46 protein-coding genes and 1 tRNA gene (1 of these 47 cut by a window edge) are annotated in these 48958 nt (G+C 67.3%); 19 read left to right on the forward strand and 28 right to left on the reverse strand.

All coding sequences use genetic code 11. From position 1 onward, the window contains the following. Nucleotides 1–220, forward strand: the end of a protein-coding gene (locus D577_RS0102985) for an NfeD family protein (protein ID WP_018946097.1). 305 nt of this gene lie to the left of the window's left edge; only the last 220 of its 525 coding nucleotides appear in the window; its start codon lies off the left edge, out of view; the stop codon is at nucleotides 218–220. Next, complete coding sequence (locus D577_RS0102990; protein WP_018946098.1) at nucleotides 217–1212, forward strand: SPFH domain-containing protein; 996 nt, start codon at nucleotides 217–219, stop codon at nucleotides 1210–1212. The genes D577_RS0102985 and D577_RS0102990 overlap by 4 nt, the downstream gene beginning before the upstream one ends. Before the next feature lie 120 nt (nucleotides 1213–1332). Here the strand turns inward: D577_RS0102990 and D577_RS0102995 are convergent, their stop codons facing one another. Continuing rightward, nucleotides 1333–2412, reverse strand: a complete 1080-nt coding sequence (locus D577_RS0102995; RefSeq protein WP_018946099.1) for a biotin/lipoate A/B protein ligase family protein — start codon at nucleotides 2410–2412, stop codon at nucleotides 1333–1335. A 66-nt stretch (nucleotides 2413–2478) separates the two neighbouring features. Continuing rightward, nucleotides 2479–4638 (reverse strand): TonB-dependent siderophore receptor, encoded by a 2160-nt coding sequence (locus tag D577_RS0103000; RefSeq protein ID WP_018946100.1) that lies wholly within the window; start codon nucleotides 4636–4638, stop codon nucleotides 2479–2481. A gap of 146 nt (nucleotides 4639–4784) precedes the next feature. On the opposite strand from D577_RS0103000, the gene D577_RS0103005 reads away from it, so the two are divergent. The 3 genes from D577_RS0103005 to D577_RS0103015 are packed head-to-tail and all read left to right on the forward strand — an operon-like array spanning nucleotide 4785 to nucleotide 7270. After that, complete coding sequence (locus D577_RS0103005) at nucleotides 4785–5285, forward strand: RimK/LysX family protein (RefSeq protein WP_018946101.1); 501 nt, start codon at nucleotides 4785–4787, stop codon at nucleotides 5283–5285. Next, a complete protein-coding gene (rimK, locus tag D577_RS0103010) occupies nucleotides 5282–6187 on the forward strand; it encodes a 30S ribosomal protein S6--L-glutamate ligase (RefSeq protein ID WP_018946102.1) in 906 nt (301 codons plus the stop codon). The genes D577_RS0103005 and rimK overlap by 4 nt, the downstream gene beginning before the upstream one ends. After that, on the forward strand, nucleotides 6188–7270 hold the full coding sequence (locus tag D577_RS0103015) for a succinylglutamate desuccinylase/aspartoacylase family protein (RefSeq protein WP_018946103.1): 1083 nt from the start codon (nucleotides 6188–6190) through the stop codon (nucleotides 7268–7270). It begins immediately after the preceding gene. A 48-nt stretch (nucleotides 7271–7318) separates the two neighbouring features. Here the strand turns inward: D577_RS0103015 and D577_RS0103020 are convergent, their stop codons facing one another. Continuing rightward, nucleotides 7319–7912, reverse strand: coding sequence for a CBS domain-containing protein (locus D577_RS0103020; RefSeq protein WP_018946104.1), 594 nt, complete (start codon nucleotides 7910–7912; stop codon nucleotides 7319–7321). A gap of 467 nt (nucleotides 7913–8379) precedes the next feature. Between D577_RS0103020 and D577_RS0103025 the strand changes: the two genes are divergently transcribed. Genes D577_RS0103025 through D577_RS0103035 form a run of 3 tightly spaced genes read left to right on the forward strand, consistent with a single transcriptional unit; the run spans nucleotide 8380 to nucleotide 12872 of the window. Next, nucleotides 8380–10827, forward strand: coding sequence for an EAL domain-containing protein (locus tag D577_RS0103025; protein WP_371180222.1), 2448 nt, complete (start codon nucleotides 8380–8382; stop codon nucleotides 10825–10827). An 18-nt stretch (nucleotides 10828–10845) separates the two neighbouring features. Next, on the forward strand, nucleotides 10846–12561 hold the full coding sequence (locus D577_RS0103030; RefSeq protein WP_018946106.1) for an ATPase domain-containing protein: 1716 nt from the start codon (nucleotides 10846–10848) through the stop codon (nucleotides 12559–12561). Further along, nucleotides 12558–12872 (forward strand): circadian clock KaiB family protein, encoded by a 315-nt coding sequence (locus D577_RS0103035; RefSeq protein ID WP_018946107.1) that lies wholly within the window; start codon nucleotides 12558–12560, stop codon nucleotides 12870–12872. Before D577_RS0103030 ends, D577_RS0103035 begins: the two co-directional genes overlap by 4 nt. Before the next feature lie 8 nt (nucleotides 12873–12880). On the opposite strand, the gene D577_RS0103040 is transcribed toward D577_RS0103035, so the two are convergent. Beyond that, nucleotides 12881–12957: transfer RNA gene (locus D577_RS0103040), tRNA-Arg, on the reverse strand. 163 nt (nucleotides 12958–13120) lie between these two features. Between D577_RS0103040 and D577_RS0103045 the strand changes: the two genes are divergently transcribed. Then, nucleotides 13121–13450: a hypothetical protein gene (locus tag D577_RS0103045; RefSeq protein ID WP_018946108.1), complete on the forward strand. Its 330-nt coding sequence runs from the start codon at nucleotides 13121–13123 to the stop codon at nucleotides 13448–13450. Between the two features lie 111 nt (nucleotides 13451–13561). Here the strand turns inward: D577_RS0103045 and D577_RS0103050 are convergent, their stop codons facing one another. Then, nucleotides 13562–14251, reverse strand: a complete 690-nt coding sequence (locus D577_RS0103050) for an arylesterase (protein WP_018946109.1) — start codon at nucleotides 14249–14251, stop codon at nucleotides 13562–13564. On the opposite strand from D577_RS0103050, the gene D577_RS0103055 reads away from it, so the two are divergent. Both D577_RS0103055 and D577_RS0103060 read left to right on the forward strand, forming a co-directional pair. Next, nucleotides 14250–14960 carry an ABC transporter ATP-binding protein gene (locus tag D577_RS0103055; RefSeq protein ID WP_018946110.1) on the forward strand — a complete coding sequence of 237 codons (711 nt, stop codon included), beginning with the start codon at nucleotides 14250–14252 and terminating at the stop codon, nucleotides 14958–14960. The two genes, D577_RS0103050 and D577_RS0103055, sit on opposite strands and share 2 nt — an antisense overlap. Then, nucleotides 14957–17464: an ABC transporter permease gene (locus D577_RS0103060; RefSeq protein ID WP_018946111.1), complete on the forward strand. Its 2508-nt coding sequence runs from the start codon at nucleotides 14957–14959 to the stop codon at nucleotides 17462–17464. The genes D577_RS0103055 and D577_RS0103060 overlap by 4 nt, the downstream gene beginning before the upstream one ends. A gap of 9 nt (nucleotides 17465–17473) precedes the next feature. Here D577_RS0103060 and D577_RS0103065 read toward each other — a convergent pair whose 3' ends face one another. Beyond that, nucleotides 17474–18352, reverse strand: coding sequence for an undecaprenyl-diphosphate phosphatase (locus D577_RS0103065; RefSeq protein WP_018946112.1), 879 nt, complete (start codon nucleotides 18350–18352; stop codon nucleotides 17474–17476). 101 nt (nucleotides 18353–18453) lie between these two features. Between D577_RS0103065 and D577_RS0103070 the strand changes: the two genes are divergently transcribed. Continuing rightward, nucleotides 18454–20145, forward strand: a complete 1692-nt coding sequence (locus tag D577_RS0103070; protein ID WP_026288879.1) for an ExeM/NucH family extracellular endonuclease — start codon at nucleotides 18454–18456, stop codon at nucleotides 20143–20145. Nucleotides 20146–20148: 3 nt separating this feature from the next. Here D577_RS0103070 and D577_RS0103075 read toward each other — a convergent pair whose 3' ends face one another. The 9 genes from D577_RS0103075 to D577_RS0103115 all read right to left on the reverse strand — a co-directional run bounded on the left by D577_RS0103075 (nucleotide 20149) and on the right by D577_RS0103115 (nucleotide 29473). Continuing rightward, a complete protein-coding gene (locus tag D577_RS0103075; protein WP_018946114.1) occupies nucleotides 20149–21048 on the reverse strand; it encodes a mechanosensitive ion channel family protein in 900 nt (299 codons plus the stop codon). An 8-nt stretch (nucleotides 21049–21056) separates the two neighbouring features. After that, nucleotides 21057–21869 carry a hypothetical protein gene (locus tag D577_RS0103080; protein ID WP_018946115.1) on the reverse strand — a complete coding sequence of 271 codons (813 nt, stop codon included), beginning with the start codon at nucleotides 21867–21869 and terminating at the stop codon, nucleotides 21057–21059. A gap of 85 nt (nucleotides 21870–21954) precedes the next feature. Beyond that, nucleotides 21955–23034 (reverse strand): PA0069 family radical SAM protein, encoded by a 1080-nt coding sequence (locus D577_RS0103085; RefSeq protein ID WP_018946116.1) that lies wholly within the window; start codon nucleotides 23032–23034, stop codon nucleotides 21955–21957. Then, nucleotides 23024–23404 carry a DUF1992 domain-containing protein gene (locus D577_RS0103090; RefSeq protein ID WP_018946117.1) on the reverse strand — a complete coding sequence of 127 codons (381 nt, stop codon included), beginning with the start codon at nucleotides 23402–23404 and terminating at the stop codon, nucleotides 23024–23026. Before D577_RS0103090 ends, D577_RS0103085 begins: the two co-directional genes overlap by 11 nt. Nucleotides 23405–23408: 4 nt before the next feature. Next, nucleotides 23409–23894, reverse strand: coding sequence for a hypothetical protein (locus tag D577_RS0103095; RefSeq protein WP_026288880.1), 486 nt, complete (start codon nucleotides 23892–23894; stop codon nucleotides 23409–23411). A gap of 102 nt (nucleotides 23895–23996) precedes the next feature. After that, nucleotides 23997–25031, reverse strand: coding sequence for a dihydroorotase (gene pyrC, locus D577_RS0103100; RefSeq protein WP_018946119.1), 1035 nt, complete (start codon nucleotides 25029–25031; stop codon nucleotides 23997–23999). Nucleotides 25032–25043: 12 nt separating this feature from the next. Continuing rightward, on the reverse strand, nucleotides 25044–25304 hold the full coding sequence (locus D577_RS0103105; RefSeq protein WP_018946120.1) for a DUF167 domain-containing protein: 261 nt from the start codon (nucleotides 25302–25304) through the stop codon (nucleotides 25044–25046). 12 nt (nucleotides 25305–25316) lie between these two features. Beyond that, a complete protein-coding gene (locus tag D577_RS0103110) occupies nucleotides 25317–26063 on the reverse strand; it encodes a class I SAM-dependent methyltransferase (protein ID WP_018870769.1) in 747 nt (248 codons plus the stop codon). Between the two features lie 74 nt (nucleotides 26064–26137). Then, the gene (locus tag D577_RS0103115) at nucleotides 26138–29473 is read right to left on the reverse strand and encodes a bifunctional diguanylate cyclase/phosphodiesterase (protein WP_018946121.1); all 3336 of its coding nucleotides are present in this window, start codon (nucleotides 29471–29473) and stop codon (nucleotides 26138–26140) included. A 252-nt stretch (nucleotides 29474–29725) separates the two neighbouring features. On the opposite strand from D577_RS0103115, the gene D577_RS0103120 reads away from it, so the two are divergent. Continuing rightward, complete coding sequence (locus tag D577_RS0103120; protein WP_018946122.1) at nucleotides 29726–29950, forward strand: hypothetical protein; 225 nt, start codon at nucleotides 29726–29728, stop codon at nucleotides 29948–29950. A 28-nt stretch (nucleotides 29951–29978) separates the two neighbouring features. Then, the gene (locus D577_RS0103125; protein WP_018946123.1) at nucleotides 29979–30182 is read left to right on the forward strand and encodes a hypothetical protein; all 204 of its coding nucleotides are present in this window, start codon (nucleotides 29979–29981) and stop codon (nucleotides 30180–30182) included. A gap of 73 nt (nucleotides 30183–30255) precedes the next feature. Here the strand turns inward: D577_RS0103125 and D577_RS0103130 are convergent, their stop codons facing one another. The 6 genes from D577_RS0103130 to D577_RS0103155 form a co-directional block, all read right to left on the reverse strand. Then, on the reverse strand, nucleotides 30256–30585 hold the full coding sequence (locus D577_RS0103130) for a non-heme iron oxygenase ferredoxin subunit (RefSeq protein ID WP_026288881.1): 330 nt from the start codon (nucleotides 30583–30585) through the stop codon (nucleotides 30256–30258). 36 nt (nucleotides 30586–30621) lie between these two features. Then, nucleotides 30622–30951 carry a hypothetical protein gene (locus D577_RS0103135; protein ID WP_018946125.1) on the reverse strand — a complete coding sequence of 110 codons (330 nt, stop codon included), beginning with the start codon at nucleotides 30949–30951 and terminating at the stop codon, nucleotides 30622–30624. A gap of 107 nt (nucleotides 30952–31058) precedes the next feature. Then, nucleotides 31059–31769, reverse strand: coding sequence for a sensor histidine kinase KdpD (locus D577_RS0103140; protein WP_018946126.1), 711 nt, complete (start codon nucleotides 31767–31769; stop codon nucleotides 31059–31061). Continuing rightward, nucleotides 31766–33034: a response regulator gene (locus D577_RS0103145; RefSeq protein ID WP_018946127.1), complete on the reverse strand. Its 1269-nt coding sequence runs from the start codon at nucleotides 33032–33034 to the stop codon at nucleotides 31766–31768. Before D577_RS0103145 ends, D577_RS0103140 begins: the two co-directional genes overlap by 4 nt. A gap of 83 nt (nucleotides 33035–33117) precedes the next feature. Beyond that, on the reverse strand, nucleotides 33118–34644 hold the full coding sequence (locus tag D577_RS0103150; RefSeq protein WP_018946128.1) for a BCCT family transporter: 1527 nt from the start codon (nucleotides 34642–34644) through the stop codon (nucleotides 33118–33120). A gap of 51 nt (nucleotides 34645–34695) precedes the next feature. Further along, the gene (locus tag D577_RS0103155; RefSeq protein ID WP_018946129.1) at nucleotides 34696–35364 is read right to left on the reverse strand and encodes a TVP38/TMEM64 family protein; all 669 of its coding nucleotides are present in this window, start codon (nucleotides 35362–35364) and stop codon (nucleotides 34696–34698) included. Nucleotides 35365–35425: 61 nt separating this feature from the next. Between D577_RS0103155 and D577_RS0103160 the strand changes: the two genes are divergently transcribed. The 4 genes from D577_RS0103160 (at nucleotide 35426) to D577_RS0103175 (ending at nucleotide 40317) form a co-directional block, all read left to right on the forward strand. Next, nucleotides 35426–35905 (forward strand): DUF302 domain-containing protein, encoded by a 480-nt coding sequence (locus D577_RS0103160; RefSeq protein WP_018946130.1) that lies wholly within the window; start codon nucleotides 35426–35428, stop codon nucleotides 35903–35905. A 129-nt stretch (nucleotides 35906–36034) separates the two neighbouring features. Further along, on the forward strand, nucleotides 36035–37240 hold the full coding sequence (trpB, locus tag D577_RS0103165; RefSeq protein WP_018946131.1) for a tryptophan synthase subunit beta: 1206 nt from the start codon (nucleotides 36035–36037) through the stop codon (nucleotides 37238–37240). Nucleotides 37241–37324: 84 nt separating this feature from the next. Further along, a complete protein-coding gene (locus D577_RS0103170; RefSeq protein WP_018946132.1) occupies nucleotides 37325–38959 on the forward strand; it encodes a BCCT family transporter in 1635 nt (544 codons plus the stop codon). 140 nt (nucleotides 38960–39099) lie between these two features. Then, entirely contained in the window at nucleotides 39100–40317 is a 1218-nt protein-coding gene (locus D577_RS0103175; protein ID WP_018946133.1) for a bifunctional alpha/beta hydrolase/OsmC family protein, read from the forward strand. Here D577_RS0103175 and D577_RS0103180 read toward each other — a convergent pair. Beyond that, nucleotides 40314–41144, reverse strand: a complete 831-nt coding sequence (locus D577_RS0103180) for an alpha/beta hydrolase (protein WP_026288882.1) — start codon at nucleotides 41142–41144, stop codon at nucleotides 40314–40316. The genes D577_RS0103175 and D577_RS0103180 overlap by 4 nt on opposite strands. A gap of 116 nt (nucleotides 41145–41260) precedes the next feature. Between D577_RS0103180 and D577_RS0103185 the strand changes: the two genes are divergently transcribed. Continuing rightward, complete coding sequence (locus tag D577_RS0103185) at nucleotides 41261–43495, forward strand: bifunctional (p)ppGpp synthetase/guanosine-3',5'-bis(diphosphate) 3'-pyrophosphohydrolase (protein WP_018946135.1); 2235 nt, start codon at nucleotides 41261–41263, stop codon at nucleotides 43493–43495. On the opposite strand, the gene D577_RS0103190 is transcribed toward D577_RS0103185, so the two are convergent. The 6 genes from D577_RS0103190 to D577_RS0103215 all read right to left on the reverse strand — a co-directional run. Further along, nucleotides 43492–43830, reverse strand: a complete 339-nt coding sequence (locus D577_RS0103190; RefSeq protein WP_018946136.1) for a flagellar protein FliT — start codon at nucleotides 43828–43830, stop codon at nucleotides 43492–43494. The genes D577_RS0103185 and D577_RS0103190 overlap by 4 nt on opposite strands. Nucleotides 43831–43839: 9 nt before the next feature. Then, the gene (gene fliS / locus D577_RS0103195) at nucleotides 43840–44262 is read right to left on the reverse strand and encodes a flagellar export chaperone FliS (RefSeq protein WP_018946137.1); all 423 of its coding nucleotides are present in this window, start codon (nucleotides 44260–44262) and stop codon (nucleotides 43840–43842) included. A 34-nt stretch (nucleotides 44263–44296) separates the two neighbouring features. Further along, nucleotides 44297–45646: a flagellar filament capping protein FliD gene (gene fliD, locus D577_RS0103200; RefSeq protein ID WP_018946138.1), complete on the reverse strand. Its 1350-nt coding sequence runs from the start codon at nucleotides 45644–45646 to the stop codon at nucleotides 44297–44299. 282 nt (nucleotides 45647–45928) lie between these two features. Next, nucleotides 45929–46381, reverse strand: coding sequence for a flagellar protein FlaG (locus D577_RS14420; RefSeq protein WP_244263424.1), 453 nt, complete (start codon nucleotides 46379–46381; stop codon nucleotides 45929–45931). Nucleotides 46382–46446: 65 nt separating this feature from the next. Further along, entirely contained in the window at nucleotides 46447–47655 is a 1209-nt protein-coding gene (locus D577_RS0103210; RefSeq protein ID WP_018946140.1) for a flagellin, read from the reverse strand. Nucleotides 47656–48037: 382 nt separating this feature from the next. Next, nucleotides 48038–48958 (reverse strand): flagellin (locus tag D577_RS0103215; RefSeq protein WP_018946141.1); only part of this gene is annotated, 921 nt, incomplete at its 5' end.

The raw sequence follows: 48958 nt of genomic DNA on the forward strand, positions 1-48958 counted from the left end.
GCGCGACGAGATCCTGCACCTCGAACCCTACAACGGGGGGCTGGGGGTGCGCGTGCTGGGCGATGCCTATCCCGCCCGCCCCGAGGACCCGCAGCAGACCCTGCAGGAAGGCGATCCCGTGCGCATCCAGCGATTCCAGGGCATCACCGCCGTGGTCCGGCCGGCCGGCGATGACCCCGATACCCACTCCAGCCACACCAACGAAGGGAATCCCGCATGAATACGCTCATCACCCTCATCGCCATCGCCGTCCTCGTGGCGGTCTTCCTCAGCATGGGGATCACCATGATCCCGCAGCGCCGCGCCCAGGTGATCGAACGCCTCGGCAAGTACCACCGTACCCTGGAGCCGGGCCTGAACCTGATCATCCCGTTCATCGACCGTCCCCGGGCGATCACCATCCTCACCTTCAAGAACGACCAGCCGGTGGTCCGCACCGAGGACAAGATCGACATGCGCGAGGTCGTGCTCGACTTCCCCAGCCAGTCGGTCATCACTCAGGACAACGTCGGCGTGCAGATCGACGGCGTGCTCTACTACCAGATCATGGACCCGCAGGCCGCGGTCTACGGCACCGAGAACCTGGTGCTGGCGATCCAGACCCTCGCCCAGACCTCGCTGCGCTCCGAGATCGGCACCATGGAGCTGGACAAGATCTTCGAGTCGCGCCAGGAGATCAACGCGCGCCTGCAGACGGTGATGGACGAGGCCGGCAACAAATGGGGCCTGAAGGTGAACCGCGTGGAGATCCGCGATATCGACACCCCGCAGGAGATCCGCGAGGCGATGAACCAGCAGATGGTCGCCGAGCGCAACCGCCGCGCCACGGTGCGCGAGGCCGAGGGCTACAAGGAAGCCGAGATCCAGAAGGCCGAGGGTGACAAGCAGGCGGAGATCGCCAAGGCCGAGGGCCAGAAACAGGCCGCCATCCTGGTGGCCCAGGGCGAAAAGGAGGCCATCCAGAACGTCATGGCCGCCCTCGAGGGCAAGGCCGACGACCCGATGGCCGGCGTGCAGTACCTGATCGCGCAGCGCTACATCGAGATGCTGCCCGAACTGGCCAAACAGGGCGACCGGGTGTTCGTGCCGATGGAAGGCACCGCCCTGCTGGGATCACTGGGCGGCATGCGCGACCTGTTCGGTGCCGGAGCCATGTCCAGTGTCGACAGCCCGGCCGCACCGGTGACCGGCTCCCCCACGCAGGGCGGCTGACGCCGCGCCCACCCGGCAGGCACAAAGCGGTCGGTCCGGCGAACGGACCGACCGCCACAGTCTCGCCTCACTGGCCTCGCCGCGGCGCCTGTCCGGCGCCGTGGTACGGGCCGCCCCTACTCAGTGGGGTTCGTGGTGGCGAGCCGCCAGGATGGCCGCCGCCACATCTGCAGGTTCAATGCCCGGGGCATCCAGCCCCACTCCGGACATGGCCGTGGCCACCGCATCCTGCAGCACCGGCTCCTCCAGCGGGATTCCCTGCAGGGCCTCCGCGACCCGGTCCATGCCGTCCTCGGGGAACACCGTGAAGTCGCCGGACAGCAGGAGATCGGCGATCTCGTCGTCCTTTTCCATCAGCTGCGCGCGGATCAGCCCGCCGACCGCCTTGTGGGCGCCCTCGGTCAGATGCGTGCCCGCAGCGATCTTGACCCCCATCTCCACGAACTTGCGGCCCTTGCGATAGGTCCACTCGGGATCCGCCAGGGCCTGCAGCTGCTCATCGATGGCGGCAGCCTCCTCGGCCGTCGGCTCGCTCAGCTCGACGTCCACGCCCAGCTCCTCGCCGACCCGCTTGAGGAAGGCGTCGCGCACCGTCTCGCGCGGCGGCTTCTCGCCCAGCTCGCGGGTCAGCGTGGTGATGTAATCCTCCATGCCGGCGCGCAGCTTGTCGCGGAACTTCTCCGACGGAACCTTCAGGCACTGCGCCATGGTCGCGGTGTCGAAATCGAACATGAAACTGCCGACCATCACGGTGGCGTCGCCGATGCTGGCCGCGCCGGTGCCGCCGATCTTGCGCCCGTCCACATGGATATCGTTCACCGGACGGAAGGTCGCGTTGACCCCCAGATCCTGATAGGTGTGGATCACCGGATCGATGAACTTCTGATAGATCTGCGAGACGATGCGCGGGGCCTTCGCTCGCGGGTAGATGAAGTGGAAGAACATCTGGTCGCGGTCCAGATACACCGCGCCGCCCCCCACATGCCGGCGCACGATGGGGAGGTTCTGTTCCTCGCAGTACTCCTCGTCCACCTCCAGGGCGATCTCCTGATGCAGCCCCACGCAGACGTAGGGATCATCGGGGTTCACCAGGGTCAGGACCGGATCGTCGTCCGGCCCCATCGCCTCGGCCACGCCGTGGTACACGGCCTGGGAACGCAGTGCGGGCTGCTGCCCGAAATCGATCACGCGCAAACGCATCTTCCTTCCCCTGATCGAGCGGGGCCGCGGCCCCGGTATCCATGACGGCTCCGGTCGCGGGCCGGATCAGAACTCAGCGTACCAGACCACGCCGAAGCTGCGGCCGGGGGCGAGGATCTCCTGCGCGCCACGCGCCGGGTCGATCTGATCCTCGCGCTGGCCGGTCACGTGCTCGCGGTAGGCCTTGTCGGCGATGTTGTTCACCTGGAAGGTCAGCTCGTTGTGGCGCAGCAGACCGGACGGCTGGAAACGATAGCCCACCAGCAGATCCCCGGTCGCGAAGCCGGAGGTCTCGCGTTCGGTATTATCGGTGAAGCGGTCCGCCGTGCGATCCTGGCGCGCTACCGCGCGCAGCCGGCCTTCCCACTGCCAGCCCTGCTCCACCGAGCGGCGCAGCGCGATGCTGGCCTCCGGCGGCGGCATCTCCGCCAGCGGCTCGTCGAACCGGCTGTCGCGGTTCTCGCCGCGGATCCAGGTGCCGGTGAATTCGCCGGTCACGTGTTCGGTGAACGGGCGCTGGACCTGCAGCTCGACCCCGTGGATGCGGGCCTCGTCGAGGTTGACCGTCTGGCGCTGGCCCGCCTCCGGCACCACACCGCCGATGTAGTCGCGGATCCGGCTCTCGTAGGCGGAGACCATGTAGCTGAAGCCCTGCAGATGGCCGCGCGCTCCGATCTCCAGGGTCCGGTTGCGCTCGGGATCCAGCTGCGGATCGGCCTGCCAGAAGTTGCCATCGCTGTAGGGGTAGGTCAGGAACCGTTCGATCAGGCTGGCCGAACGGTAGCCTTCGGACAGACTGACATAGGGATTGACCTCCTCGCGCAGGTCCCAGTTGAAGCCGGCGGACCAGCTCAGGTTGTGATCCACCTGCTGCAGATCCCCGTCATGGCCGGAGACCGCATCCGCATCCCCTTCCACGCGGTCGTAGCGCACTCCGAGGTTCAGGGTGCCGGCATCGAGGAAGGTCTCGTGCTGTACGAACACGCCCTGCGAATCGATCTGACCGTCGTCAATCAGATCCATGAACAGAGCGGTGTCTTCGTTCGGCCGAAACCCTTGATCCACATGGCCGATATAGGAATCCGGGCTCGCCCGCAGACGCCAGTACTCGGCACCCACCAGCAGGATCTGGTTGTCGGTCGGGAACAGCTCCGTCTGGATGCGCGCCCCGTCGGTGGTGAAATCAGTGTCCGAGACGCGGTAGTCCCGCCCCAGCGCATGGCTCCAGTCGTAGTTGCCACGCGAGAGCTCCTGACGATAGATCGAGGCCTCGACCCGGGGCGCCCAGGCGCCGCCGAAATCGCCCTGGTAAGTCGCCTCCAGCAGGTCCCGGGTCTGGGTCGGCGTGTAATGGGTATTCAGGCCCTGAGGCGGGGCCTGCAGCCTCTGCTGTTGTTCCTCCGGATCAGTGGTGCCCGGGAAAACATCATCCGGATTCGTTTCGTTGAACGACCGCGACGCCAGATACCACACGTCCTCGCGCTCGTCGCGCTGGGCACGGAAACCGAGTTCGTGATCCGGCGTCAGGCGGGTGCGATAGCGCAGGTGATAGGCCTCCTGGCGGGTACCGCTGTCGTCCAGGCGATCGCCGTCGCCCATGCGGTAGTCACCGGTATCCAGATAAGCGGTGGAGAAGTCCAGCACGTGGCGTTCGTTGGAGGCGGTCACCCCCAGCGCGGTGCGCAGCCCGCGATCCACCGAGCTGTACCCCAGACGGCTCCAGGCGTTCATCTCCTCTTCTTCGGTGAAATCGCCGCTGCGGGTGATGATGTTGATCACCCCGCCCATCGCGCCGGAACCGTAGAGCACCGAGCTCGGACCGCGCACGATCTCGATGCGTTCGATCAGGTCCATGTTCACGTAGGAGGCGAGCGAACCGCGCGCCGGCGGCTGCATGGCGTTGACCCGCACGCCGTCCACCAGCACCAGCACCTGGTCACGCTTGAGACCGCGGATAATCGGGTCCTGACCCGCCGAGCCATCGACCGCGGTGGCCAGGCCCGCCTCGCCGCGCAGCAGGTCGCCCACACCCACCCCCGGGCGGTTGCGGATCTCGTCACGGTCGATGACCGTGACCGATGCCGGCGTATCCTCGATCAGCGTCTCGTAGCCGGTGGCCGTCACCGATACCGGTGCCAGCTCCACGGCCTCGTCCTGGGCCAGGGCCGCGCCCGGCAGGGCCAGCAGCGTGGCCAGCGTCGTCTTCCCGATGGTACGTTGCGTCATGGTGATCTCCCCCGTTCCGAAGCCGCGCAATTTAGGCACCTGACGGCCGGGCCGCAAACCGATCCCCACAGCTCACATGGACTTCATCAGGAGACATTGATGTACTGCAATCGGCTGTACCCGGAAGTCGGCCCGGCGAGGGGCCGATGAAGACCCGTCCGGTACTTGGCTGGCGCGAGTGGGTGGGGCTGCCGGAACTGGGGCTCGACTGGATCAAGTGCAAGGTCGACACCGGCGCGCGCAGCTCGGCGCTGCACGCGTTCGCGATTGAAACCTTCGAACGTGACGGATGCGAGTGGGTCCGCTTCGGCATGCATCCGCGCCAGCAGGACAGTACGACCGAAACCTGGTGCGAGGCGCCGGTGCTGGACGTACGCCCGGTCACCGATTCCGGCGGCCACCAGAGCGACCGCTACTTCATCCGTACGCCCGTGCGCATTGGCGATTCGGTGCTGCCGGTGGATTTGTCCCTGACGGCTCGCGATACCATGCTGTTTCGCATGCTGCTCGGGCGCGAGGCGATGCGGGGCCGGTTCCTGGTCGACCCCGGCGCATCCTTCGCCCTGGGGAAACCTCCGGAGCGACCCGACATCCTGCAGCAGGACCACGACGACGAACCCGCAACCAGCCCCCGGGAAACCCCATGAAAATCGGCATTCTGTCGCGCAACGCCAAGCTCTACTCCACCCGCCGCCTGGTCGAGGCCGCCCAGGAGCGCGAGCACGAAGTACGGGTGGTGGACCCGTTGCGCTGCTACATGAACATCACGGCGCACAAGCCGCAGATCCATTACAAGGGCGACATCCTCGACGAGTTCAACGCGGTTATTCCGCGCATCGGGGCCTCGATCACGTTCTACGGCACGGCGGTGCTGCGGCAGTTCGAGATGATGAACGTCTATCCGCTGAACGAATCGGTGGGCATCTCGCGCTCGCGCGACAAGCTGCGCAGCCTGCAGCTGCTGTCGCGCCGCGGCATCGGCCTGCCCGTCACCGGGTTCGCCCACTCCCCGGACGACATCGACGACCTGCTGGCCACGGTCGGGGGCGCGCCCTGCGTGATCAAGCTGCTGGAGGGCACCCAGGGGCTGGGCGTGGTGCTGGCCGAGACCAAGCAGGCGGCCGAGAGCGTGATTCAGGCATTCATGGGACTCAAGCAGCACATCCTGGTGCAGGAATACATCAAGGAGGCGAAAGGCGCGGATATCCGCTGCTTCGTGATCGGCGACAAGGTTGTCGCGTCGATGAAGCGACAGGCCAAGGAAGGCGAGTTCCGCTCCAATCTGCATCGTGGCGGGAGCGCGGCACTTTGCCGCATCACGCCGGAGGAGCGGGCCACCGCCGTACGCGCGGCCAAGGTGATGGGCCTGAACGTCTGCGGCGTGGACCTGCTGCGCTCCAATCACGGCGCGGTCGTCATGGAGGTCAATTCGTCTCCGGGCCTGGAGGGCATCGAGGCTGCCTCCGGCAAGGACGTGGCCGGCATGATCATCGACTTCATCCAGAAGAACGGCAAGCCCAATCGCACCAAGACCAAGGGGCGCGGCTGAATGGCCGGATTGCCCCGGGCGCGACGCAACCGACCGGTCACGCTGGGCGACACCACCGTCCAGCCCGGTGAACGCCGCACGGTCGAACTGCAGGTCGGCAGCCTGTACACCGACGCCCCGGCGCACATGCCGGTGCAGGTAGTCTGCGGGCGCCAGAAGGGGCCGGTGCTGTTTGTCAGCGCCGCTATCCACGGTGACGAGATCAACGGCGTGGAGATCATCCGTCGGCTGCTCAAGGCCCCCGCCCTGCGGCGCATGAAGGGCACCCTGCTGGCCGTGCCGGTGGTCAACATGCACGGCTTCATCAACCAGAGCCGCTACCTGCCCGACCGGCGCGACCTCAACCGGCTGTTCCCGGGCTCGCGCAAGGGCTCACTGGGGGCCCGCGTGGCCCGCCTGTTCATGCGCGAGATCGTGCATAACAGCACCCACGGCATCGACCTGCACACCGGGGCGATCCATCGTTCCAACCTGCCGCAGATCCGCGCCAACCTGGACCACCGCGAGACCCGCGAGATGGCGCAGGCCTTCGGCGCACCAGTCATCCTCAACTCGGCCCTGCGCGACGGCTCCCTGCGCGAGGCCGCCGCCGAGCGGCAGGTCCCCATCCTGCTGTACGAGGCCGGCGAAGCCCTGCGCTTCGACGAACTCTCCATCCGCGGCGGGGTACACGGAATCATCGAGGTGATGCGCTACCTGGGCATGCTGCCGGCGCCGCCCCGCCAGCGGAGACGCAAGGAACCGGTGATGGCGCGTTCCGCCAGCTGGGTGCGGGCCCCGGAGAGCGGTATTCTGAGGATCTTCGTGCGCGAAGGGGACCGCGTAACCCGCGACCAGACCCTGCTGGCGATCGTCTCCGACCCGTTCGGTGAACGCGAAACAGAGATCCGCGCCCCAGTCTCCGGCATCGTCATCGGCCAGCTGCGCCTGCCCCTGGTGAACGAGGGCGATGCGGTCTTCAACATCGCCCAGTTCCACCGCACGGACATCGCCGTGGAGCGCCTGGAAACCTTCCAGGAAGACCTCGAAGCCCCTGGCTACCCGTATACCGACGGCGGCACCGACCGCAGTGAAGGGCCGTAACCGCCCCGGGGTTACGGCTCCCCGGGACGGACCTCTCCGCTGCCCGGGTCAGGAGGCCAGGGAACGCTCCAGCTCGGCGAACGTCTGGGCCGGCCCCTCGGGCGAGACCTCCACGCCCAGCTGACGCCCGACCTGGGTCGCCGAGAACAGGCCGCACACCGCCTCGCCGCCGCCATCCAGGGACGTCACAACCAGGGCATGCTGGCGACCGGATTTCTTCAGGGTCTCGACCACGTCGCCGACCCGCGAGTGTTCGACCTTGTCAAGATTGATGGCCTCCAGTTCGCTGACCTTGCTCATCACGTGTTTTACTTGCACCGCGTCACGCGGGATCCCTTCGTCCTGTGCGGCCTTCACCGGCCGCTCGCCCATGATGTCGCGCGCGGTCACCACACCCTTCACCGAATCCCGGCCGTCCACCACCAGCAACAGACGCACTCCTGCATGGATCATCCGCTGGAGGGCCTCGTCGGCTTGCATCTCCGCGGTAGCGGTCACCGCCGGCACCTTGCGCAGGTCGGTCATCGCGCGGTCAGCCGGTGATTCCGGCGTCACCCGTGGCGCCAGCACGCCATCGCAACGCAGCACGGTGGCATCCGCCGACAGCGGACGAGTCTGGATGGGGGCAAAACTCTTGTTCATGAACCGCTCCTTGACGTGGTTGGCCTGCCTTCACGTTTCCGCTGCGTGAAGATCATGCCCCTGGAGTGTAGTCAGAAATCCGCAGTTCGGGTTGCGCCGCAAAAAGACGCTGCCCCCCCCGCCGCGGCGGCTTGCGTACCCGGGATTGTTGCGAAACACTTCACAGGAACGCCATTCGCATACCCGCCAGGGAGAGATCCACCGGTGCCACTCCCGTCTCTGCCATTCCCGTTCACCGAGCGCACGAACCGGCCAGGCAGCAACAACACCCGGGCATTGCCGTCGGCGGCGCGGTCCTGACGTTGTTCGACCTATCCGTCATCGCCACGCCCCTCTTCTTCGGCCTGGTTCTGGGCGTGCTGATCGGCGCCGTGGCGATCACGGCATTCGCCTGGTGGGCCCGGCGCCAGACACGTGAGGGCAGCCCGCTGGCCCGGCTCGCGCATTGCCTGAGCGAACAGCAGACGCTGGAAGGCCGTCTGCACGAGTTCCGCGCCCTGCTGGAAACCAGCGAAGACCAGTGTGCCATCGCGGACGCCGACTACCGCTATATCTGGGCCAATCGCGCATACCGTGAGCATTTCGGCCGTGGCGACGAGGAGTTCACCGGGCATTCGCTGCCCGAGATCCTGGGTGCGGAATGCTTCGAGCAAACGGTGAGGCCGCACCTGGATCGCTGCCTGGCCGGCGAGGCCGTTCGCTACGAGACCGAACACACCTCGGGCGATGGCCGGCGCCGCCAGCTGAGGGTGGACTACTATCCGCTCGAATCCTCTCGCGGCCAGGGACCGCGGGCGGGTGCGGTCATCACCGACGTCACCGGGCTGCGTGCGGCCGAGGCGGAGCTGCAACGCCAGGCCGACCTGATCGAGATGGCCGGCCGAATCACGCGCGTGGGCGGGTGGTCGGTGTTTCTTGACGACGGACGGGTTATTTGGTCCCCGGTGGTCGCCGAGATCCACGCCCTGCCTGTGCGTTACGCCCCGCCACTCGAGGAGGGGATCAACTTCTACGCCCCCGAGTCGCGCGACCGGATCCGCGCCCTCTTCAACGACTGCATCGAACGGGGCATCCCCTACGACGAGGAACTGGCCCTCATCGACGCCGAAGGTCAGCGCAAATGGGTGCGTGCCCTGGGCGAGCCGATACGGAATACGGACGGGCACATCGTGGGCGCACAGGGAGCGTTCCAGGACCTGACCCGGCACCGCGAACGCGAGCACCAGATACGACGCTTCCGCCACATCATCGAGCAGAGCCCCGCGGCGGTAGCCGTGACCGACCTGCAGGGCCGCATCGAATACGTGAACCCCGCCTTTGAACGGATCTCGGGCTATTCCGCCGAGGAGCTGGAGGGCCGAACGCCGGCCCGCATCCGTAGCGGCAACACGCCGGACGAGCTCTATCGTGACCTGTGGACCACCATCACCGCCGGGGAGACCTGGACCGGAGAGATCCAGAACCGACACAAGGACGGGACACTGTTCTGGGAACAGGAGGTCATTTCTCCGCTCAAGGACGAACAGGGCCGGACCATCAACTATGTGGCGATCAAGCAGGACATCACCTCGCTGAAACAGGCCCAGGAGCAATTGCGGCGGATCGCCTACGAGGACGCCCTGACCGGACTGCTGTCACGTCCGGGCTTCGCGCGGGCGCTGCAGCAGCGGATCGACGGGGGACACTGGCACCCCGCCGGCCTCCTCGTAATTACCGACATCCACGCGCTGCGAGACATCAACGAGGCCTACGGCTACCAGGCCGGTGACTGGCTGCTGAGGGAATTCGGCCGACGCCTGGAGGGACAGGCGGGCGAACGGGGCCTGGTGGGCCGGCTGGGCGGCGACGAGTTCACCCTGTTCCTGCCGGAGCCCCGCGAGCCACTGGAACTCGACCTGAGCGAACTCCAGGATGCGCTGACCGCGCCCTTCACGATCCACGGAACGGAGTTCGAGATCTCGATCCGTATGGGATACACCCGGATGGGCACGCAGCAGCGCACGGCCGAGGTTCTGCTGCGCGAGGCGGAACTCGCCCAGTTCCGTAACCGGGCGGAGTCGTCGGAACCATGGTCGGCGTTCACTACCCGTCTGTTCGAGGAGACCCAGCAGCGCATCGACCTCACGCGCGAACTGCGCCAGGCTCTGAACGAAGACCAGCTCGAATTGCATTTCCAGCCCAAGGTCGACCTGGCCAGCGGCCAGCTGGTGGCCTGCGAGGCGCTGTTGCGCTGGAATCATCCCGAGCGCGGCCTGCTGCCGCCCGACCTGTTCATCGCCGTGGCCGAACAGAGTCAGCTGATCACCGCAGTGGGCGACTGGGCACTCGAACGGGCCTGCCGGCATCTGCGCGAATGGCGCGATGCCGGCCTGGATCCGGTCCGTGTGGCGGTGAACGTGTCGCTGACCCAGTTCCAGGTCGGCAACTTCGCGCGGCGGGTGCGGAGCACCCTTGAAGAATCAGGCGTAGCCCCCGAGGAACTGGCGCTGGAGATCACCGAGGGCGTGTTCATCCAGCAGTCCACCGCACTGCAGCGACAGATCCGCATGCTGCACGAGATGGGCGTGCGCCTGGCGCTGGACGACTTCGGCACCGGCTACTCCTCGCTGCTCTATCTCAAGCAGTATCCCTTCGACGAGATCAAGATCGACCAGGGCTTTGTGTTCCATTTGCTGGAGGAACCCTTCCATCGCAACATCGTGGAGACCGTGCTGGCCCTGGCGCGGGCGATGGATGCGGAAGTCATCGCCGAAGGCATCGAATCCGCCCGGGTCGGGGAGGCCCTGCTGGAGATGGGCTGTCGCTTCGGTCAGGGCTACTATTACAGCATGCCGCTGGAGGCAGAGGACTTTCGGTGGTTACTGGAACAGCGAAGCCGCCTGCCGCTGGCCGGCACCCATCCGCCATCGACCTGAGCAACGGGAGCCGCACGCATGAACCCATCCCAAACCGGCCTGCAAAAACGCGAAACCGGCATCGCCGGGCTGGACAGCGCCACCCGGGGGGGCCTGCCGTCCGGCCAGGCCACACTCGTCCTCGGCGAGGCCGCCGCCGGCAAGACGGTCCTCTGCGTGCAGATTCTGGCGCGGGCGGTGGAACGCGGTGAAGGCGGAGTATTCGTCACCTTCGAGGAGTCGCCGGCGCAGGTTCGCCGCGACGCCGCCTCGTTCGACTGGGGTGCCGGGCTGCTGGACTCCGACCGCTGGCAGCTGATTGATGCACGCCCGCATCCGGAGGCCGAGGGGGCCGGCGAGTTCGACATCGAGGGCCTGCTGAGCGCAGTCACCGCCGCGGCGGGCAGCGTTGCAAGCTGGGTGATCTTCGACGGTATCGACCAGCTGCTGCAGCACCAGCCGAACCGGCATGCCGCGATCGAACAGATCCGGCGTATCAACGACCACTGCGAGACCCATGACCGAGCGGTGCTGCTCACTGGCAAGGCCCGGGCGGACAGCCCCGCACCGGACCGGCTGGAAGGCATCGAGTTCCTGCTGTCATCGAGCCTGCTGCTGTCCGCCCACGTGCTCCATCAGAAGCTCAACCGCTCGCTGCGCATCACCAAATACCGAGGCAGCGCCCATGTCACCGACGAGATGCCGATGCTGATCGACGACCAGGGCATCCAGCTCCCCTACCACGAGGCCCCGCCGGTCGGCCGGGTGGCCGCCAGCAGCGAACGTCTGAGCACCGGCATCCCGCGGCTGGACAGCCTGCTTGGTGGCGGCATCCATCGCGGTTCGAGCGCACTGGTCTCCGGCCGCCCGGGGACCGCCAAGAGCACCCTGGCCGGCAGCTTCGCGGAAGCCCGGGCGCGGGAGGGCGAACGCGTGCTGTACATCAGCTTCGACGAGCTGGAAGCCGCCTATGTCCGCAACCTGGCATCGGTGGGCATCGACCTGGCCACCCCGATCGCCCGTGGGGCCGTCCGTTTTCAGGATTTTTCCGCCTACACCTCCAGCGTCACCGAACACTTCCTCGCTATACGTCGCCTGATCAACGGCTTCGCCCCCGACTGTCTGGTCATCGATCCGCTCTCCGCCCTTCTCAAGGCCACTGCCACCGAGGGTGCACATCTGGCGACCGAACAACTGGTCGATCTGGCCCGGCGACGCGGCATCACGACCATCCTCACCGCATTGAGCGGTGTCGAGGATCCGGAGGGCGAGGCCACGCTGGGCGATGTCTCCACGCTGGCCGATACCTGGATCGTCGTCGGCTACAACGAGCGCGGGGGCGAGCGCAACCGGTCATTATCGGTCGTGAAATCTCGCGGTTCGGCCCACTCCAATCAGCAGCGCGAACTGATCCTCTCCGACAGCGGGCTGGACCTCGCCGATGTTTACGAATCCGGTTCCGAGGTGCTGATGGGCACGGCGCGCGCGATGAAGGAGCGCGAGGACCGGGAACACGAGCGCCAGCGGCAGCTGGAGCGCGAACGCCGGCGTCTGGACCTGGAACAGCGCATTCTGCAGACCGAGGCGGAACGGCAACGGCTGGAGGCCGAACGCGAGCACCTGGATCAGACCAGCGGCGAGACCGACCAGCTGGAACACAACTATCGGGTGGATATGCGCCGCCGCCGGGACCCGGATCACGACCCGGGGTCCGTCGGCGACGACCTGGTTGCCGACGAAGGAACACATCGATGAACAACGAGACCCGGGACTGCGGCGAAGCCTCCATCCCCGTGCTGACACTGTTCGTAACCGGATCGGCACCCCGCTCTCAGCGCGCGCGCGCCAATCTCGCCCGAATGCTCGAGCAGCTCGGTCGTGCCGACCTGCGTCCCCGCGAGGTGGATTTGCTGGAGCAGCCCCTCCAGGGGATCACTCAGTCCGTGTTCGCTACCCCCTCGCTGCTGAAGACCGACACGAACGGCGAGGTCTCCGTGCTCTACGGGGACTTAGCCGAGGAGGAACAGCTGCGACGGTTCCTGGCGGAACTGGAAACCGACACGTAAACCGAAAATGGCGTCCCCGGCAGGATTCGAACCTGCGACCTACCCCTTAGGAGGGGGTTGCTCTGTCCAGCTGAGCTACGGAGACGCGGGCGGGAAACCGGATTATACGCGCGGCAGACCGCATGTCGAAAATGCCGTCCTGTTCGCCTGCACGCAGGCTCTCACCATTCTGCTCGCATCGGGTGCAATTCAGATTAGCGTGGCGGCACGGGGTGGCGCCCCGCGCGCCGGCGAACTAATGTACGGTCATGGAGAAGCTGAACTCGGAGCAAACCGGCCGCCTGATCGACCTGCTCTGTCCGCTGGTCGGACTGCGTGGCGAGGTCGACGGCAAAGTGGTCGAACTGGTCGACATCCTTGACGAGGGTCCCGGCGGCCAGCCCGGGATCGCGCTGATGGAGGCCGGGGTCGATCGCAGCATTCAGACCAACCAGTACGGCGATCCGCTGTCGCGCCACTCGCGGGTGCGCACCCTGCCGGTGATGAGCGAGGTGGAGCCGGACCTGCATCCGGTGCTGCGCGCGCTGATCCCGGAGGACGTGCTGCGGCGCTGTCGCGAGGAACTGAGCGGCGATTGATTCCCGGCGTGGCGGTATCCTCACCGTTGCGTCCACGCCTGAACCGCTCCCGCCTGATTCGTCCCGCGTGCCGGAACGCCCGGTCGGGGCTTCACGACCCGCTGGCGGCGTTCATTGCCGCTCTTCCCTCTCTACCCGCTCCAGCACTGGCTTCAGCGACGGCCACAGATTGTCCAGAAGCTGCGGCTGGGCCTCGGCGGAGGGGTGAATCCCGTCGTCGTGCATCATCACGTCGTCATCGGCGATCCCGTCCAGAAAGAACGGCTCGAAAGCCAGCTCGCGTTCCTCCGCCAGGTCGCGAAACACGGCCTCGAAGCGGTCCGTATACTGGGGACCGTAGTTGGGCGGAATGCGGATGCCCAGCAAGAGCGTCTCGGCCCCGGCCGCGTCGATGGCGTCGAGCATGGCCTCCAGGTTGTCGCGCATGGCTGCCGGCGACAGGCCGCGCAGGCCATCGTTGCCGCCCAGCTCCAGGATGACGAGATCGGGTTCGGTGCGCTCCAGATTGTCGGGCAGACGCTGGCGCCCGCCCGCGGTGGTCTCGCCGCTGATCGAGGCGTTGTGCACCTCCCAGGCCGCGTCGCGGTCGGCGAGGCGTTCCTCCAGCAGGGCCACCCAGCCTTCGGACTCGTCCATGCCCCAGGCGGTACTGAGCGAGTCGCCGAACACCAGCAGCGGGTGAGCCCCGTTCTCCCCATCGACGGATGCGGAAGAATTGGTCTCTTCCGGGGAATTCGCGGCCAGCGGAAGACTCAATAGCAGGGCAAACAGCCCTACGACGATGAACGGGAAACGCAACATGGATGCATCCTCGCAAGCGGTACTCGAAGCCACGGACCTGCACCAGCGGGTGGAGGGACCCAGCGGCACGCTGGACATCCTTCGCGGCGTGTCCCTGGCGGTCAACCCGGGCGAGACGGTCGCCATCCTCGGCGCCTCCGGCTCGGGCAAGTCGACCCTCCTCGGTCTCCTCGCAGGTCTTGACGCCCCCAGTGGCGGAGAAGTTCGCCTGCTGGGGCAGACCATCAGCAAACTGGACGAGGACGGCCGCGCCGCCCTGCGCGCCGGCCGGGTCGGATTCGTGTTCCAGTCGTTCCAGCTGCTGCCGGCACTGAGTGCGCTGGAGAACGTCTTGCTACCGCTGGAACTCAACCCTGAGCACGAGGCGCAATCCGGCGCGGAGCTCACCCGCCGCGCAAACGAGGCGCTGGACCGGGTCGGGCTCGCACAGCGTGCCCGGCATTATCCGCACCAGCTCTCCGGGGGCGAACAGCAGCGCGTGGCCATCGCCCGCGCCATTGTGGATCACCCCGCCATCCTGTTCGCCGACGAACCCACTGGCAACCTCGACGGACGTACCGGCGAGCCCATCATCGAGCACCTGTTCGCGCTGGCCCATGACGCCGAGCCCGGGCGCACGCCCACCGCCCTGCTACTGGTCACCCACGACCCCGAACTGGCCAGCCGCTGCGACCGCATCATCCGCATTCAGGACGGAGTGCTGGCATGAATCGACATACGGGCCTGCGCAATCTGCGCGGCTGGCTGCGCGGCACCTGGCAGGAATGGCGCTCGGCCGAGCTGCGGGTGCTGGCCGCCGCGCTGGTGGTCGCGGTGGCCGCGGTGGCGGCGGTCGGCTTCTTCACCGACCGGGTCGACCGCGGCATGGCCGATCAGGCGGCATCCCTGCTGGGAGGCGATCTGGCCATCACCTCACGCAGCCCGGTACCGGATGAATGGGTGGACGAGGCGCGCGAGCGCGGCCTGCAATCCGTCCGTTCGGCTGCCCTCCCCTCGGTATTGTTCGGTGCGGACGACCAGTCGCGCCTGAGCTCCCTGCGCGCGGTGGATCCCGACTGGCCGCTGGTCGGCGAGGCACGCATCCGCGACGCCTACGGCCAGGAACACACGGTCACCCACGGCCCGGAACCCGGCGAGGCCTGGCTCGAGGGGGCCCTGCTGAACGACCTGGGCCTGGAGCCGGGGGATACGGTGACGGTCGGTCGCCGTGATCTGGAAATCACGGCCGTGCTGACCCTGGAACCGGACCGTGGCAGCGCCCTCACCGACCTCGCCCCGCGCCTGATGCTCGCCTACGAGGATCTCGAATCCACCGAGCTGATCGGCCCGGGCAGCCGTGTGAACTACCAGTTCTATCTCTCCGGGCCCGATTCCGTGGTGGAGGCCTACACCGACTGGCTGGAGCCCCGCCTGGAACCCGGCCAGCGCATCCAGGGCCTGGAGGATGCCGCCCCCGAACTGCGCGCGGCGGTGGAACGCGCGGAACGCTTTCTCGGCCTGGCGTCGCTGATGGCCGTGCTGCTGGCCGGCGCGGCCATCGCGGTGGCCGCCCATCACTTCGCTCAGCGCCGAGCCGATTCGGCTGCGATCATGCGGGCTCTGGGGGCCAGCGCCCGGCGGGTGCTGGCGGTCTATTTCGGCCGCGTGCTGCTGGTGGCGGTCATCGCCTCACTCATTGGTCTGGCCCTCGGGTTCCTCGCGCAGTTCGTGCTCTCGGCCCTGCTGGGTGACTGGCTGGACGGTGATCTGCCCCCGCCGGGGCTGCGACCGGTCGTCGCCGGGCTGGGCGTCGGCCTGATCACCGCCGCCGGCTTCGCCCTGCCGGCGATGCTGCGCATCGGCCAGATCCCGCCGCTGCGGGTGCTGCGCCGCGACATCGGCCTGCCCTCGGCCTCCGTCTGGCTCTCGGGCGCACTGGCGGTGGCGGCGTTCGGGGCGCTGCTGTGGTGGCAGGCCGCCGATCCGCAGCTGGCCCTGTGGGTCCTGCTGGGCACCGCCGGGGCCCTGCTGATCCTCGGCCTGCTGGGGGCGGCTCTGGTGCTGGCGGTACGCCCGCTGCGCGATCGCGGCGGCATCGCCCTGCGCTTCGGCCTGGCCAATCTGGCGCGCCGCGGCGGGCTCAGCGCGGTGCAGCTGGTAGCCTTCAGCGTCGGCATCCTCGCGCTGTTGCTGCTGGCGATCGTGCGCGTCGACCTGCTGGAGGCCTGGGATGCCAGCATCCCCGAGGACGCGCCCAACCACTTCTACGTGAACATCCAGCCCGGCGAACAGGAGCCGCTGGCAGATCGCATGGAGGAGGCCGGACTGGAACGCCCGCAGATGGACCCGATGATCCGCGGCCGACTGGTCGCCATCAACGACCTGCCGGTGGGACCCGGGGACTTCGACGACGAACGCACCCGGCGCCTGCTGGACCGCGAGTTCAACCTCTCGTATGCGGACGAACCGCCGGAGCACAATCCGGTGGTGGAAGGTCACTGGACCCTCGACCAGCCGGAGTCCGACGGGCTCTCGGTTGAGGCCGGACTGATGGAGCGCCTGGAACTGGAGCTGGGCGACAGCCTGACCTTCCGCATCGGCGGACGCGCGGTACGCGGGAGCATCACGAACGTGCGCGAGGTGAACTGGGACAGCTTCCGGGTGAATTTCTTCGTCACCGGTGCCCCGGCCCTGCTGGACGAGCAGCCGCGCACCTATATCACCGCGTTCCGCCTGCCGGAGGACATGCGCGACGCCCAGAGCCGCTGGCTGCGCGATTTCCCGGCGGTCACCGCGATCGATGTCAGCGCGATCCTGGAGCGCGTGCGCGACATCATCGAACAGGCCACGCGCGCGGTGGAGTACGTATTCCTGTTCACCCTGGTGGCCGGTCTGACGGTGCTGTTCGCCGCGGTCCAGGCAACCCGCGACGTCCGCCGGCGCGAGGCCGCCCTGCTGCGGACCCTGGGGGCGCGGCGACGCGACATCCGCAACGCGCTGCTGGCCGAATTCGGGACACTGGGTTTCCTCGCCGGGCTGCTGGCCGCGATCATCGCCACCGCGATCGGGGCCCTGCTGGCCTGGCAGGTGTTCGACTTCGACTACCGGATCAACCCGATGACGTTCGTCTACGGGATCGGCGGCGGCACCCTGGGCATCGCGCTGGCCGGGTGGCTGGGAACCCGGCGGGTGCTGGATCAGGCACCGCTCACGGTGCTGCGCGGGCCGGAGTGACGCGGTGGTTCAGTGGCCGTACATCACGCCGGTATCGAGGAACCCGAACAGCACGAGGAAGGCCAGGATCCACACATAGATGGAGAACACCTTCAGGCTGGAGCGATAGAGGAAGAACAGCACCATCTTCAGCGACACCACGCCGACCACCGCAGAGACCACGAACCCGGTGATCAGCGCACTCCACGGCAGATCGCCCAGGCCGTCGTGGTTGAACACGTCCAGCGACTGCACGGCGGTGGCCGCGAGGATGGTCGGGATCGCGAGGAAGAAGCTGTATTCCGCCGCCCAGCGCCGCTTGAGCCCGCTGAACAGGCCAAACACGATGGTCATGCCGCTGCGGCTGAGCCCGGGCACCAGGGCAAAGCCCTGGGCCACGCCGATCACCGTCGCGATGCGCGGGTTCAGCTTGCGCAGCCCCAGCGGCCGCCGGCTCAGGCGGTCGGTCCACCACAGCAATACGCCGGTCAGGGTCAGGGTCCCGGCGATCAGCACCGGGTTTGCGAAGACGTGCTCGAAGGTCGTCTTGAGGGTGAAGCCCACCACGGCGGTCGCGGCCACCGACAGCACGCACAGCATCCCGAGGCGGAAGTACAGCATCTCGCGGCGCGCGTCGCCATGGCGCGAGGCCCACTGCCAGCTCTCGCGCACGATCCCGCCGGAGAGCTGCCACAGGCTGCGGCGGAACACATAGACGATCGACACCAGTGTGCCCACGTGCACCACCAGATCGAACAGGATCATCTCCGGACTCTCCGGCGGCGGCAGCTCGTGCCCCTGACCAATGAGCCAGTGCTGGGTCAGTACCAGGTGCGCGGTTGAACTCACCGGCACGAACATGAAAATACCCTGTACGATTCCCAGCAGGGTCGCGATCCAGATCGCCATCGCCGTTCGCTCCTGTCCGCGGGCGGGGAAGGCGCCGCAGTATACGGAAATCACACCACGAAATCGCCGGGCGCCGTCACATGCCCGTCAAGGATGAACCCATGCATCGCTTACTGCACCACGCCCCGCGCTCCGCACGGCGCGTCCTGACCGGCACCGCCGGCCTCTTCCTGCTGCTGGCCCTCGTCCCGGCGGCGACGGCGGCGGCCGACTGCCCCGCCCCGCCGCTCGACCGGCTGGCGTCCCTGAGCGAACTGCGCAGCGGCGCGGTGGACGAAGACCGCCGGGTGGTCGCCGAGGGCACGATCAGCGGGGTGTTCTACGGCGACGACGCGCTGGGTGGCTTCTACCTGCAGGACGACGCCACCACCCCGCCCACCGGGCTGTTCGTCTACGCTCCCGGGAAAGACGACGCCGACCTGCGCCCCGGCGATCACGTGCAGATCCGCGGCCGCTTCGGGCGACACCACGGGCGGCCACAACTGTCCCGGTTGCAGGAGCTGGAGCGCTGCCGTCGCGGCGAACCACCCCAGACCGTGACCCTGCACCTGCCCGACGACGCCGCCCGCCTGCAGGATCTGGAAGACGTGCGCGTACGCTTCGACCAGACCCTCACGGTCATCGCCAACCGCGAGCTCGCGCGCTACGGGAGTCTGGACCTCGCCGCCGGCGGGCGCCTGCGCCACCCGGGCCAGAGCGGGGCTTTCGGCGAGCCCGATGACCACGACCGCCGCATCGTGCTGGACGACGGCAGCTACCGCGCGAACCCGGACCCGGTGCCCTTTCTCGACGGCCAGGGGACCCGGCGTACCGGCAGCCGCGTGACGGACCTCACGGGCATCCTGACGCATGCCTTCGGCGCCCACCGCGTGCACCCGGTGGCGCCCCCGGAATGGGAAGGCGGCGAGCGTCCCGAACCGCCGCCGGCCCCGGCGGACGATGTCCTGCGCATCGCGACGGCCAATCTGGAAAACGACTTCGTAACCCCGGGCGAGCGCGGCGCACGCAATGCCGCGGAACGGGATCGCCAGGTCGCCAAGCTGGATGCGGTGCTGGACGGCCTGGCCATGGATATCCTGGCGTTCATCGAACTGGAAAACCGCTCGGCCGCCGGGCGCGAACTGCGCCAGCGCGTGGATGCCCTGGACGACGCCACCACGATGCAAAAGCTCGCGCATCCCGACAGTGGCAGCGATGCCATCCAGGTCGGACTGCTGTACGACCGCGAGCGCGTGGAACGGCTGGGGAGCGCGGCAGACAACGACCCGGTCCACCACCGCCCGCCGCTGCTGGGCTGGTTCCGCCCGCGCGACGGTGGCGAACCCTTCGGCGTAGTCGCGGTGCATTTCAAGTCCAGGACCGGCTGCCCGGAACACGGCGACATCGATCGCGGCCAGGGCTGCTGGAACCAGCGCCGCACCGAACAGGCGCACCGGCTGGTGGAATGGATCGCGGAACAACGCGCGGCGCAGCCGGGCGAGCCGCCGGTGATCATCGCCGGCGATCTCAACGGCTATGCCGCCGAGGACCCCCTGACGGTGCTGCGCGAAGCCGGCAAGCAGGACCTCGTCCACGAAGAGCCCGCCACGGCCTACACTTATGTCTTCCGCGGCCGAACCGGACAACTGGATTACCTGCTCGGCCCGCGGCCGCTCGCCGGGCGCGTGATCGCCGCCGACACCTGGGCGGTCAACGCTGACGAACCGGTGTTTCTCGGCTTCGATGGTGACCGTCCGGGCGAAGGCCCGTGGCGCGCCTCCGACCACGATCCGGTCTGGCTGGACCTGCGTTAATGATCAGCGCGGCGTGTTGTCCACCGGCGGGGCGTCCGCCGAGCCGTCCGTTCCGGACTCCCCCGCCGACACTACCCGCACCGGGAAAGGCTCGCCGGCCAGCGAGCCCAGCGTGCGTTGCGGAAACGGGATGTCGATGCCGGCCCGGTCGAAGGCCTCCTTCACGGCGGGATGCATCCGGTTGCGCAGTTCGAGGAAGTTCTCCCGCTTGGCCCACACCGAAAACTGCAGCTTGAGCGCAGAGTCCCCGAACTCGAGGAAAATGAACAGTGGCCGCGGTTCTTCCAGGCAAAGCGGTTCGCGGTCGGCCACGTCCATCAGGGTCTCGCGCACCCGGTTGATGTCTTCGCGATAGGCCACCCCGATCTGCATGTCCAGGCGGCGGATGGGAAAGCGCGTCAGGTTGGTCAGCTGCGATTTGACCAGCGACTCGTTCGGCACCCGCACCATCAGGTTATCGAAGGTACGCAGCTTGACCGACAGCATGTCGATGGACAGCACCTCGCCGGTGACATCCCCCACCCGGATCACGTCGCCCACGGCGAACGGGCGTTCACCGATCAGGAACAGCCCGGAGATCAGGTTGGAGGCCGAGGTCTGCGACGCAAAGCCGATGGCGACCGTGAGGATCCCCGCCGCACCCAGCAGCACGGTGAGATCGAAGCCCAGCTCGCGCAGCGCCGACACCACCGCCAGCACCAGCACCAGATAGAAGCCGATCCGGCGCACCAGCATCGCCTGCTGGGCATCCAGATGCCGACCGGCGATCCGGATCAGGGTGCGCGAGACCAGGCGCGCCAGCAGCAGCCCCACGCCCAGGTAGCTCGCTGCGCGCACCCAGGCCAGCACAGCCTCCGTGGTGATCAGTTCGATCCCCCGCGCAATCCAGGATCCGTCTTCCATGTCGCCTCCTACTGGAACAGCGCGCTGAAGGTGCGCAGGCTGAAGCGGCTGCCCCCGGCCTCGCGCGGTTCAGCCACCCGCTCGGCCCGGGGCACGTGCGCGGGCGGCCCCTCGCCCAGCTTGACCTCGGCCATGTCACGCTCGGGCTCGCGCTCCAGACGCACCCCCGGGGTCCACAGCCGGCCATGCGGATCGGCGTACACCGGCAGCCGCGTCACCGGCAGCTTGATCCGTTCCAGCAGCAGGGTGTCCGCGGAACCGTTGCGTACGATCAGCGGTGTCACGATGCGGTGAACGCGTTCCGGTACCTCGTCGAGCGCCATGCGGGCCGCGGTGCGGCTCGCATAGCACAGTTCGCCTTCCACCGTATCGGAGCCGAACCAGGTGTCCGAGGCCGGATAAGCCGGAAACTCGTGCACCCGGGCATCGCCCAGGCGCAGCTGAACCCACGCCGGCGTGCTCACGTACAGGATGACTTCGCCCCCGGGAGGCACATGAAACGGGGCTTCGGGCCGACTGACCACCGGGCGATCCGCCAGGGCCACCCCGAGGGACGCGCCGACATCATCACCGGTGCCGGCAAAGCGGCGCTGCTCCGCGGGCTTCTCCGGCACCGGCTTCTGCGCGGGCACCACGCGGCGAAAACCGCTGTCGTCCGGGTCGCGTTCGCGCGCCAGCCACAGGTCCCATTCGCCGGCGCGGCGCTGCAGCCAGAGATCGAGCGGCCCGATGGACCAGTGGCCAATCTCCCCCGGCGGGAGGTGGACGGGGCCCCACCAGCCGCTGTCGTGTCCGGATCCTGCGTGTACGCGTACGCCCATGGGACCTCCCCGTTGCCCGTTTGCCACTGTAGCGCGAAGTGCGGCGCGGAAGAAGCGGCCAGCGGCAGCGCAATCAGGACCGAATTCAGAACAGGTCGAGCTGGGAATCGTCCGCCGAGCGTGGCCGGGCCGGCGGACGGAATTGCGACACATCCAGATCGCCCGACCAGCGATCCAGCCCGCTGCGGCGCCGGGCCAGGACAAAGCGCTGCCCCAGCAGATCGGCCCAGGCCCCGGTACCCCGCATGCGCTGGCCAAAGCTGGAATCGTACACCCGCCCGCCGTGCGCCTCCCGCAGACGCGCCAGCACATGCTCCGCCTTCAACGGCTCGTGGGTCTTCAGCCATTCCTCGAACAGGCCTGCCACCTCGCGCGGCAGACGCAGAAGCACGTAATCGGCCGATACCGCGCCGGCCGCGGCCGCCGCCTCCAGCAGGGCCTCGGTCTCGCCATCCGTGAGCACCGGAATCAGCGGCGCCACCAGCACGCTGACCGGAACCCCGGCCGCGGTCAGTCGCCGAATGGTCTCCAGGCGCCGCTGCGGCGCCGCGGCACGCGGTTCCAGGCGACGGGACAGACCCCGGTCCAGAGTAGTCAGCGACACCGCCACCTGCGCCAGCCCGGCGCGGCCCATCGGCCCCAGCAGGTCGAGATCGCGTTCCACCAGCGCCGACTTGGTGACGATGGACACCGGATGGCCAGTCTCCGCCAGCACCTCCAGCAGCTCGCGGGTCACGCCCCATTCCCGTTCCACCGGCTGGTAGGCATCGGTGTTGATGCCCAGCGCGACCGGTGATGGCCGGTAGTTGCGCGCGGCCAGCTCGCGCCGCAGCACGGCCGCGGCGCCGGTCTTCACGTACAGCCGGCTTTCGAAGTCCAGCCCGGGCGACAGCCCCACATAGGCATGCGCCGGCCGCGCGAAACAGTAGGCGCAGCCATGTTCGCAGCCCCGGTAGGGATTGATGGACAGGGTAAACGGGACATCCGGCGAGTCGTTGCGCACCAGCAGGCTGCGCGGCGTCTCCGGGGTTACCTCGGTGCGCAGCGCGGGGGCGGGTTCGTCGTCCCCGACCCAGCCGTCGTCCACGGGTTCGCGCTGCAGGGGTTCGTAGCGTGCGGCCGGCCTGGTGGCGCTGCCGCGGCCGCGCGGGGGCTCACTCGCCATCGAGCCTTGCGCACAGGGCCCGGAAATAGCCGGACTCGGTGGCCAGGCCGGCGTCACCACCGCTGCGCCCGCGCTCGCGCGCCAGTTGGTCCAGCAGCACACGCAGACGACGCGAATGGCGTTCCCGGCCCGCGGAATCTTCGGCCTCGCGCAGCAGGGCCTCCACCGAGGCGATCTCGCCGCGCAGCCGGACCTCTTCCGGCACGTAGCCGGCGTTCTTCATGATGCGAAACGCCATGCGCATGTCTTCCGGCACGTCGCGGTCGTCATCCAGCTCCAGCGGCCGCCCGGCGCCGGGCAGATCATCGAACTCCCCGCGCCGCGCGGCATCGGCCAGCTGCGCCTCGATCTGCGCCTCGTTCAGCAACATGGCGTCAGACGGCACCGCCCTGCTGGGCCACCGGCAACATCCACAGCGTCAGCGACAGCAGGATGGCCGTCAGGCTCACCCCGAAGATCGGCAGCATCATCACGCCCGCCAGCGGTTCGCGCCGGAACAGCCGGATGCCCATGCCGCCCAGGCTGATCGCCCAGCCCACGGCCACGAAGAACGAGAGCGCGTTGATCTCCCAGGTCCACAGGGCAATCAGGCCCAGCGGCAGGCCCAGGTTGAGCACCACCAGCCCCATCTCCTGGGAACCCGCGGCCTTGCCGGCAGACAGGGCGTAGGCATAGGCGGCCCAGATCATCATCAGGCCGAAGCCCAGGGCACCGGCCGCGGGCGACTGCAGCGGCGCGCGCAGGATGGCCGCACCGGCCGGTTCCAGCTGCACGCCCAGTCCGATAATGGCTGCCGCCACTCCCAGGCAGATCAGCAGCCAGAACCAGAGGGTTCCGCGCTGCACTTCAGGTTCGGTCACACTGTCCCGCACGTTAACTCCTTGCGAAAACGCATTGAAAGGTTCTGTCCGGAGAGACCGCGCCAACCGCCCCGTGGTTCAAACCCGGGAACGGCACAGGCTTCACTCGGCCACGCGCCAGGCGACGGTCTCGCCCGCCCGCAGGGGTACACCCGGATCATGTCCGAACAGGACCGCCTCGGGCACGGTCCACTCCGCGCGCTCCAGGGTGATGGTGCCGGTGTTGCGCGGCATGCCGTAGAAATCGGCACCATGATGACTGGCGAAACCCTCCAGCCGATCCAGCGCCCCGGCAGCCGCGAATGCCTCGGCGTACAGCTCGATGGCCGCGTGGGCCGAATAGATGCCCGCGCAACCGCAGGCCGACTCCTTGGCGTGGCGCGGATGCGGTGCGGAGTCGGTCCCGAGGAAGAAGCGCGGGTGCCCGCTGGTCGCCGCGCGCACCAATGCTTCCCGGTGACGCTCGCGTTTGAGAATCGGCAGACAGAAATGATGCGGCCGCATGCCGCCGGCAAACAGCGCATTGCGGTTGTAAAGCAGGTGCTGCGGTGTGATGGTCGCGCCCACGTTATTCGGCGCGGATTCCACGAAGGACACCGCCGCCTCGGTAGTGACATGCTCCAGCACGATCCGCAGTTCGGGGAAATCCCGCACCAGCGGCTCCAGGTGGCGTTCGATAAACACCGCCTCGCGGTCGAAGATGTCCACGTCCGGGTCGGTCACCTCTCCGTGGATCAACAGCGGCAGACCCGCCTGCTGCATGGCCTCGAACACCGGATAGCAGCGGCGGATGTCGGTGACCCCGCTGGCGGAATGCGTGGTCGCCCCGGCGGGATACAGCTTGACCGCGTGGACAAAACCCGACTGCCGCGCCGCGTCGATCATCCCGGGCGTGGTCTCCTCGGTGAGATAGAGCGTCATCAGGGGCTCGAAGTCGGCCTCGTCGGGGAGTGCCGCGAGGATGCGGTCGCGGTACGCGGCCGCCGCGTCCACCGAGGTCACCGGCGGCTTGAGGTTCGGCATCACGATCGCCCGGCGAAAGCGCCGCACGGTGTCCGGCAACACCGAGGCGAGGATGTCCCCGTCGCGCAGGTGCAGGTGCCAGTCGTCGGGACGGGTCAGCGTCAGGCGTTCCATCAGTAATCCTTGTCATCCACCGAAGTGTTCACGGAGTGCGGCATCGCTCCAGCCGTCGATCTCCACGGTCTTGTCGCGGCCGGTCTGTCCTGCCACCACACGCAACGAGCCCGCCGGCAGCCCCAGTTCGGCCGCCAGCAGGCGTTCCACGGCGCGATTGGCACGCCCCTTCTCCGGCGCGGCCCGCACCCGCAGTTTGAGGGCCTCGCCCATCCAGCCCACCACCGCATCCTCGCGGGCACCGGGGGAGACGCGCAGCTTCAGTCGGGCCAAGGCCGCGCGGTATCAGGCCGGACGCGTGGCCATGTAGGCGGAGAAGACCCCGAGCTGCACTTCACGGTGAACGTCCTCGAAACCCACCGATTCGAGCGTCTCCATGATCTCCTCCGGGGGGACGCACTGGTCAATGGTTTCCCAGAAATACCGCATCAGGGTATGCCCGTCCGGATCACGTGTCAGCACCCGGCTGAGAAACGGGATGAAATCGCGGAAGTAGAAACGGGCCATGACCATCTGCCGCTTCGTCCGCGGACGCGAGACCTCGAGGATCATGCAGCGGCCGCCGGGCTTGAGCGCGCGAAAGTACTCCGCAAACGCCTCGCGCAGATCCCGCACGTGACGCAGACCGTAACCCATGTACACGCGGTCGAACTGCTCGCTGGCGACGGGCAGATCCTCGGCCAGCCCCTGGATGAAGCGCGAATTCAGCTTGCCCCGCGCCACGTCGATCATCCCGCGCGAAGGATCCACGCAGGTGATGCGCTCATCGCCGGTGATCTTGCGGATCTCTTCGGCCACCGGGCCGGTCCCGGTCGCCACATCCAGGACCTCCATGTCCGGCTGCAGACCGGACTGCTTGAGCGAGTAGCGACGATACGCCTGCCCCGTACCCAGAAAACCGAACCGCAGGATCCGGTCGTAGTAGGGTGCGGTGCGATCGAACAGGTCGTCGACGAACGCGCGCTTGTTGCTTTCGTCCCCGTAGTAATCCTTGAGGACAGGATGCGGTTTCCGCTCCGGATCGGTTTCCATCGGTTCTGCTCTCCCCTGTGCCCGGTGCCGGGCCGGCCCAACAAGCCGCGAAGTGTACCAATTCCCGGCGCGCGTCACCCCCCCTGTTCGGAGGTGGCCAGGATGTCGCGCTCGAATTCCGCGACCGGTATCGGCCGGCTGGCAAAGTAGCCCTGATAAAAATCGCAGCTCAGCGCACACAGCGCCTCCAGCTGTTCGGCGGTCTCCACGCCCTCGGCCACCACGGTCAGCCCCAGCCCGTGCGCCATCGCCACGATCGCGGTGGTGATCGACCGGTCATGCACGTCATCCTCGTGCACCACTCCGGCGATGCCGTCGACGAAGCTCTTGTCGATCTTGAGCGTGTCCACCGCGAAGCTCTTCAGCTGCGAGAGCGAGGAATAGCCCGTGCCGAAGTCATCCACCGCGAAATGCACCCCACGGTCGCGCAGCGATTCCAGGATACGACGGGCTCGCTCGGCATCCGCCATCAGCGCGGACTCGGTGATCTCCAGCTCCAGGCATTCCGGCGGCAGCCCGTGCTCGTCCAGGGTAGCGGCGACCTGTTCGTCCAGCGCCATGCGCCGGAACTGCAGCGCCGACACGTTCACCGCCAGCCGGATCGGAGGATAACCCGCGTCCAGCCAGGCCCGCCCCTGCCGGATCACCTCCTGCAGGACCCAGGTCCCCAGCTCCACGATCAACCCGGTCTTCTCCGCGACCGGGATGAAACGCCCGGGCGACACGTGCCCCAGCACCGGATCGTTCCAGCGCAGCAGGGCCTCGGCCCCGATCAGGCGCCCCGTCGCGATCTCGTACTGCGGCTGGTAATGGACCTCCAGATGGTCGTTCTCCATCGCGCGGCGCAGGCGCGAGCTGAGATCGATGCGCTCGCGTGCCGCCTCGGTGTAGGCGTCCGAATAGTAGCGATAGGAGCCCCGACCCTCTTCCTTGGCGCGCGACAGCGCGGTCCCGGCCTGCTGCAGCAGGGCCTCGGCCCCGGCACCGTGATCCGGGAACAGCGCGATCCCCACCGTCGCCACCACCTCGACCTCCACCCCGTTGCCCAGGTCGCAGGGCTCGGCCAGGTGGCGGATCATGGATTCGGCAAGCATGCCGGCGTCGTCCGGGTGGGCCAGGTTCTCGACCACCACTGCGAATTCGTCGCCGGCCAGCCGGGCCACCGTATCGGTCCCCCGCCGCTCGCGCTGCAGCCGGATGGCCGCGCTGCGCAGCAGGGCATCGCCGGCGGCGTGGCCGTGGCTGTCGTTGACGTCCTTGAAGCGGTCGAGATCCACGATCAGCAGCGCCAGGACCCCGTTGCGCCGCCGCATCAGGGAAACCCCGTGCCCCAGTCGCGCCAGCAGGAGCCGGCGGTTGGGCAGCTCGGTCAGCGGATCGTGGTGGGCCAGGTAGTCCAGCTCCTCCTCCGAGGCCTTGATCCGCGAGATATCGGCGAACACCGACACGTAATGCGTGAGCCGGCCCTGCGGGTCGTGCACCGCCGTGATGCTCTGCAGCTCGGGGAACACCTCGCCGTTCTTGCGCCGATTCCAGATCTCCCCCTGCCAGTGCCCGTAGAGCTCCAGCTGGCGGAACATGTTCTGGTAGAAGGTGCGGTCATGCCGGCCGGACTGGAACATCTTCGGCGTGCGCCCGATCACTTCGTCCTGGGTGTAGCCCATCAGCTCGGTGAACGCGCGGTTCACCGACAGGATGTGCGCCGTACTGTCGGTGATCACGACGCCCTCGCGGGTGTTCTCGAACACCACCGACGCCAGGCGCCGGCGTTCTTCCTCCTCCCGGCGCCGGGTAATGTCCTCCACCGTGACCACGACACGGTCCATGCTGCCGTCCGCGTGGCGAGTACACTTCAGCGAGAGGTGCGCCACCATCACGCTGCCATCCGCCCGCAGCAGGCGTTTTTCCACCTCGTAGCCGTCGCGCCGGCCTTCACGCATCTCGCGATCCAGATCGGCACCCAGGGAACGGTCCTCGGGGTGCGCGAGACGATCCCAGTCGAGCTTCGCCAGTTCTTCCGGCCGGTAGCCCAGCATGTCGCCGAGGCAGTCGTTGACGCGCTCCCAGCCCTGACCACCCGGCCCTGACACCGCCATGCCCACGAACGGCATGTCGAAGAACACCCGCAGCAGGCGGTCCTGTTCCGAATGCGACTGCATCAGCCGCAGGTTGCGCTGAAGCCATTGCTGACGCCCCACCAGCGCCCCGGCACCGGCCATCAGCAGCCAGACCAGCAACAGGGCTCCGCCGGTCCATGCCGCCTGCCGATGCGCCCCGGCCACCAGAGGCGCGCGGTCCCGCTTGACCACCACCGACCAGTCGTCGAGCTCCAGGCCACGCACCGCCGCCAGGCGACCATCATCCTCCTCGCCCAGCGATCCGATCCGCACCGCCTCGCCGGAACCGCCGCGCAGCAGGCGGCTCTCCAGCTGCGCAAACTCCGCCGGGGGTTCCACGCGCCGGGCCGATTCACCGTCCAGCCGCATCACCACCGGCGCGCGATCGGACGGATGACTGACCAGCCAGGTCGCCGCATCCCCGTCTTCCAGGTCGATGGCGGCCCCGAGCAGCGGTGCCAGGCGATCCAGATCGGCGGAAAACAGCACGACCGCCAGCGGTTCCGAGTCGCGATCGGCGGGATGATGCAAAGGCGCGGCCCAGTGCAACCGAGTCGCCCCTTCGTCGTCCACGCTGTCCACGTGCGCCCGGCTGACGGCTCCGGTCTGCATCGCTTCCACGCGGGCCGCCCTGGCCGCCGCGCGCTGGAAGGACGCATCTCCCGCAACCAGCAGTTCCGCGTGTTCCTCCGCCCCCAGGATCGCCACCGAGCGATAACCGTAGGCCGTCCGTATCGCCTGCAGGCGGTTCTCCAGTGTGGTGCGCGCGACCTCGGAGTCGTGGCGCTGCAGCGAACGGACAAACGCGGTGAAACCACGCGCATCCGCCAGGATTCGGGCATCTCCGGCGCGTTCCGCCATCCACCGATCGACCAGTCCGCCCTTGAGAAAGGCAGTGGCCCGCAGTTCTTCGCGCACCTGCTGATCCGCGGTGGCCTGAGCAATATGGAACGTGCCGAAGGCGACACCACCGACCGAACCGGCGACCGCCACCGCCAGGGCGACCCAGACCCAGGGCTGGCGACCGCGCAGCAGTGTCAGGCCGCCCCCGTTACGCGTTCGCGCGCCTCGGCGACCCCCGAATGTCCGCATGGCCAGGTACAGCAGTCCGCCACTCACCCACACGAACCCCAGGCCCTTCAGCAGACTGACCCGAGTCAGGCTCGCCTCGATCCCGAAGCTCCGCATGAAGAGCATGTCGGACAGCGCGACCCACAGGGAGCCCGCCACGAGATAGCCGAGCGCGATCAGTGCGGCCGGGCTGAGCCGAAACACCGGGGAACGGGAAAACATCAACACCGGACTCCGGCTGGAAGACAAGACACGTAACGGGATCCCCTGTGTAAAAACCCCGGCTCTGCGGCCGGTTGAAGAATGGAAGCGGCCCCCTCGACAAGCCCCCCGGGTCGGACGCATGGTCTACGCTCGGAGCAGGGCTTCCCGAGAATGGCATATGCCCCTCGAGAATTTTACGCCCCCAATCCTGTCACAGTATTGAGATAGATCAAGCCACCAACGCGCGACCATCCGCTAAAGGAGCCGCCCATGGACGTCAAGAACGAAAACGGCATCGTCACGCTGACGCTGGACAAGAAAACGGCCAAAAGCATCACCGAAAACCTGACGGAACTGAACGGCGAGGTCCGCAACGGCGCTCGCGCACTGTCTTCGGTGCTGCAGCAAGGCTTGTACGAGATGGAAAACGAGTTCCGCCAGCCGCCGCACGCATTCGACGAACATGCACCGCGCCAGCCCTCGATCGAGGACTGAACCAGCGACTCAAACGGGAGGAGCAATCATGAATCTGGTCAAGGCCGAAAATGGCGAAATCGTCATCCGCATGCCCGTCGCCGAGGCCTCGGATGCGCTGTACACCCTGCGCAACCGGGCCGACGACCTGGACGACTGCGAGGACCTGACCGAGGCCCTCGAAGCCGCCGGGGTACCCATGCCCGAAGAGGAAGACCACCGGCGCTACGAATACATGCCCCCGGTCGACTGAGTTCGCGGCCGAGGCCACTCCCACAGCGCCCCGACCCGCCTGTGGGAGCCTGCTCGCAGGCGAACCGACCACCTCAGCCGTCGGCCGGGTTCGGACGGTCCGCGACCTGGATCACCCCGTCCTGCACCCGCACCGGGAAGGTCGGGATGGGGTCCTCGGCCGGCGGCGTGAGCGCCTCGCCGGTGTGCAGGTCGAATTCCGCGTCGTGCAGCGGGCAGGTGATGCAGTCGTCGTCGATTGTGCCGCCCGCGATGGGGAATTCTTCGTGCGAGCAGAGGTTCTCGAGGGCCAAGTAGCGGCCATCCACGTTGAACACCGCCACTTCGGTATCCCCGGCCTCGAGCAGCCGGTGGTCTCCGGGTTCAATCGAGCCTTCCGGCCCCACGTCGATCCATTCGGTCATGTGCATCGTCCGCTCATTGGTCAGTGGATGGCGTTGTCAGTGGCTGGCGTTGGCGGCGGCCGTCGCCTCCGCATTCACTTCGAGCGAACGGCCACTCTCGGGATCATACGAAAACCGGCCGACCAGGCGCACTTCCTCGCCCACGCGGTCGGCGACCGCCGCATCCGGCGAAATCGCAACGCGGTTGCGCGGATGATCCTCAATCCAGTAATGCCGCGGATCATCGAAGGACTGGACGCGGCCGGTCACCTCCACCATCTCGCCGTCAAACTCCGCTGCGGAGCTGCTCAGCTGATCCAGGGTCACCGGCGCCGTAGTCTCCCCGCCGCAGGCCATCAGCACCAGCCCCAGCAGTGCCCCGGCCAACGCCCGACCGGCATGACGAATCCTTTCTGCTTGCATTGGTTCTCTCGATGATACAGTGAAACCACAGATTACCCGGCGCCCCCGGCCGGCACCCGAAACCGCCGCCGCTACAGGGTTTCGGACGGCGGCAGCGCCGGCAGTCTCAGGGTAAAGCGCCCCCCGCCGAGATCCGAATCGTTCGACAGCCGGACCGAGCCCGGCGTCCCGTCCTGCACGGTGTGCAGCTCGGCGATCATCGCGCAGAAATACAGGCCCAGTCCGGTCCGCCCGGCACCGCGCTCCAGCATCGCCTGATCCTCGGTGGTTCGCGAACCCAGCATGGGCTCCGGGAAACCGGGACCGTCGTCTTCCACCTGCAGCCACAGCTCGCCGTCGCGCACCACGGCCGACAGACGGATGCGACCGTGACAATAACGCACGGTGTTGGTCACCACGTTCTCCAGCACCGCCGTCACCAGTTCCCGATCGAGCACCCATTCCAGGTCCTCGTCGCAGTCGATTTCGGCCGTCACCCCGCTGTGATCCATCAGCGGCTTGCTGGACGCCCAGTAGTCCTCCAGCAGCTCGATCACCAGCAGCGGACGCAACCGCGGGGTGTAGAGCCCCTGCTGGTTGCGGTACAGCGTGAGCATCTGTACCAGGCTGTCGTGCACGCGATGGGCCTCGTACTGCAGTCGCGCGATGGTCTGCTCGTCGCAGTTGCACTCGCCGGTTTCCGGGTCGCGCAGCGCCTCCAGCGAATTCATCGCCATCCCCAGCGAGTTCTTCATGTCATGGATGGAAATGGCGATGACGGTACCGAAATCGATGCTCTTCATGTCTCCCCCGGGCCGCCGTTCGATGTCCGCAGGCTCCGCGCGCGTTCGCCCTCACCCGCCTGCTCCAGCAGCTCCGGCAGCACCTCGCGCAGCGCCGGCGGCGGTGATCCGGCCGCCATGGCCGCATCCAGCTGGCCGAGCAACCCCGCACGATCCACCGCCACCCCGGCCAGCAGCAGACGCAGGCGGATCAGCCCCACCCACCAGGCCACCTCCGGATGACCACGGTAATCACTCTCCAGGATCTGCAGTTTGGTCCGCGCCTCGCGGGTCGCCCCGCGCGCGATCAATGCCTCCAGCTGATACGCCATGTCACCCGGATGCGGTATCTGCATCTGGGTCGCCAGGGCCATCGCATGGCGCCAGGCCCGTGCGGCGCGCTCGTATTCCCCCTGCGCCAGGGCCAGCCGCCCCAGCGCCCGCTGCCGCGCCAGCGACTTGGGCGAGCGTTCCGCCGCCGCGACCAGCACGTCCAGCGCCTCGCGCTCGCGGCCGGTGCGTTCCAGCACGAACGCCAGCCGGTCATGCGCCGGCATGTAATACGGCGTCGCCGCAATGGCCGCCCGATACGCCTCCTCGGCGGCCGCGAGGTTGCCCTCGACTTCGGCCACCTCGCCCAGACGCGCCTGGGCCCAGGGCGGCGTGGTCTCGCCCGTCACCGCACGGGCGGCCTCGGCCGCCACGGCCGGCTCGCCCTCGGCCAGAGCCAGATCGCTGCGCAGACGCTGCAGGTCGGCGGCACGCCCCTCCCCTGCTTCCAGCATGCGTTCCGCCTCCGCCCGTGCCTGCCCGAAGTCGCCACGGCGCCAGTGCTGGTCCAGCGTGCGCAACGGGTCCCGCCGGCGCAGCGCCCGCTGCAGGCGTACTACCAGCAGTTCGCGATTGAAGGGCTTGGAAAGGTAGGCATCGGGGCCGCTCTCCAGCGCCCCCATGACCATCTCGTTGCTGTTCTCGGCGGTGACCATCACGAACACCGTGGCCGGTCCGACCCAGCCCTGTTCGCGGGCCCGGTCCAGCACCTGCTGGCCGTCCGGCCCGTCCCCCAGGTTGTAGTCGCACAGCACGATGTCGTAGCGACGCCGTTCCAGCTTGTCCAGCGCATCCACACCATCGCGCGCGAGATCGATGTCCTCGAAGCCGGAGGTCAGCAGCATCTCGCGCAGCGTCGCCCGCATGTTGGCGAAATCGTCCACCACCAGCACCGCCAGGCGCGACAGCGGGCGCCCGGCAGAACCGGCACGGGAAGGGGGAGCGGCGGTCGACATGCGCGCAGTGTGGCGCAGCCGCCCGCCGAAACCAAGACCCGGAGCAGGGGCTTGTCCCGCACGCGGCGACGCGTCAGGACGCGTCAGTACGGGGCGGCCGTCTCGCCCTGCAGTGCCCGGGTCAGGTTCACGCAGGCGAACAGCAGGATGATCGCCACCGGCAGGCCCGCGGTGATCGCCCCGGTCTGCAGCCCGTCCAGCGCCATCTCGCCGCCCACGATCAGCAGGGTCGCGGCGACCGCACCCTCGGTGATGCCCCAGATCACCCGCTGACGCTTGGGCGAGCGCGTGCTCCCGCGCGAGACCAGCGCGTCGATCACATGGGTCCCGGACCCCGACGAGGTAATGAAGTAGGTCGCGATCAGGACGGTCGCCAGCCCCGAGGCCAGATGGAACAGCGGCAACTGCTCCAGCGTGGCGTACAGCGCGATGGTCGTGTCCTCGGCCACCGCGGCCGCAATCCCCGCGCCGTCCCCGAACAACTCGAAATGCAGCGCCGTGCCGCCGAACACCGCCAGCCACACGAACACGAAAAGGGACGGCAGCAGCAGCACGCCGGCAATGAACTCGCGGATGGTGCGCCCGCGCGAGACCCGCGCGATGAAGATCCCGACAAACGGCGACCAGGCGATCCACCAGGCCCAATAGAAGATCGTCCAGCTCTTCTGCCACTCGGCCTCCTGCATCGCGCCGGCGGTCAGACTCAGCTGCACGATGTGATTGAGATACTCGCCGATGGAGTCGAGGAAGAAGCGGATGATGAACAGCGTCGGGCCGGCCAGCAGCACGAACAGCAGCAACGCGGTGGCCAGCCACAGGTTGGCCAGGCTCATCCATTTCAGCCCGCGGTCCAGCCCGGAGATCACCGCCATCACCGCGACGAAGGTGATCGCCCCGATGATCCCCACCTGGAACCAGCCGGACACCGGCATTCCGAACAGCACGTTGAGGCCGGTGTTCAGCTGCATCGCCCCGAAGCCCAGCGAGGTCGCCAGCCCGAACAGCGTGCCGAACACCGCGAGGATGTCGATCACGTGCCCGATCGGCCCGTAGATCCGGTCGCCCAGCATTGGGTAGAAGATCGAGCGGATGGTCAGCGGCAGACCCTTGCGGAACGAGAAATACGCCACCGACAGGCCCAGCACCACGTACACCGCCCAGGCATGCAGCCCCCAGTGGAAGAAGGTGAAGGCCATCGCTTCGCCGGCCGCCTCCTGGGTCTCGCCCTCGCCGAACGGCGGGTTCTGGTAGTGCAGCATCGGCTCGGCCACGCTCCAGAAGATCAGGCCGATGCCCATCCCCGCCCCGAACAGCAGCGAGAACCAGGCCATGAAACTGAACTCCGGGCGGTCCTCAGTATTCCCGAGGCGAATCCGCCCGTACGGACTGAGCGCCAGCCAGAGCAGAAAGGCGAGGAAGACGGTCACCGCCAGGATGTAGATCCAGCCCAGATACTCGGTGATGAATCCGTGGATCGCGGCAAAGGTCAGCGATGCCGTCTCGGTAAAGATGACCCCGAACAGCACGAAGGTCAGCACCATGATCGACGAAGCGGTGAACACCACCGGGTTTACGGTGGCGAAGAACGCATGCGGTCGTCCGAATATCATTCGTTCTCTCTCAGGTTTGTGCGTAGATCCGCTGGCCGCGCAGCCGTGCCGTCAGGCCCCGCCCGAGCGACGGTAATGCTGCCGCAGCCAGCCCCCGACCGCCAGCAGCAGCGCCAGCACCCCCAGCGGCACCAGGGTCCAGGGCTGCAGTGCGTCGCCGTCCTCAATGGCCTCTGCCGCCCCGTAGAGCACGCTGGAATACACCCCCCATTTCACGCAAAGCCCCAGGGTCGTGGCCAGCAGGAAGGTCGCGCGGGGCAGGCCCAGCATGCCCCCGGCATAATTGATGACGGAATGCGGGAACCCCGGGAAGGTACGCATCGCCATCAGATTCAGGAAGTCGCCGTGCCGACGCAGGGCCTCCACCAGCCAGGGGTGGTGCCGCAGCGGGCCGCGATCCGCCCCCAGACGACCCGCGAGCCAGTACCCGCCCAGCGCGCCCGCGACACTGCCGGTCACCAGCAGCGGGACCGCGACCCATGGCGCCACGAACGGCGCAATCAGCCACACCACCAGACTGCCCGGCAGTGCGAAGGTGAACAGGATCGCCATCAGCACCACCAGCCCCGCGAGCAGCCAGGGATCGCCGGTCAGCCGGCGCCCCGTCTCCAGGATCCACTCCGGATCACCGACGCCGATGCCCAGCCCGATCCCGAGCACCACCAGCCCGGCCAGCAACAGCGGACCGGCATGCTCTTTCAGGAAGCTCGCCATGGTCATTTCACGCCCGACGGGCGTATCGTGGGAATGCTGACAACAAAAACAGCGAGGAGAGAGCGCAATGCAGAACCGTTTCCTGTTGGGGGCCATCATCGGCCTGATCGCCGGTATCGTCCTGGCCTTTGCCTATGCCTACAACGCCGCGCCCGGACTGATGATCGTCGAGGACGAAAGCCAGTATGGCTACGCGGAAACCATCGATCGCATCGAGACCGCAGCCGAAGCCGAAGGCTGGGCGGTCCCGACCAAACACGACCTGAGCGGCACCGTGGGCGAACATGGATACGACGTCGCCCCGGTGACGGTCCTCGAACTGTGCCAGCCGGATCATGCCGGGAACCTCCTGAGCGAGGAAGACAACTATGTGGTGACCTCCATGATGCCCTGCCGCGTCTCGGTCTATGAACGCAGCGACGGCACCGTCATCGTATCGCGCATGAACACCAGTCTGGTGGCGCGGGTGTTCGGCGGCAGCATCGCCGAAATCATGGCCGAAGCCACCGAGGACAACGAACGCATCCTCGAAAGCGTTCTGCAGTAAACCGGCCCCGGCGCCCGGCTCGGCCGGGCGCCCTCCCCGCCCGCTTGTCCGCACGAGCGGCAACCACGATGATAGGCCCTCTCACGGAGATCCACGGCGGCCCGCGCCGCCCCCGGCCACGAGACTGCCATGTCGTACCTCAAGGACTTTCCGAATGCCGAAGGCTATTTCGGTGATTTTGGCGGCGCCTTCCTGCCACCGGAACTCGAATCCCATTTCGCCGAGATCGAGCGCGCCTGGCGTCAACTGGCGCTGTCGGCGGACTTCCTGCAGGAACTTCGCTACATCCGCCGGCATTACCAGGGCCGCCCCACCCCGGTCTACTACGCGCGCAACCTCAGCCGCGAGGCCGGCGCGCATATCTACCTCAAGCGCGAGGACCTCAACCACTCCGGGGCACACAAGCTCAATCACTGCATGGGCGAGGCCCTTCTCGCGCGCCACATGGGCAAGAAGAAGCTGATCGCGGAGACCGGCGCCGGCCAGCACGGCGTGGCCCTGGCCACCGCCGCGGCCTGCTTCGGCATGGAATGCGAGATCCACATGGGCGAGATCGACATCGAAAAGGAAGCGCCCAACGTCACCCGCATGAAGCTGATGGGGGCCGAGGTCGTCCCGGTGTCCTTCGGCGGGCGCAGCCTCAAGGAAGCGGTGGACTCCGCGTTCCAGTCGTATCTCTCGCAGGCCGACGAGGCCCTGTTCGCGATCGGCTCGGTCGTCGGCCCGCACCCGTTCCCGCTGATGGTGCGCAACTTCCAGTCGGTGGTGGGGATCGAGGCGCGCGAGCAGTATCAGGAACTGACCGACGGCCAGCTGCCGGAACAGGTGGTTGCCTGCGTGGGGGGCGGGTCCAACGCAATGGGCATGTTCGCCGGTTTCATCGAGGATCCGGAGGTGCAGCTCAACGGCGTGGAGCCGCTGGGTCGCGGCACCGAACCGGGACAGCATTCCGCCACCATGACCTTCGGCAAACCGGGGATGCTGCACGGCTTCAAGTGCATGCTGCTGACCGACGACGAGGGCAACCCGGCCCCGGTGCATTCGATCGCCTCGGGGCTGGATTACCCCGGGGTCGGGCCCGAACACTCCTATCTCAAGAAGGCCGGGCGAGTCGCCTATCACGCGATCGGCGATGACGAGACCCTGGATGCCTTTTACCGCCTGTCGCGGACCGAAGGCATCATCCCCGCCCTGGAGAGCGCCCATGCGGTCGCCTGGGCGGTGGAGCACGCGCGCGAGCACCCGGGCAGCACCGTACTGGTGAACCTCTCCGGGCGCGGCGACAAGGACATCGACTACGTGGCGCGCACCTTCGGTCATAACCGGGCCGGCTAAAAACGACGCGTGCATTGAGGGATTGAGGGCTCCACCCACGGCGTGCAATCATCCGGTGATCACCAAAACAACGGAGGTATCGGGGTGAGCGACAACGACGACCTGCAAAAGCAAAAAGAAGAGCTGGAAAAGGCCTACGACACCGACCACGAGATCGGTGAGCAGAACATCAACCCCCTCGGACTGGACCTGCACAACCCGGTCTTCGTGGTCAGCGCCGGCCTGATCCTGCTGTTCGTGATCGGGGCCCTGCTGTTTCCCGACCAGGCCAATGACAGTCTGGGTGCTACCCAGACGTGGATTCAGGAAACCTTCGACTGGCTGTTCCTCTCGGCCGGCAACCTGTTTGTCCTCTTCGCCCTCGCTCTGATCCTCCTGCCGATCGGGCGCATCCGTATCGGCGGCCAGGACGCCAAACCCGACTTCGGGCTGCTCTCGTGGTTCTCCATGCTGTTCGCCGCCGGCATGGGCATCGGCCTGATGTTCTGGGCCGTGGCCGAACCGGTGGGCTACTTCACCGAGTGGTTCGGTACCCCGCTGGGGATCGAAGGCGGCACCGAGGCCTCCAAGCAAGCCGCGCTGGGCGCCACCATGTATCACTGGGGCCTGCACCCCTGGGCGGTCTACGCCATCGTCGGCCTGGCGCTGGCCTTCTTCGCCTACAACAAGGGGCTGCCGCTGACTATCCGTTCGGCGTTCTACCCGATCCTGGGCGAGCGCGTCTGGGGCCCGTTCGGTCACGTGATCGACACCCTGGCAGTGCTGGCCACCCTGTTCGGTCTCGCCACCTCGCTGGGTCTGGGTGCACAGCAGGCGGCCGCCGGGCTGGACTTCCTGTTCGACGGCATCGACGGCGGGCTGCAGACCCAGCTGGCCGTGATTATCGGCGTCACCATTATTGCCCTGCTCTCCGTGATGCGCGGCATCGACGGCGGGGTGAAGCTGCTCAGCAACCTCAACCTGATCGTCGCGGCCGTGCTGATGCTGTTCGTGATGATCTTCGGCGGATTCATCGCCTTCCTCGCCAACACCGGTACCACGCTCTCGGCCTATGTCCAGTACATCATCCCGCTGAGCAACCCGGTCGGGCGCGAGGACGAGACCTTCTACCACAGCTGGACGATCTTCTTCTGGGCGTGGTGGATCTCCTGGTCGCCGTTCGTCGGCATGTTCATCGCACGCGTCTCGCGCGGGCGTACGGTGCGCCAGTTCGTCACCGCCGTGCTGATCGTGCCCACGCTGGTCACGGTGGTGTGGATGAGCGTGTTCGGCGGCACCGGCATCGATCAGGTGCGCGACGGCATCGGCGCCCTGGCCGACGAGGGCATCACCGATTCCTCGCTGGCGCTGTTCCAGATGCTGCAGAACCTGCCGCTGGCCGCGATCACCTCGTTCCTGGCCGTGGTGCTGGTGCTGGTGTTCTTCATCACCTCGTCGGACTCCGGTTCGCTGGTGATCGACAGCATCACCTCCGGCGGCAAGACCGACGCCCCGCAGTCGCAGCGCCTGTTCTGGGCCACCATCGAGGGCGTAATCGCTGCCGTACTGCTGGCAGTCGGCGGAGCGGCCGCACTGGAGGCCCTGCAGGCCGGAGCCGTCAGCACGGGTCTGCCGTTCATGATCGTGCTGCTCGTCATGTCGGTCAGCCTGTTGATGGGGCTGTTCCACGAGCTGAAGCTGATCCGGATCGCCGAGGCCGAAGCAGCCGGCAAGGCGTAGAACCGGCCTGCCCCGCTGCCCGCTCCGTGTCCCGGAGCGGGCCAGGTCACCCGCCGGGAGCGTCTTCCGGCGGGTTTTTTGTTTTCCGGGATCCGGCCGACATCCGGGCGGATCCCGGCACGAATACAGGAGTCCGCTGCATGCGCCGAGAACGCGTCGAATTTCCGGGCCACCAGGGCCAGATGCTGGCCGGGCGGATCGACCGCCCCACCGGGCCCGTACGGGCCTGGGCCCTGTTCGCCCACTGTTTCACCTGCGGCAAGGACAACCGAGCCGCCAACCGCATCGCCCGCGGGCTGGCGGAGGCCGGGATCGCGACGCTGCGTTTCGACTTCACCGGCCTGGGCGACAGCGAGGGCGACTTTGCCAACAGCGGCTTCTCCTCCAACCTTGAGGACCTGCTGGCCGCGGCCGACTACCTGCGCGGGCGAGAGGCCGCCCCCGCCCTGCTGGTCGGGCACAGCCTGGGCGGCGCCGCGGTGCTGGGCGTCGCCGGGCGCATCCCCGAATGTCGCGCAGTCGCCACCATCGCCGCCCCGTTCGAGGCCGACAGCGTGCTGGATCATTTCGGCGAGGCGCTGGAGACCATCGAAACCGAGGGCGAGGCCACGGTGAACCTGGCCGGGCGACCGTTCCGCATCCGGCGGGAGTTCATCGAAGACCTGCGCAGCCAGACCCAGGCCGAACGCATCCGCGACCTCGACCGACCGCTGATGATCCTGCACGCTCCGGGCGACACGGTGGTGTCGGTGGACGCGGCGCGGCGCATCTTCGAGACCGCGAGCCACCCCAAGAGCTTCGTGTCACTGGATGATGCCGACCATACCCTGCTGAACCCGGCCGACGCCGAATACGTGGCCGGACTGGTGGCGGCCTGGGGCGCGCGCTATATCGGCGAAGAACGAGGCGATTCGGCGGACGCGGACGCGCCCGGCGACGGGACCGAAGTGACGGTCGAAGAAACCGGCGACGGCCAGTACCAGCAGGACGTACGCATCGGCCCGCATCACTTCCTGGCCGACGAACCGCCGGACGTCGGCGGCGATGGCACCGGCCCCAACCCCTTTGATCTGCTGCTGGCATCACTGGGGGCCTGCACCAGCATGACCCTGCGCATGTACGCCGCGCACAAGCAGCTGCCGCTGGAACGCGTCCGGGTGCATCTGCAGCACGAGAAGCTCAAGGGCGAGAACGGCCCGGTCGACCGCATCACCCGCGAGATCACCATCGAGGGCGACCTGGATGCGAAACAGCGCGAACGCATGCTGCAGATCGCCGATCGCTGTCCGGTACACCGCACCCTGCACGGCGAGGTCCAGGTCGAGACGCGGGAGACCACCGCCCCCGGCACGGTCTAATCCCCGGAATGCAGCCCCGCCGCGGCGAGGAAATCCTGCAGCCCGCGGGTGTACAGCACCCCCGAGCGCAGGAAGCCGTCGTTGTGGCCGCCGCACAGGCCCAGGATCGGCGGGGTGCCCGGGGCCGCCGCCTGCAGGCGGCGCGCATGCTCGAAGGGGACGATATCGTCCTCGCGCGCATGCACCAGCAGCAGCGGGGCTTCCAGGCGCCGGACATGTTCGAGGACCGGATACGGATGGCGGATCAGCCAGCGTACCGGCAGGAACGGGTAGATCTCCGCCCCCAGATCCGCCGCCGAAGTGAACGCGGACTCCAGGACCAACGCACCGGGTTCGCGCTCCGCCGCCAGGCGCGCCGCTACCGCCGCCCCCAGCGAGCGGCCGAACACCACGATGTCCTCCGTCGCGTAGCCGCGTTCCTCGCGCAGATGGTCCCAGGCGGCCTCGGCGTCGGCATGCAGACCCGGGGCATCCGGCCGGCCCGACGAACGGCCGTAGCCGCGATAATCGATGATCAGCACCGCGAGCCCGACCTCGTGGAACCGCTGCAGCGAATGCAGGCGATGACCGATGTTGCCCGCATTGCCATGGAAGAACAGCAGCACCGGGGCATCCTCCTCCGGCCCCGGCAGATACCAGCCGTGCAGGCGCACGTCCGCCTCCGGCTCCAGCCACACCTCCTCGAAGTCCAGCCCGGCATCCGCGGGCGTGGAGGTCACGTCACGCGAGGGCATGTAAATCAGGCGGTCCTGGGTCAGATAGACGGTCGCCACCAGCACGGCGTAACCCGTCGCGAGCAGGATCAGGAACCGGATCACATTGGCCATGCCCACGATCCTGAACATCCCCGTCAACGGGCGCAACTCGCGTACAATACGATCCGTACTGCCCATAGCCACCGACACGCCGCAAAACCCCATCCGCGCCTGAAACGGTCCTCGCGATGCGCCATTCCCTGTTGACCAACACCGAACTCCGCGGACTGGATCGCGACCAGCTTTTGCGCCGCCTGGCCGGCGGCGACGCCCCGGATGGCGCCCTGGCCTCCGCACTGGACCGCGCGCTGGAGTCGGTGGACGCCGCCGGTCTGGAGGCGCATGCGCTGGACGTCGCCGAGATCCTCCGCCACCTCAACGTCGACCGTCAGACCCTGATCGCCACCCTGCTGGTCCCGGTCTTCCTCGCCGGGCACGCCGACGCGAAGGCCCTGCGCCGCGACTACGGCGAACGCGTCGCGCAGCTCACCGAGAACGTCTCCGCACTGGTCCGCCGACGCTTCGAGACCCCGGCCGGCCGACCCGAACAGGCCGAGCGCCTGCGCCGCATGCTGATGGCCATGGTCGACGACGTGCGCGCAGTGCTGATCAAGCTGGGATTCCGCGTACAGCACCTGCGGCTGGTGGTGAAGGAACCCGACACGGGCGCCCGCGCGCTGGCGCAGGAAACCCTGGACGTGATCGCCCCGCTGGCCAACCGGCTGGGTGTCGGCCAGCTCAAATGGGAGATGGAAGACCTCTCGCTGCGCATCCTCGAACCCGAGACCTACCGCGATATCGCGCGCGGGCTGGAGGAGAACCGCACCGAACGCGAAGAGTACGTCGCGCGCTTCACCCGGATGCTGGAAAAGCATCTGGCCGATGCCGGGATCGAGGCCCGGGTGTTCGGCCGGCCCAAGCACATCTACAGCATCTGGAAGAAGATGCAGCGCAAGAACACCTCGCTGTCCGAGCTGTACGACCTGCGCGCCACGCGCGTGATCGTCGACCGACTGGCGACCTGCTACACCGTGCTGGGCGTGGTGCACAACCACTGGCGCCACCTGCCCGGCGAGTTCGACGATTACATCGCCAACCCCAAGGACAACGGCTACCAGTCGCTGCACACCGCGGTGGTGGGGCCGGAGGGCAAGTTCGTGGAAGTGCAGATCCGCACCCGCGAGATGGACGAATTCGCCGAACTCGGGGTCGCCGCCCACTGGCGCTACAAGGAAGGCGGGCGCGAGGACCGCGCCCTCAACCAGGCCATCACATCGCTGCGCCAGCTGCTGGAAACCGACGGCTCCGACCAGAACCTGCTCGACGAGATCCAGAGCGAGCCGCTGCACCAGCGCGTATTCGTACTGACCCCGCAGGGCGACGTGCTGGATCTCGCCCAGGGAGCCACGCCGCTGGATTTCGCCTACGCCGTGCACACCGAGGTCGGGCATCGCTGCCGTGGCGCCAAGGTGGACGGTCGCATCGTCCCGCTGACCCACCGCCTGCGCTCCGGCGAGCGGGTGGAGGTCCTCACTGCCCGCGAGGGCGGCCCCAGCCGCGACTGGCTCAACCCCAACCTCGGCTATCTCAACACCTCGCGGGCGCGGGCCAAGGTGCGCACCTGGTTCCGCCAGCAGCATCAGGACGAGCACCTCGCCACCGGCAAGCAGCTGTTCGACCGCGAATGCCAGCGCCTCGGACTGCACGAACGCATCCCCGATCTCGACCGCGACGAACTCGCGCGGCAGATGAAATACCCCGGGTTCGACGAGCTGATGATCGCGCTGGGCGCCGGCGACATCACCACGGGACAGATCGCCGGACGCCTGGCGCAGATGATCCGCGAGCGCCGCGAACGCGACAAGACCCGCGAGGAGGCGCCCGCCGCGCCGAGCCCCCGTCGCCGCGAGGGCCGCCGCGATGGCGACGCCGCGGATCACAACGCCGAGGACATCCGCATCCGCGGGGTCGGCGGTCTGCTCACCACCCGCGCGCAGTGCTGCGACCCGCAGCCCGGGGACCCGATCATCGGCTTCATCACCCGCGGCGCCGGGGTCTCCGTGCACCGCGACGACTGCCCCAACATCCTCCATCTGCCGGAGGACAAGCGCGCACGCCTGATCCCGGTCAGCTGGGGCGACGAACCCGAGACCGAGATCGTGTCGCTGGAGCTGGAGGCGCAGGACCGCCCCGGGCTGTTCGCCGAGGTCGGCGGGGTATTCTCGCAGAGCGGGATCAACCTGCTGCGGGTCAACACGCAGACCGATCCGGAAGACCGCAGCGTGCGCATGGAACTTGAGGCGGAGGTCTCCGACCTGAGCGAGCTGAGCGGCCTGTTCGACCGCCTCTCCTCACTGGAAAACGTTTACGGCGTCCGGCGCGCGCAGGATCCGGCAACCGCGCCGGCATCCCGCAACAACTAACCGGTGCGCCGGGCCGCCTGGTAGGCGTTCACGCCCTTGCGTCCGGCCTTGAGACCCTTGATCTCGTCCAGGGTCGCGCGGCGGAGCTGCTCCAGTTCGGGGACCGTCTCACGGTAGAACTCGGACAGGGCCTCCAGCGCGGCGCGCGACCGCGCCCCGGAGGTATCCGCCAGACGCGGATCGGAACCGAAGGCTTCCTCGATCAGCCCGCGGGCCTGGAGGTCCAGTTCCGGGAGGTCTTCCCAGGCCTCCTCGTGCACCGCGGTGCGCAGGCGCTGGAGAACGACCTCCAGGTCCTCCTCGAGTGAGGTCGCCGAAGAGGACGAATCGGCCATGCCGCCGGCCTAGCTCGCCCGGTTGGAGGCAGCGTTGCGGTATTCGGGCGGGATCTCGTCCCAGCCCGCCTTCACCTCGCGCAGGAGCTTCGACACCTCGTCCAGACGCTCCGGATCGTTGTGCAGGTTGGCCTCGGTCAGGCGGCGCATCATGTAGGAATACAGCGCGGCCAGGCGCTCGGCCAGTTCCGGATTGTGCTTGTCATCCAGCATCGAGCGCAGGGAATCGATGATGTCGATCGCCTTGCCGATACGTTCACCCTTGTAAGCGATATTGCCAGCCTTCATCGCACCCTTGGCCACCGCGATGCGTTCCAGCGCACCCTCGAACAGCATCTGCACCAGGCGGTGCGGATCCGCGACCTGCACCTCCGACAGCATGCCCGCCTGGCGGTAGGAATCCACGTTCTTTCTCATGTTCATGCCGTACATGCTCGCCTCCGTTGCTCTCCCCCCGAGAGGGTCGTTAAATCATGCCACCGCCCATGCCGCCACCGCCACCGAGCCTCTGCTGCAGGAAGTCACCCGTCTGCTGCATCTGGGCGACGGAGGTATCCATGCTGGAGAACTGGCGGACCAGCCGGTCTTCCAGCCGTTCAATACGGTCATCCAGCCGCTCGCGCTGACGGTCCACGCGATCCTGTTCGTTCTGCAGCCCGTCCTGACGGGTCTGAATCAGGCCTTCCGGCCCGGTAATACCCTGCAGGGTCTCTTCCATGCCGCCGGCGATATCGCGCACCATGGCGGACACGTCCTCGAACCCTTCGCGATCCATCACTTCGTCAAAACGCTGGGTGTCAAAAGACAGCGTGCCGTCACGCTGAGTCGTGATCCCGAGTTCGGCGAGTGTCTGGTTGTTGATGCCCTCGACCTGGGAACGCTCCGTCAGCGCATTGCTCATGCGGCTGCGCGCCGAGCGAACCGTACTGTCACCAGTGAGTACCGCGGCCTCATCTTCTTCGGCATCATAGGCGGTGAGCTCGTTGGTCTCGGAGACCATCGTGTTGTAGGCCTCGACGAAGGACTCCAGACCGTTCCGCAGTTCGTCCTGGTCCTCGCTCACCGAAACCGAGGTCTGCCCGACCCCCTCGAGGTCGATGGCCATGCCCTCGATGGTGTCCTCCAGGGTGTTGGAGGCGCTGGTGATCTCCATGCCGTCGATTGTCACCAGGGCGTCCTGTGCTTCAACGGTGACGGTCTCGGGATCCCCGAGATTCGCGAGCCGGTCCAGGTCCGCGTCGCCGTCCACTTCGACGTTGATCGTGTTTTGCTCGCCCGTGCTCTCGGACGTCATGGTCAGCCGCGGACCGTTCCCGTCGTTGACGATGGAGGCACGCACCCCGGCATCGGCGTCGTTGATGGCATTGCGCAGATCGTTGAGGGTGTCGCCCTCCTCCACGTCGAGCGAGACCGCCTCGCCATCACCCACCGAGATGCTGAAGGTGCCGGCACCGACCTCCTCGTCCGTGGAATCGAACAGACCGGAATCCGAGGCCACGGTCTGCGCCTCGGCCAGCTGCTGCACATCCATGTTGAAGTCGCCGTTGGGCGCATCCCCGGTGATCACCACCGAGGCCACATCCTCGTTACTCAGCGAGGCCGACTGCTCGGGCTCGAAATCCGCCAGATTCGATAGCGCCGAACCGATGCCGTCCATGCTGCTACTGAGCGAGCCATAGGCCGAGATCTCGGCCTCGATGCGTTCCTCGCGCTCGTTCAGGCGTTCCTCGCGCGGCGCACGCTGCGCGTTGACCAGATCGCCCACGATCTGATTGAGATCCAGCCCGGAACCGACACCGAGAGAACTAATGGCCATGATCGTTACCTTCCTGCCCGCTTCGCGGGTGTCCCGTCGTTTCTGATCAGGTTAACGGCCCTTCTGCCGAAAACTTGAGCGGATGAATCATTAAGGACCCCGGCCTGCTCCCCGCGGGTCACCCTCAAGGCTGAAGAGTCACCGTAGGAGCGGCTTTAGCCGCGAAAATGGCGCCATGAGCCCCCACATCCACATTCGCGCGCAAGCGCGCTCCTACAAGGACCGGGCCAGCGCAATAACGTTTTCAACATAGCAAGAACAATGCCGTCCGGCCCGAACCGCTCATGCCTTGTCGACAAATCCCGTGCCGCCAAGATCCCGCTCGTTCTCGAAATGCTCCGCCAGGGCCAGCATCTGCTCCGGCGGGATCTGGCGGATAATCTCGTCGCGGTCACCGTCCATCACCGTAATCACGGTACGGCCGGAGGAATCGTCGACACTGAATTCCAGCGAGCGCTTGCTGTTCTGCAGATACGCATTGATGGATTCCACCACCGGCTCCAGGTCGGAGGCCTCCACCGGTTCCGCCCGCTCGCGGTCCGCCGAACCGGAGCCTTCCTGCCGCACGCCGGGGTTCTCCCCGGCCACGACGGCACCGGTTTTCCGCTCGTCCGACACACTGTCGCCTCGAGGGCCCGTACCGGTGGCCGCCCCCCCTATCCCGGCGTCGCCGGAACGCGACGGAAGGGCCGGAGGCAACGCCCCGGGCGGATTGTTGTTGATCATGTCACTCATTGAACAAGCCTCCATGGGCCGCCCCAGAGCCATCCCCCGGAGCGGCCCTTGCGGTCAAGGAGAGTTTACTGCAGCAGCCCGAGGACATTCTGCGGCACCGCATTGGCCTGCGACAGCACCGAGATGCCGGCCTGCTGCAGGACCTGCGCCCGGGTCAGTTCCGCCGTCTCGGCGGCAAAATCCGCGTCCATGATCCGCGACCGCGCATCCGACAGGTTCTCCGCCCCGATCTCCAGGTTGGAGATGGTGCTCTCGAACCGGGTCTGCACCGCACCCAGCTCCGAACGCAGCGAGTTCACCTGATCCAGCGCCCCGTCCAGGGCACCGATGGCCTGAGTGGCGGTATCACGGGTCGTCACGTCGATCTCGGTCAGATTGACCTGCACGGCTTCGTCCCCGTCACCTGCTCCATCGCCGAAAAGCGTTACGTCAGCGGCGCCCTCGATCTCGGCCGTGCCCCCATCCACATCAAACCCGGCGTCAAAGGCCCCGGTAATCGAAATCGAAGTCTCGCCTTCGTTGTTCACCCGCAGCGCGGCCTCCAGGCTGGCCTCCGAGATCACCTCATCATCGATGGCCTGGGCAGCAATCTCCTCATTGATTGCACGAACCACGTCATCCATGGTCTGGACGTCGTCTCCACCAATGCCCACTGTAATGTCGGTATCGGTCCCGTCCACGCTGATGGTGATCGTACCGTCAAAACCCTCCAGATCACTGAGCTGGTCCGAATCCAGCCCGCCTGCGCCGATCACCTCGGTCGCTCCCAGCTGGGTGGTCCGAGCATCCACGCCGCTCACGTTGGTCATCTGGCCCTGGTTGGCACCGACCTGGAAGAACAGATCCTCCACGCTGCCGTCCAGGATCTTCTGCCCGTTGTACTCCGTGTTATTCGCGATCCGGCCGACTTCTTCCATCAGCTGCTGGACCTCGTCGTTGATCGCCTGGCGGTCCGATGCCGAGTTCGAATCGTTCGCCGCCTGCACGGCCAGCTCGCGCGCCCGCTGCAGCGAGTCGCTCACCGTATCCAGCGCACCCTCGGCCGTCTGGGCCAGAGAGATCCCGTCGTTCGAGTTGCGTACCGCCTGATTGAGGCCGTTGATCTGCGACGTAAAGCGCTCCGAGATCGCGAGCCCGGCGGCGTCGTCCTTCGCGCTGTTGATCCGGAGACCGGACGACAGGCGCTCCAGACTCTGGGCCAGCGCGCTCTGGGAGTTGTTCAGATTACGCTGGGCATTCAGTGACATCACGTTCGTGTTGATGACCTGAGACATGGCTCTTTCTCCTCGTTCCATGCGGCCCCGAGGCGGGGCCAACAGCCCCGTTACGGGGGCCAACCGCGCGGACAGTAATCCGCTCCTGACTTCGGTAACGGCCGAGCGGCAAGCACCTTTAGCCCCACCGGCAATTTTTTTCCGCCCCGCTCCGACGCGCCATGTCGCGCTGCAACGCCTTCTCCACAAATTCTGGCCGACCCCGGCGGCAATTTCCTGCCGGCCCCGGCCCCGGCCCCTGTGGGAGCGCGCTCGCGCGCGAAACCAGCGCCCGTCGAAACCACCGACCTCAAGATCCCACACACACAAAAAAGGCCCGCCCCGATCACTCGGGGCGGGCCCTCGGATGGCCCGCGGCACGGGCCCGGAGGAAACCTCCTTCTTACTGCAGCAGACCCAGCACGTTCTGCGGCACCGCATTGGCCTGCGACAGCACCGAAGTCCCCGCCTGCTGCAGCACCTCGGCGCGCGTCAGCTCCGCCGTCTCCGCCGCAAAGTCCGCATCCATGATCCGCGAACGTGCATCCGAAAGGTTCTCCGATCCGATCTCCAGGTTCGAAATCGTGCTCTCGAAACGCGTCTGCACCGCGCCCAGCTCCGAACGCAGAGAGTTCACCTGATCCAACGCGCCGTCCAGCGCACCGATCGCCTCGGTCGCGGAGTCCCGTGTGGTCACATCGATATCGGTCAGATTTACCTCCTCCGAATCTGCACCATCAAAAAGGTTGCCACCATCCTGATCTACGGAAAAATCGGAATCAAAGGCGCCAGTGATAGCAATCCCCTGGTTTCCATCGTTATCCACACGCACCGAGGCCTCCAGGTTGGCATCGGATACCGCTTCCGCCGCATCGCCGTCGCCGGCGGCCACATCCGCAATCTCACTGTTGATCTCGCGAACCACGTCATCAAGGGTGTCGACGTCATCACCCAGTTCCACCGTTACCGCATTATCTTCGCCTCCAACGTCGATCACGATGTTTTCCTGATCGGAGAAATCGAGATCCGCGAGAGTATCGGCGTCCAGGGTGTCCCCCACAGCTTCCTGCATCCCCAGCTGGGTGGTGCGCGAATCCACGCCGTTCACGGCCGTCATCTGCCCCTGGTTGGCACCGACCTGGAAGAACAGATCCTCCACACTGCCGTCCAGGATGTTCTGACCGTTGTACTCCGTGTTGTTCGCGATCCGGCCCACTTCCTCCATCAGCTGCTGGACCTCGTCGTTGATCGCCTGACGGTCCGACGCCGAGTTAGAATCGTTCGCCGCCTGCACCGACAGCTCGCGCGCACGCTGCAGCGAGTC

The organism is Thioalkalivibrio sp. AKL17 (assembly GCF_000377885.1).
GTDB classification, from domain to species: Bacteria; Pseudomonadota; Gammaproteobacteria; order Ectothiorhodospirales; family Ectothiorhodospiraceae; genus Thioalkalivibrio; species Thioalkalivibrio halophilus.

Excerpts from the sequence above, each read along its gene's own strand:
- D577_RS0103175 (WP_018946133.1), top strand. The coding sequence starts at position 39,100 with ATGCGCCGAGAACGCGTCGAATTTCCGGGCCACCAGGGCCAGATGCTG.
- fliS (WP_018946137.1), bottom strand. The coding sequence starts at position 44,262 with ATGTACGGCATGAACATGAGAAAGAACGTGGATTCCTACCGCCAGGCG.
- D577_RS0103005 (WP_018946101.1), top strand. The coding sequence starts at position 4,785 with ATGAAGACCCGTCCGGTACTTGGCTGGCGCGAGTGGGTGGGGCTGCCG.
- D577_RS14420 (WP_244263424.1), bottom strand. The coding sequence starts at position 46,381 with ATGAGTGACATGATCAACAACAATCCGCCCGGGGCGTTGCCTCCGGCC.
- D577_RS0103120 (WP_018946122.1), top strand. The coding sequence starts at position 29,726 with ATGGACGTCAAGAACGAAAACGGCATCGTCACGCTGACGCTGGACAAG.
- D577_RS0103050 (WP_018946109.1), bottom strand. The coding sequence starts at position 14,251 with ATGTTGCGTTTCCCGTTCATCGTCGTAGGGCTGTTTGCCCTGCTATTG.
- D577_RS0103125 (WP_018946123.1), top strand. The coding sequence starts at position 29,979 with ATGAATCTGGTCAAGGCCGAAAATGGCGAAATCGTCATCCGCATGCCC.
- fliD (WP_018946138.1), bottom strand. The coding sequence starts at position 45,646 with ATGGCCATTAGTTCTCTCGGTGTCGGTTCCGGGCTGGATCTCAATCAG.
- D577_RS0103145 (WP_018946127.1), bottom strand. The coding sequence starts at position 33,034 with ATGTCGACCGCCGCTCCCCCTTCCCGTGCCGGTTCTGCCGGGCGCCCG.
- D577_RS0103090 (WP_018946117.1), bottom strand. The coding sequence starts at position 23,404 with ATGTTGCTGAACGAGGCGCAGATCGAGGCGCAGCTGGCCGATGCCGCG.
- D577_RS0103035 (WP_018946107.1), top strand. The coding sequence starts at position 12,558 with ATGAACAACGAGACCCGGGACTGCGGCGAAGCCTCCATCCCCGTGCTG.
- D577_RS0103130 (WP_026288881.1), bottom strand. The coding sequence starts at position 30,585 with ATGACCGAATGGATCGACGTGGGGCCGGAAGGCTCGATTGAACCCGGA.
- D577_RS0103055 (WP_018946110.1), top strand. The coding sequence starts at position 14,250 with ATGGATGCATCCTCGCAAGCGGTACTCGAAGCCACGGACCTGCACCAG.
- D577_RS0103185 (WP_018946135.1), top strand. The coding sequence starts at position 41,261 with ATGCGCCATTCCCTGTTGACCAACACCGAACTCCGCGGACTGGATCGC.
- D577_RS0103075 (WP_018946114.1), bottom strand. The coding sequence starts at position 21,048 with ATGGAAGACGGATCCTGGATTGCGCGGGGGATCGAACTGATCACCACG.
- D577_RS0103030 (WP_018946106.1), top strand. The coding sequence starts at position 10,846 with ATGAACCCATCCCAAACCGGCCTGCAAAAACGCGAAACCGGCATCGCC.
- D577_RS0102995 (WP_018946099.1), bottom strand. The coding sequence starts at position 2,412 with ATGCGTTTGCGCGTGATCGATTTCGGGCAGCAGCCCGCACTGCGTTCC.
- pyrC (WP_018946119.1), bottom strand. The coding sequence starts at position 25,031 with ATGGAACGCCTGACGCTGACCCGTCCCGACGACTGGCACCTGCACCTG.
- D577_RS0103115 (WP_018946121.1), bottom strand. The coding sequence starts at position 29,473 with ATGTTTTCCCGTTCCCCGGTGTTTCGGCTCAGCCCGGCCGCACTGATC.
- D577_RS0103190 (WP_018946136.1), bottom strand. The coding sequence starts at position 43,830 with ATGGCCGATTCGTCCTCTTCGGCGACCTCACTCGAGGAGGACCTGGAG.
- D577_RS0103015 (WP_018946103.1), top strand. The coding sequence starts at position 6,188 with ATGGCCGGATTGCCCCGGGCGCGACGCAACCGACCGGTCACGCTGGGC.
- D577_RS0103210 (WP_018946140.1), bottom strand. The coding sequence starts at position 47,655 with ATGTCTCAGGTCATCAACACGAACGTGATGTCACTGAATGCCCAGCGT.
- D577_RS0103140 (WP_018946126.1), bottom strand. The coding sequence starts at position 31,769 with ATGAAGAGCATCGATTTCGGTACCGTCATCGCCATTTCCATCCATGAC.
- D577_RS0103060 (WP_018946111.1), top strand. The coding sequence starts at position 14,957 with ATGAATCGACATACGGGCCTGCGCAATCTGCGCGGCTGGCTGCGCGGC.
- D577_RS0103045 (WP_018946108.1), top strand. The coding sequence starts at position 13,121 with ATGGAGAAGCTGAACTCGGAGCAAACCGGCCGCCTGATCGACCTGCTC.
- D577_RS0103180 (WP_026288882.1), bottom strand. The coding sequence starts at position 41,144 with ATGGCCAATGTGATCCGGTTCCTGATCCTGCTCGCGACGGGTTACGCC.
- D577_RS0103150 (WP_018946128.1), bottom strand. The coding sequence starts at position 34,644 with ATGATATTCGGACGACCGCATGCGTTCTTCGCCACCGTAAACCCGGTG.
- rimK (WP_018946102.1), top strand. The coding sequence starts at position 5,282 with ATGAAAATCGGCATTCTGTCGCGCAACGCCAAGCTCTACTCCACCCGC.
- D577_RS0103155 (WP_018946129.1), bottom strand. The coding sequence starts at position 35,364 with ATGACCATGGCGAGCTTCCTGAAAGAGCATGCCGGTCCGCTGTTGCTG.
- D577_RS0103065 (WP_018946112.1), bottom strand. The coding sequence starts at position 18,352 with ATGGCGATCTGGATCGCGACCCTGCTGGGAATCGTACAGGGTATTTTC.
- D577_RS0103080 (WP_018946115.1), bottom strand. The coding sequence starts at position 21,869 with ATGGGCGTACGCGTACACGCAGGATCCGGACACGACAGCGGCTGGTGG.
- D577_RS0103070 (WP_026288879.1), top strand. The coding sequence starts at position 18,454 with ATGCATCGCTTACTGCACCACGCCCCGCGCTCCGCACGGCGCGTCCTG.
- D577_RS0103020 (WP_018946104.1), bottom strand. The coding sequence starts at position 7,912 with ATGAACAAGAGTTTTGCCCCCATCCAGACTCGTCCGCTGTCGGCGGAT.
- D577_RS0102990 (WP_018946098.1), top strand. The coding sequence starts at position 217 with ATGAATACGCTCATCACCCTCATCGCCATCGCCGTCCTCGTGGCGGTC.
- D577_RS0103085 (WP_018946116.1), bottom strand. The coding sequence starts at position 23,034 with ATGGCGAGTGAGCCCCCGCGCGGCCGCGGCAGCGCCACCAGGCCGGCC.
- D577_RS0103110 (WP_018870769.1), bottom strand. The coding sequence starts at position 26,063 with ATGGAAACCGATCCGGAGCGGAAACCGCATCCTGTCCTCAAGGATTAC.
- D577_RS0103000 (WP_018946100.1), bottom strand. The coding sequence starts at position 4,638 with ATGACGCAACGTACCATCGGGAAGACGACGCTGGCCACGCTGCTGGCC.
- trpB (WP_018946131.1), top strand. The coding sequence starts at position 36,035 with ATGTCGTACCTCAAGGACTTTCCGAATGCCGAAGGCTATTTCGGTGAT.
- D577_RS0103160 (WP_018946130.1), top strand. The coding sequence starts at position 35,426 with ATGCAGAACCGTTTCCTGTTGGGGGCCATCATCGGCCTGATCGCCGGT.